We start from the raw sequence: 56,788 nt of genomic DNA, 5'->3' as shown, positions 1-56,788 counted from the left end.
AGGGCTGGCCGAGGCCGCTCAGCCGGGCCGCGAAGGTCACCGTCCGGGGCCCCTCCGGGCCGAGCGCGACCCAGACGTGCCGCCGTCCGATCTCGTCGCAGGTGCCCTCCACCAGCAGCCCGTCCGGGGCCAGCCGGGCGCAGAGCCGCTCCCAGACCCCGGCCACCGCCGACTCGTCGTACTGCCGCAGCACGTTGGCGGCCCGGATCAGCTGGGCCGGCGCGCCGCCGTCCAGCGGAACCTCGAAGCCGCCGCGCCGGAAGGTGAGCAGTGGCGGTTCGGCGTACGGCAGCGCGGCCGTGACCCGCTCCGGCTCGATCTCGATCCCGACCACCCGGACGTCCGGGCGCACCGTGCGCAGCCGCCCGGCCAGTTCGACGGCCGTCCACGGCGCGGCGCCGTAGCCGAGGTCGACCGCCACCGGCGGGCGGCCACCGGCGCGCAGCGTGCGGCCGAGGGTGTGGGCGATCCAGCGGTCCATCCGCCGCAGCCGATTGGTGTTGGTGGTGCCCCGGGTGACCGTCCCCACCGGCCGTCCGGTCCGCCCACGGGTGGGTGCGGTCGCGGAGTCGAAGGAGGCAGCCATGCCTGGAAGGGTAGTCGGGTCCGCGTCGGCACCGCTGTGACCTGGGACGTCACCCCGTCCGACATCTCGTCCGGCATCTCGTCCGCCGGACCGGGAATGCCGGACGCGGGCCGGGTGGTTGGCTGTCTGGTGGTGATGTGTGCCCGGGACGGGGCAGCGCACACCGGACAGCGGGCGGCCCGTGCGCGGGCCGCCGAGACGGGCCGCACAGAGGAGGCTTCAGCCAGGTGATCCAGCACCCCGTCCGTTCGGTACGCCGTGCCCAGCCCGCCGCGCCCGCGCGGGGCCGGCTCCAGTCGCTCGTCCCGGGCCGCCGCCGCCCGCGCCGGATAGCGATGCTGAGTGTCCACACCTCGCCGCTGCACCAGCCCGGCACGGGGGACGCCGGCGGGATGAACGTCTACATCGTCGAGCTGGCCAAGCGCCTGGCCGCGCTCAACATCGAGGTCGAGGTGTTCACCCGGGCGATCTGCTCGGACGACGCCCCCACCGTCGAGCTGGCCCCCGGCGTGCTGGTCCGGCACGTCACCGCCGGCCCGTACGAGGGCCTGCTGAAGGAGGACCTGCCCGCCCAGCTGTGCGCCTTCACCCACGGGGTGCTGCGGACGGAGGCGGGCCACCGCCCCGGCCACTACGACCTGGTGCACTCGCACTACTGGCTCTCCGGGCAGGTCGGCTGGCTGGCCGCGCAGCGCTGGGGGGTGCCGCTGGTGCACACCATGCACACCATGGCGAAGGTGAAGAACGCCGCGCTGGCCGAGGGTGACACGCCCGAGCCCGCGGCCCGGGTGATCGGCGAGACCCAGGTGGTCGAGGCGGCCGACCGGCTGATCGCCAACACCACCGAGGAGGCCGCCGAGCTGGCGCTGCACTACGCTGCCCGGCCGGACCAGCTGGCCGTCGTCCACCCCGGCGTCAACCTGGACGTCTTCCGCCCCGGCGGGGCGTCGGCGCGGGCCGCCGCCCGGGCCCGGCTGGGCCTGCCGCAGGACGCCGCGGTGCTGCTCTTCGCGGGCCGGATCCAGCCGCTGAAGGCCCCGGACGTGCTGCTGCGGGCGGTCGCCGAGCTGCTGGCGCGCCGCCCGGGGCTGCGCGAGCACCTGCTGGTGCCGGTGGTCGGCGGTCCGTCCGGCACCGGACTGGCCCGGCCGGAGAGCCTGCACAAGCTCGCCGCCCAGCTGGGCATCGGCGACGTGGTGCGGTTCCACCCGCCGGTCGGCCAGGCCGAGCTCGCGCAGTGGTACCACGCGGCGACGGCGCTGGTGATGCCCTCGTACAGCGAGTCCTTCGGGCTGGTCGCTCTGGAGGCGCAGGCCTGCGGCACCCCGGTGGTGGCGGCCTCGGTCGGCGGCCTGCCGGTCGCGGTGCGGGACGGCGAGACGGGCACGCTGGTGCACGGCCACGACCCGGCGGCCTGGGCGCACGCGCTGGAGCCGTACGTCACCGACCGGGGCCTGGTCGCCCGGCGCGGCGCGGCGGCGGCCCGGCACGCGGCCGGCTTCGGCTGGGACACCGCCGCGGCCGGCACCGCCGAGGTGTACGCCGGAAGCCTGGCCCGCCCGGCCGGCCGCTTGGCCGCCGCCCGGCGGCGGCTGGCCTGACCGCGGCCGGACCACGAGCCGACTGCGGCCCGACTGCGGCCCGACTGCGGCGGCCGGGGGCACGCACCGCTGGTGCGCGCCCCCGGTACCGCCGAGTAACGTCACCCCCATGGCAATCCGCACCAAGGACGAGGCCCTGACCCTCCTGCGCACCGCCCTGGACGACGCCGGAGCGGCCTGGGAGCCCGCCGCCACCGACCCGTACACGCTGGTGGTGACGCTCCCGGGCACCCGCAAGCTGAGCACCGCCTGCGCGCTGCGGGTCGGCGACCACACCCTGTCGGTGAACGCCTTCGTGATCCGCCGACCGGACGAGAACCACGAGGCCGTCTACCGCTGGCTGCTGGAGCGCAACACCCGGCTGTACGGCGTCGCGTACGCGATCGACCCGCTCGGCGATGTCTACCTGGCCGGCCGCCTGCCCCTGGAGGCGCTCACCCCGGACGCCGTGGACCGGCTGCTCGGGACGGTGCTGGAGAACGCCGACGAGCCGTTCAACACCCTGCTGGAGCTGGGCTTCGCCTCGGCGATCCGGCGCGAGTGGGAGTGGCGGACCAAGCGCGGGGAGTCCACCCGCAACCTGGCCGCCTTCGCCCACCTGGCCGCCCCGGCGGCCGACTGACCCGGTAGCGGGGCCGACGCCCTCAGATGCCCGCCGGAGCCTTCTTCTCCGCGGCGGGCTCCGTCACCTCGGTCACCGGCACCTCCGGCACCTCCGGCACCTCCGGCACCTCCGTCACCTCGGTCACCGCGACCTCCGTCACCGCGACATCCGGCACCGCCCCGGCGCGGCCCGCCGTCGCGTCCGTGCGCCGCCCGAGCACCACGTGCCCGGCCGCCGCGACCGTGCCGCAGACCCCGCACACGATCCAGAGCACTGCGGAGCCGGCGTGCTGCAGCAGCAGACCGCCGATCGCCGGGCCGAGGAACGAGGCGAGCGACCAGGAGAGCGAGTAGACGCCCTGGTAGCGGCCGCGCGCGTGGGTCGGCGCCAGTTCGGCGACCAGTCCCATGATGGTCGGCGCGTTCAGGACCTCGCCGACCGTCCAGACCGCCACCGAGAGGGCGAACAGCCACGCGGACGACCCGGCCAGCGCCGCCAGCCCGAAGCCCCAGCCCGTGATCAGGCAGCTGGCTATCAGCATGGCGGTCCGGGAGCGGGCCTCCATCCACCGGGTGAGCGGGATCTGGAGCACCACGATCAGCAGTCCGTTCAGGCCGATGACCAGCCCGTACTCGGTGGAGCTGATGCCCGCGGCACCCATGTCGACGGCCAGGGTGGTGCTGCCCTGCTGGAGGATCAGGGCGAGCAGCAGGTTGAGCCCGACGACGGCCATGAACCGCCCGTCCCGGAACACCGCGCCGAGGCCGACCGTCGGCTCGTCCGTCCCCTTCCCGTGCTGCGGCGAGTCCTGCGGCTTGGTCTCGGGGATCCGGATGAAGATCACCACCGCGCACACCAGCGTGGAGAGCGCGTCGAGCAGGAAGAGCGTGAGGTAGCCGTGGGTGGCGATCAGGCCGGCCACGGCGGCGGAGAGGCCGAAGCCGATGTTGATCGCCCAGTAGTTCAGCGAGTACGCGCGGACCCGGTCCTCGGCCGGGACGAGGTCGGCGATGATCGCCGAGGTCGCGGGCCGGGTGGCGTTGTTGCAGAGGCCGACCAGGAAGGCCACCGTGGCGATCGCCACCTGGCCGTCCGTGAAGCCGAGTACGGCGGTGAACAGTGCGGTGCCGAGCTGGGCGGCGACCAGGGTCGGGCGCCGGCCGATCCGGTCGGTCAGCACGCCGGCGCCGATCGCGGCGACCGCCGAGCCGAGGCCGTAGAGGGAGGCCACCAGGCCCGCGTAGGAGGCCGAGTACCCCCGGTTGGTGGTCAGGTAGAGCGCGAGGAAGGTGAGCACGAAAGCGCCCAGCTTGTTCACCAGCGTGCTCACCCAGAGCCACCAGAACTCCCGTGGCAGCCCGCCCACCGTCTCCTGTATCAGCTTTCGGATCCGGGGGTTGGTGAACAGGGCGACGGGCATGTGGGGGGCTCCCGGGGCAGGCGTCCGCCGAGCGGCACGGGCAGGTCCGGTCAGCCGACGTATGTAAGTGTCAGATAGGCGGTGCACACATTACACATCTGCCGTAGGTCCGGACCAGCGCTTTTCCTGCCTCCATTAAGCTGGGGGCCATGGCTGACACGACGTACCGACTCATCCTGCTCCGCCACGGCGAGAGCCAGTGGAACCAGAAGAACCTGTTCACCGGTTGGGTCGACGTCGACCTCAACGAGAAGGGCGAGAAGGAGGCCGCGCGCGGTGGCGAGCTCCTGGCCGCCGAGGGCCTGTTCCCGGACGTGCTGCACACCTCGCTGCTCCGCCGTGCGATCCGCACCTCGCAGATCGCCCTGGACAGGGCCGACCGCCACTGGATCCCGGTCAGCCGCAGCTGGCGCCTGAACGAGCGACACTACGGTGCGCTCCAGGGCAAGGACAAGGCCCAGACCCTGGCCGAGTTCGGCGAGGAGCAGTTCCAGCTGTGGCGCCGCTCGTACGACACCCCGCCGCCGGTGCTGGCCGATGACGCCGAGTACTCGCAGGCCGGTGACGCCCGCTACGCGGACATCCCGAGCGAGCTGCGTCCGCGCACCGAGTGCCTGAAGGACGTCGTCGACCGGATGCTCCCGTACTGGTACGACGCCATCGTCCCGGACCTCGCCGCCGGCAAGACCGTCCTGGTCACCGCCCACGGCAACAGCCTGCGCGCGCTGGTCAAGCACCTCGACGGCATCTCCGACGAGGCCATCGCGGGCCTGAACATCCCGACCGGCATCCCGCTCGTGTACGAGCTCGACGCCGACTTCAAGCCCGTCACCAAGGGCGGCCGCTACCTCGACGCCGACGCCGCCGCCGCGGCCATCGAGGCGGTCAAGAACCAGGGCAAGAAGTAACCCGCCTGGCGAAACGGCCCCGCCTCCCGGTTCGCCGGGGGCGGGGCCTTCGTCGTTCAACCGGCCTGTGCGGAAGTCGAGTTGAGTCCGGATTCGGCGGCCGGATCCGGACTCGTCCCAATAGTGGTTCAGACCATTGACGGGTGGCGGAGTCCGCTCCTACGGTGAGGGCGCCGGACTGCCGCAGGCATGCCAAGGATCTCCCCGTCCCGGCCGCCGCACCCCCACGCGCGCGCGTCTGCGTCCCGGCGCACTCTCCATCCACCCCCACGGAGGAGCATCATGCGCACACGTCACATCGTCGGGGCGGTGGTCGCCGCCCTCGCGGTGCCGCTCACCCTCGCCGTCCCGGCGCAGTCCCACGGGTACATCTCGACGCCGCCCAGCAGGGCCGCGCTCTGCGGAGCGGGCGGGGTGTCGTGGGACTGCGGCGACATCCAGTGGGAGCCGCAGAGCGTCGAGGGCCCCAAGGGCTTCCCGAACGCCGGGCCCGCCGACGGCACCATCTGCGCCGGCGGCAACTCCCGCTTCGCCGAGCTGGACGACCCGCACGGCGGTGCCTGGCCGACCACCGCGGTGACGGCGGGGCAGCAGCTCACCTTCACCTGGACGTTCACCGCCCGGCACGCGACCACCGACTTCCGCTACTACCTGACCAAGCCGGGCTACGACGCGAGCCAGCCGGTCACCCGGGACAGCCTGGACCTGACGCCCTTCCTGATCGCCCCGTACGGCGGGAAGCAGGTGCCCAGCACGCTCAGCCACACCGCGACCGTCCCGAGCGGGCGCACCGGCCACCAGGTCGTGGTCGCGGTCTGGACGATCGCCGACACCGGGAACGCCTTCTACTCCTGCACCGACGTCCAGTTCTGACGCCCGGGGCGGCACGGTGACGCCGTGCCGCGGACCCGCGGCACCAGGACGCGCAACGAGGTGCACGGCCGACGGAAGGCCGTGCACCTCGGGAACTCCTCGGCGGCGGACCGCTCAGTGGCCGCCGCAGCAGCCGCCGTCCGCGCCGCCGCACTGGCAGGGCGCGCCGGACTGGCAGCCGCAGCCGCAGCCGGGGCCGCAGCCGCAGCCGGCCGCGAGGACGGGCAGGAGCTTCGGGGTGGGCGGCTCGACGGTTTCGTGGGCGCGTGCCGGTCGGGTGGGGTTGGCCTTCATCGAGCTGTTCCCTCCTAGTGACGGGCACAGTCCTGTGCCCCCAACGTCGAGTGAAGCCGCCGATCGGAGGGAGCGTCAACAGGCGCGCAGTGGTGGGATGTACGGGGCGTCGTGCGCCCCCACCACCCCTGTCGCAGGTTTACTCACCCCGCGAGGGGAGCGGCCGCCCCTTGAAGCCCCGAGCCCGAGCCCGAGCCCGAGCCCGAGCCCGATCCCGAGCCCGATCCCGATCCCGATATGCCGAGCCCCGAGACGCCGAGCCCCGAGGCGGCCGCACCGCACCCGCACGAGGTCACTCCGCCGCCGCGGCCTCCGAGGCGGCCACGAACTCGGCCACGTGCTCGCCCGTCACCAGGTACACCACGCGCTTGGCGACCGACACCGCGTGGTCCGCGAAGCGCTCGTAGTAGCGGCCGACCAGGGTGATGTCGACGGCGGTCTCGATGCCGTGGTGCCAGCGGTCGTCGATCAGGTGCGACAGCAGCTCGCGGTGCAGGGAGTCGATGGCGTCGTCGTCCTGCTCCAGCTCCAGTGCCTTGTCGACGTCCTTGGTGGCGATCACCAGGCCGGTCTTGGCCACCAGGCGCTGGGCGAGCTGGCCCATCTCCAGGACGGTGGAGTGCAGGTCGCCGGGCACGGCGGAGTCGGGGTAGCGCATCCGCGCGACCTTGGCGACGTGCCGGGCGAGGTCGCCGCAGCGCTCCAGGTCGGAGCTCATCCGCAGCGAGGTGACGACGATGCGCAGGTCGGTGGCGACCGGCTGCTGGCGGGCGAGCAGGTCGATCGCGCGGTTCTCCAGCTCGTGGTGGAGGTCGTTGATCTTCTCGTCGGCGGCGATCACGCTCTCCGCCAGCGCCAGGTCCGCGTCCAGGAGTGCGGTGGTGGCCCGGCCCAGGGCCGAGCCGACCAGTCGGGCCATCTCGACCAGGCTGTCGCCGATCGCATCGAGTTCCTCGTGGTACGCGTCGCGCATGCTCTCTCCTCAGTAGCTGTGTCGGTGGCGGTGCCGACCGGCCGGCCCGTCCGACGATCGTCTTGTCGTCCGGGTGACCGCTGCTGGTGGCGCGAATCGTACGCGCACACCTGAGGCGACGGCCGGTGGTTCGGCCCGCCGCCCACTCCCACACGGGCTGCATGGCCAACTCTGGGCCGTCCGGGCGACGATGCACGGCCGGTGTGGTGAATCAGCGGCCACGTGAAGGTGAATTCTCGGCAACGCGTGGCCGATGCCTTGATCGGGCCCTTGGGGAGTGGCCTGGCCGTGCGCTTACGCTGGCCACATGGACGTGAACGTGGCCGCCGCCGCTGCCTGCGCCATAGCCGGGCTCGGCGTCGGCCTCACGGCCTCCATCGCCTTCCGTTGGAGCGAGCGCGAGCAGGCCAGGGGCAGGTACGGCGGCACCAGCAGCAGACACCACGGTCGGCACCAGGGCCTGGGCGCCGGCACCCCGGAGCCCCCGCTGCCGCCGGGGGTGGACACCGTCCTCTCCGTCCTCCGCTCCTGCGCGATCGTGCTGGGCGAGGGCGACGAGGTGGTCAAGGCCAGCTCCGCGGCGTACGCGATGGGACTGGTGCGCGGCGGCGCGGTCGCCGTGGACCAGATGCTCTCGCTGGCGCGCGCCACCCGCCGGGACGGCGAGATCCGCCAGGTCGAGTTGGAGGTGCCCCGCCCTGGCGTGGCCCGTGCGGGCGAGCCGCTCGCGGTCTCCGTCCGGGTCGCCCCGCTGGGCTCCCGGCTGGTGCTGGTGCTGGTCGAGGACCAGACCGAGCGCCGCCGGGTGGAGGCGGTCCGCCGGGACTTCGTGGCCAACGTCAGCCACGAGCTGAAGACCCCGGTGGGTGCCCTGTCGCTGCTCTCCGAGGCGGTCGCCGACGCGTCCGACGACCCGGAGGCGGTGCAGCGCTTCGCCGGCCGGATGCAGATCGAGGCAACCAGGCTGGCCAGCCTGGTCCAGGAGATCATCGACCTCTCCCGGGTGCAGGACGACCGGCTGATGGTGGACCCGGAGCCCGTCGCGGTGGACGAGCTGATCGCCGAGGCGATCGACCGCTGCCGCCAGCAGGCCGCCGCCAAGCAGATCCTGATCACGGCCGGCGGCATCGCCGGGCTCTACCTGCACGGCAACCGCGGCCAGCTCGCCGCGGCGCTCGGCAACCTGGTCGAGAACGCCGTCAACTACAGTCCTCCCCGTACCCGGGTGGCGATCGCCACCCGCCGGATCTCCAGCGCCGCGGCGCTCGGGGAGGCGGACGGCGAGCTGATCGAGATCTCGGTCACCGACCAGGGCATCGGCATCTCGGAGAAGGACCGCGAGCGCGTCTTCGAGCGCTTCTACCGGGTCGATCCGGCCCGCTCCCGGGCGACCGGCGGAACCGGCCTCGGCCTGTCCATCGTCAAGCACGTCGCCGCCTCGCACGGCGGCACGGTCTCGGTGTGGAGCGTCGAGGGCCAGGGTTCGACCTTCACCATCCGCCTGCCCGCCGGGCAGGCGCCCGAGGCCGAGGACGGCGACGACCTCGACGACACCGGCGACCTCGGCACCCGCGGTGCCACCGGCGGCCGTGGCGCCGCCGCCGCGCCCACCAGAACCCTCACCACGGACCGGACGGCCACCACAGGCCGCACGGACCGTCCGCTCCCCACGGGGGAGCGGGAACACCCCCTGTCAGACGCAACCCCCCAGCTTGCCCCGGAGGCCTGATCGTGACCCGAGTACTGGTGGTCGAGGACGAGGAGTCGTTCAGCGACGCCCTGTCGTACATGCTCCGCAAGGAGGGCTTCGAGGTGGCCGTCGCCGCCACCGGCCCCGACGCCCTGGAGCAGTTCGAGCGCAACGGCGCCGACCTCGTCCTGCTCGACCTGATGCTGCCGGGCCTGCCGGGCACCGAGGTCTGCCGTCAGCTGCGGGTGCGCTCCAACGTGCCGGTGATCATGGTCACCGCCAAGGACAGCGAGATCGACAAGGTGGTCGGTCTGGAAATAGGTGCGGACGACTACGTCACCAAGCCCTACTCCACCCGTGAGCTGGTCGCCCGGATCCGGGCGGTGCTGCGCCGCCGCGGCGAGGACGGCGGTGCCGGCGAGAACGGCGGCGGCCCGGGCGCCCTGGAGGCGGGCCCGGTCCGGATGGACGTCGACCGGCACGTGGTGACCGTGGACGGCGCCAAGGTCGACCTCCCGCTGAAGGAGTTCGACCTGCTGGAGATGCTGCTGCGCAACGCGGGCCGGGTGCTCACCCGCATGCAGCTGATCGACCGGGTGTGGGGCGCGGACTACGTCGGCGACACCAAGACCCTGGACGTCCACGTGAAGCGCCTGCGGGCCAAGATCGAGCCGGACCCGGGCGCCCCGCGCTACCTGGTCACGGTCCGCGGCCTGGGCTACAAGTTCGAGCCGTAAACCGCGGGCGCGGACAGACGCGGAAGGCCCCCGCCGGCAGTTGCCGGAGGGGGCCTTCGCGTTGGTGTCCGGCGGGCCCGGGAGGGCCTGCCGGACACCGGGTGGTGCGTCAGTGGGCGCCGGCGGACTGGGTGGCACCCGGGGTGGCGGCACCGGACGGCGTGGCCGCACCGGTGGTGGCCGGGGCGGCCGGGGTGGTGGTGCCGGCGGCCGGGGTGGTCGCGGCGGTGGTGGCGCCCTTGGTGGGCGCGGCGGCCGGGGCCGACGTCGGGCCGAAGCCCTTGTAGAGGCCCTTGTTCGGGCTCACGCCGGCCTGGGCGTCGACCTTCTGGCCGTCCTTGAAGGTGAACGAGGTGGGGACGAAGCCGCCGACCTGGACGCCGACCGAGGCGACCTTGGCGGACGGGTTGCCCTCGCCACCGATCGCCACGGCGCCGCCGGCCGGGACGACGATGGTGGACAGCGGGGCGCCCGCGGCGTCGGAGAACGCGGCGGTGGCACCGTTGCCGACGGTGACGGACTGCAGCTCCGCCGGGGTGCTGCCCGTGTTGGCGATGTTGACGGTCACGTTGGCGGGACCGTTGTGCTCGCCCGAGGACTCGTCCCCGGTGACGACCACGATGTTGTTCAGCCGAAGGTTCGTTCCGAGGGTTGCCGCCGCGTTGTCGGGCTTGACCTGCAGCGTGTCCGGCGTGTTGCCGGCGGCGCAGGACGACAGCGAGGCGATGGCGATGGCGGCGATGGCGGCGATGCTGCCGCGTCGAAGGCTGCGGCTCACGGCGGCGGCTTCTCCTAAGTCAACGTGTCGATAGGTCAGGCCTCAGATTATCGACCTCACTTATGCGCTCCTCACGGGGTGGTCCCCGTGTCGCACTCCCGGGGTTCGCGGGGCGGCCGTCCGGCCGCACTTGTGGCGTGTCCGGGTCACCCTCGGGACAAGCTTCGACCAAGATCGAATAACGATGTGGATACGGCCCGATAAACGGTGAAAACCCAAGATCCAATCATGGTTTCCCGGGTGTTGCGCAAGGTTTCGCCGAACGCTGGAACCGCCTCCGACCTGCGGGAAGCCTCCCTCGAACACCGGTCGCAGCACGTCATGGGGGTCCTTGTCAAGCCCCGAGACCGGCCCTGACCTGCGAAAACGCCCTTCGGGTGCGCTGAAAAGCGTGTTATTCTGGAAAGCCACGGAAGGGGTCCTGTCACATGACGTTCAAGGTTGGCGACACGGTGGTCTACCCCCATCACGGGGCCGCGCTGATCGAGGCCATCGAAATTCGCCAGATCAAAGGTGTGGACAAGACCTACCTGGTGCTCAAGGTGCAGCAGGGAGACCTGACGCTCCGCGTGCCCGCTGAGAACGCGGAGTTCGTCGGCGTGCGCGATGTAGTCGGCCAGGAGGGTCTGGACCGGGTCTTCGAGGTGCTGCGCGCACCGTACACCGAAGAGCCGACCAACTGGTCCCGTCGCTACAAGGCGAACCTGGAGAAGCTCGCCTCTGGCGACGTTATCAAGGTCGCCGAGGTTGTGCGCGACCTCTGGCGTCGTGAGCGCGAGCGCGGCCTCTCGGCCGGCGAGAAGCGGATGCTCGCGAAGGCGCGCCAGATCCTCGTCAGCGAGCTCGCGCTGGCGGAGAACACCAACGAGGACAAGGCGGAGACGCTGCTCGACGAGGTGCTGGCCTCGTAGCACAGTCGGGCTGCCGCCCACCGCTCACAGCGCCCGGTGTCGGCGCGCCGCTCCCAGGACCAAGCGTCCCGGGGTGGTGCAGTGGCACTTCGGGCGCTGAGGCGTGTCCGGACGACGCCCCCGCCCCGAGCCGGTCCAGGCCCGGCAAGACCGTTTTCCGTCCTGCAAGACCGATTCTGCGGGATTGTGCGGCGGACGGTTGGACCGTAATTCTTCGGAAGGGGCCCGTAGCGCCCGCCGGGCACGCCAAGGCCATACCCACTTCTCCGAAGGAGTGAAACCTGAACGCCTCAGCAGCAGTCGCAGCAGCAGTGGTGCCCGCCGCCGGACGCGGTGAGCGGCTGGGGCCCGGTGCCCCGAAGGCCCTGCGGGAACTGGGCGGCGTGCCGCTCCTGGTGCACGCCGTGCGGGCGCTGGCCCGCAGTCGGGCGGTCGGCCTGGTCGTGGTCGCCGCGCCCGCCGACGGGGTGGCCGAGGTGGTCGCCCTGCTGGACAGCCACGGGCTGGACGGCAAGGACATCCGGGTGGTCGCCGGTGGCGCCACCCGCCAGGAATCGGTCCGGCTCGGCCTGGCCGCGATCCCGGCCGAGGTGGAGATCGTCCTGGTGCACGACGCGGCCCGCCCGCTCGTCCCGGTCGAGGTGGTGGACGCGGTGGCGGCCGCCGTCCGGGCCGGGGCCGGGGCGGTGGTGCCCGCGGTGCCGCTGGCCGACACGGTGAAGCGGGTCGAGTCGAGCCCGGGCCGCCCCGAGCCGGTGCTCGACACGCCCGACCGGGCCACCCTGCGCGCGGTCCAGACCCCGCAGGGCTTCGACCGGGCCACCCTGGTCGGGGTGCACGCCAAGGCGCTGGCCGAGGAGGCCGCGGGCGCCGACGGCGCGCCGCCGGTCACCGACGACGCGGGCCTGGTGGAGCGCTACGGCGGCCAGGTCGTCGTGGTGCCCGGCCACGAGGAGGCGTTCAAGGTCACCCGTCCACTGGACCTCGTGCTCGCCGAGGCCGTACTCGCCCGCCGGAGGGCCGCCGATGCCTACTGACCCGCTGACGCCCGCCGCCCAGGCCCCGGCCCCCGTGCTGCCGCGCGTGGGCATCGGCACCGACGTGCACGCCTTCGAGGCCGGCCGCCCGCTCTGGGTGGCCGGACTGGAGTGGCCGGACGCCGGGGTCGGGCTCTCCGGGCACTCGGACGCCGACGTCGCCGCGCACGCGGCCTGCGACGCGCTGTTCTCGGCCGCTGGGATCGGCGACCTGGGCGCGCACTTCGGCACCGACCGGCCGGAGTGGGCCGGCGCCTCCGGGGTGAAGCTGCTCGGTGAGGCGGCCCGGCTGGTGCGCGCCGAGGGCTTCGAGATCGGCAACATCGCGGTCCAGGTGGTCGGCGTCCGGCCGAAGATCGGCAAGCGGCGGGCCGAGGCGCAGGCCGCGCTGTCGGCCGCGGCCGGTGCGCCGGTGTCGGTGTCCGGCACCACAACGGACGGCCTGGGCCTGACCGGTCGGGCCGAGGGGCTGGCCGCGATCGCCACGGCCCTGGTGTACGAACGGCGTTGAGCCGGGCGCGGTCAGCAGGGCCGGAATAGGCGGGTCCTGACGAGTGTTCACCCGGCGTGGCGGTGGATCGGTCGGTAGTGTGCGGTTTCGGGCCCGGGCGGGGCTTCCCCTCGGGCCGTACCGCCGACGATGAGAAGAGGTTCTCGATGGGCGTCGAACTCTCTGGCCCCGCCAAGGAATTGCTCGACCGCAAGAGTTTCGCCGTGGTGTCCACGATCCAGCCCGACGGCAGCCCCCAGTCCTCGGTCGTCTGGGTCACGCGGGACGGCGACGACATCCTGTTCTCCACCGTCCAGGGCCGCCGCAAGCACCTCAATCTGGTGCGGGACCCGCGCATCTCGCTCGTGGTCAACCCGCCGGAGAACCCGTACGAGTACGTCGAGGTGCGCGGCTCGGCGACGATGACCACCGAGGGCGGCCGGGAGCTGATCAACGAACTGTCCCGCAAGTACCGCGGCGAGGAGTACGGGTTCGACGGCCCGGACGACGTCCGGGTGGTCGTCCGGCTCAGCCCGCGCAAGGTGGTCGGCAACATCTGACCGGCCCGCGCGGCCCGTGGTTCCCCGGGAGTGCGGCATATCATTCCCGGGGAATGTCGCGGGGCACCCCCTCCTGCCCACTACGCTTGACGCTGTGAGCATTCGCCTGTACGACACCAGCACCCGCCAGGTACGCGACTTCGTCCCGCTTGTACCGGGTTGTGTCTCGATCTACCTGTGCGGCGCTACCGTCCAGTCGGCGCCTCATATCGGGCACATCCGGTCCGGTCTCAACTTCGACATCATGCAGCGGTGGTTCGCCTACCGCGGCTACCAGGTCACCTTCGCCCGGAACGTCACCGACATCGACGACAAGGTGATCGCCAAGGAGCGCGAGTTCGGCATCCCGTGGTGGCAGATCGCCTACGAGAACGAGCGGGCGTTCAACGACGGTTACACCGCGCTCGGCTGCCTGCCGCCGACCGTCGAGCCGCGGGCCACCGGGCACATCCCCGAGATGGTCGAGATGATGCGGGGGCTCATCGAGAAGGGCCACGCCTACGCGGCCGACGGCAACGTCTACTTCGACGTGAAGTCGTACCCGGACTACCTCGCGCTCTCCAACCAGAAGCTGGCCGACCTGCGCCAGCCCGAGGGCGAGGGCGAGACCGGCAAGCGGGACCAGCGCGACTTCGCGATGTGGAAGGCCGCCAAGCCGGGCGAGCCGAGCTGGGAGACCCCGTGGGGCCGCGGCCGGCCGGGCTGGCACCTGGAGTGCTCGGCGATGGTCCACAAGTACCTCGGCCCGGCCTTCGACATCCACGGCGGCGGGCTGGACCTGATCTTCCCGCACCACGAGAACGAGATCGCCCAGTCCAAGGCCTACGGCGACGCCTTCGCCAGCTTCTGGGTGCACAACGCCTGGGTCACCATGGCCGGCGAGAAGATGAGCAAGTCGCTGGGCAACTCGGTGCTGGTCTCCGAGATGGTCCAGCGCTGGCGTCCGATCGTGCTCCGCTACTACCTGGGCACCCCGCACTACCGCTCGATGATCGAGTACAGCGAGGACGCCCTGCGTGAGGCCGAGGCCGGGTTCGGCCGGATCGAGGGCTTCATCCAGCGCACCGTCGAGCGCTGCGGGGCGGTCGACGCCGCCCCCGAGGTGCCGCCGGCCTTCGCCGAGGCGATGGACGACGACCTGGGAGTTCCGCAGGCGCTCGCCGTCGTGCACACCGCCGTCCGCCAGGGCAACAGCGCCCTGAACGCGGACGACAAGGAGAACGCGGTGGCGCGTCTGGCCGAGGTCCGTGCGATGCTCGGAGTGCTGGGTCTCGACCCGCTCGCCCCGCAGTGGGCCGGGTCGGAGCGCGGCGAGCCTGGGACAATGAAGAGCATGCACGGTGTGGTCGACTCGCTGGTCCGCCTGGTCCTGGACCAGCGGCAGGCGGCGCGTCAGCGCAAGGACTTCGCCACCGCGGACGCCATCCGCGACCAGCTCGGCCTGGCCGGGCTGGTGATCGAGGACACCCCGTCCGGCCCGCGCTGGACGATCAACAGCCAGTAACCCCATCTGACGATCGGGGTGAGGGTGGGCCGTACCGGACCGGTGCGGCCCTCCCGCATGACGTAGCGCATGCAGTCGGCCGCCGCCGGACAGAACGGGGCGGCCGGGCATGCCGGACAGACAGGAAGTACAGCCATGGCCGGCAACAGCCAGCGCAGGAACCGCCGCAACCCCGGGTCGAAGAAGGGCGCGTCTGTCGGTACCGGCGGCCACAGCCGGAAGGGGCTCCAGGGCAAGGGCCCGACCCCGCCCGGAGCGGAGCGCAAGGGCCACCCGAAGCAGCGCGCCGCCAACGCCGCGGTCAAGCGCGAGCGGGACGCCAAGGCCCGCGCCGGCATGCGCCGCGCCGGCGGCGCCGGTCGCGGTGGCCGGGGCGGCGCGGGCAGCGCCGAGCTCGTCTTCGGCCGCAACTCGGTCGTCGAGGCCCTTCAGGGCGGCGTCCCGGCCACCGCGCTGTACGTCCAGCAGTTCGTCGACACCGACGACCGCGTCCGCGAGGCCTTCCAGGCCGCCAACGACCGCGGCATCCCGCTGATGGAGGCCCCGCGCCCGCAGCTGGACCAGATGACCGGCGGGCTCAACCACCAGGGCCTCGTGCTCCAGGTGCCGCCGTACGAGTACGCGCACCCCGACGACCTGCTGGTCGAGGCCTCCGACTCGGGCCAGGACGCGCTGATCATCGCGCTGGACGGCGTCACCGACTCGCGCAACCTCGGCGCCGTGGTCCGCTCCGCCGCCGCCTTCGGCGCGCACGGCGTGGTCATCCCCGAGCGCCGCGCGGCCGGCATGACCGCCGGTGCCTGGAAGACCTCCTCCGGCGCCGCCGCCCGTCTGCCCGTCGCCCGGGCCACCAACCTCACCCGCACCCTGGAGGCCTACCAGAAGGCCGGCCTCATGGTGGTCGGCCTGGCCGCCGACGGCGAGGCCGAGCTGGGCGACCTGGAGCTGCTGACCGGCCCGGTGGTGATCGTCGCGGGCAGCGAGGGCAAGGGTCTGTCCCGGCTGGTCTCGGAGACCTGCGACATGCGGGTGCGGATCCCGATGTCCGGGCTGACCGAGTCGCTGAACGCCGGTGTCGCGGCGGGCATCGTGCTCTACGAGGCCGCGCGGCTGCGCGCCAAGCGCTGAGCACAGTCGGTGTGCGGGGCGCAGGGGAACTTCTGAATTCTCCGCAATCCGAGTGAAAAGCGATCGGGCCCGACCAGGCCCGATCGCTTTTCTCATGATCATTTCAAGTATGCGCCGGACATCCACTCGGGAGAGTGTCCTAAGCGGTGGTCACCCGGTTAGACGGGCGTGGACACCAGAACACCTCGGCGCCCCCTGTTCGGCGGCGGCAGCACCGGGATAGACGCGGGCCCCGGCCTTGACACGGTCAAGGTGCCGTCCGACCCCGCGCGCCTCAGCATCACCCAGGCGAGCTTCCGGCTCCGGCTCGGCGCCCCGGTGGCGCCGCTGATCGAGGCCCCGGCCGGACTGCTGTCCACCGGCGCCGCGTTCGGCGACCCGTACGCCGACCAGGGCCTGATCCGCCGTCCGCTGGTCACCCCGCAGGTCGTGGTGCCCGCCTCCGCCGTCCCGGCGCTCGCGGGGGCCGCCGGGGGCGGTGCGCCGCGCCGCAAGGGCCGGGTCACCGCCGTCACCTGGACCGGGCAGGCGCCCCCCGGGGACCTCGCGGCCACCCAGCTGCTGGACGCCGTCCGGCTCACCGGCTCCGGACCCGACGGCGGCGGCCCGGGCGTGTCGGACACCCGGGTGATCCCGTCCTACTCGGGCGCCCGGACCGTCCCGCGCCAGCCCCGGGAGGGTGCCGGCACCGCCACCGACGCGGGCATCGGCCCGGTCGGCGCACCGCAGGGCTGGACCCCGAGCGGCGAGCTCCCCGAGGTCTCCGCGACGGCCGCCGAGGGCAAGCAGCCCTGGTACCCCGGCCGCCGGGTCGACCTCGGCCTGGTCCTGCTGCCGCTGCGCGCCGTCCTCGGCTCGCTGTCCGTCTACGCCGGGTTCAGCAAGCTCTGCGACCCGGTCTACTTCGACGGCGGCGAGCGCGGCTCGATGATGCGCTGGCTCGCCTCGCTGCACCCCTGGAAGGTCGCCGAACCGCTGCTGGCCTTCGCCATGGCGCACCCGGTCGGTGCCGGCCTGGTGGTGTCGTTCACCCAGGTCGTGGTCGGCGTGCTGACCGTCCTCGGCCTCTGGCAGCGGCTCGCGGCCGGGGCGGCGATGCTCCTCTCCGCCGCGCTGCTGTTCACCGTCAGCTGGCGGGCCGTGCCGGTCTACGACACCCCCGACCTGATCTTCCTGGCGGCCTGGAGCCCGCTGCTGATCGCCGGAGCGCCGTTCGCCTCCCTGGACGGGCGGCTCAACCTGGAGGCCTGGCGGCGCTACGGCGCCGACGCGCCCGCCGCGCTGCGCCGCCGGGTGCTGCGCCGCGGCACGGTGGTCACCACGGTCGTGGTCGGGGCGACCCTGCTGCTCGGCTCGATGTTCGGCGCGGCGGTGCGGACCGGGGCCCGGACGCACCAGGCACCGGCCCGTCCGGCCACCGACTACGGCACGCCGGTCTGGCCCAGCGGCGCCCCGACCGGCACCCCGGGCGGCCAGGGCTCGTCCACCTCGCCCTCGCCCGCCCCGCGCCCGGCCACCCCCACGCCGAGCCCGACCACCCCGCCCTCCTCCGCCCCGGCAACCCGCCCGGGCAGCCCGACGCCGAGCGGCAAGGGGCACTCCACCAAGGCGGAGACCGGGGCCGGCACGACCCCGACCCCCGCCGCGCCGGCCGCCGCCGCGCCGTCGGCCGGTTCCTCGCCCGCCCAGCGCAGCACCCCGGCCCCCGCCGGCTCGGGGGCGGCGTCCAAGCCCAGCCCGAGCTCGGGGGCGAGCCCCGGGCTGCTCGGCGGGGTGCTGGGCAGCGGCCCGCTCGCCGACCTGTCCGGCGGCGCCCGCTCCTCCCACCCGGGGGCGCCCACGTCCACCTGACGGCCCGTGGACGCGATCGGCCGGGTGCTCCTTGGCGGAGCACCCGGCCGATCGTCGTGCGCAGGGGGCTGAGGTGCTGGGGCGCGGGTGCTGGGGCGCGAGGCTGGGGGAGCGGCGGTTACTGCGGTGTGCGGCCGGCCCCGGAGGCGAGCTCCTTGGCCGCCTCGGTGAGGTCCTTCGCGGTGTCGATGGCGCGCCAGTACACGCCCTGCGGCAGCTGGTAGCCCGCCAGCCGCTTGCTGCGCGCCAGCTGCGGGAACGTGGTGCGCTCGTGGTCGCCCACGTCCGGCAGCAGCTCGGCGAACTCCGGGCTGAACACGTACAGCCCGGCGTTGATCAGGAACGGCGAGGGCGGCGCCTCGATGAAGTCCAGCACGTTGCCGAACTGGTCGGTCTCCACCGCCCCCCACGGGATCCGCGGTCGGGCCAGCGCGAGCGTCGCGACGGCGTCCCGCTCGTGGTGGAAGGCGGCCATGTCGCGCAGGCTGAACCGGGTCCAGATGTCGCCGTTGGTGGCGTACCAGGGCTCGTCCGGGCGGGGCAGCGCCTTGGCCGCGTACTTGAGGCCGCCGCCGCGTCCGAGCGGCTCCTCCTCGACCACCGTGCGCACGCGCAGCGGCAGATCCGCCTTGTCGAGCCACTCCTCCAGCACGGCGGCGAGGTGCCCGCAGGAGACCACCACGTCGGTGACGCCCTCGGAGGCCAGCCAGGCCAGCTGGTGGCCGAGGATCGGCGTGCCCGTCCCGGGGATCTCGACCAGCGGCTTCGGGCGGTCGTCCGTGTAGGGCCGCAGCCGCGAGCCCTGGCCGCCGGCCAGGATCACGGCCTGGGTGACGGGCGTCGTGGTCGGCCGGGACGGGTGGGTCGGCGGGGACGCGAGGTCGGCGGTGGGGCCGGAGTCAGCGGTCATGCCTGAAGAATAGGGCGCCCACCGGGGGTGGGAACCCGAGGCCGCGGGCGCCGTCGGCCCGCGGCCGAGGGGGTCAGCCGGCGATGCCCGCCGCGAACGACCCGTCGCAGACCGGGCGGGCGAAGGACCGGGCCCGCTGGACGTCGCCCTGGTACTTGCGCACCGCCGCCTTGCCCAGCTCTCCGGCGAGCGAGGTGCAGTACGGCGTCAGCGACGGCTGTTCGCGCATCGAGCGCTCCAGCAGGTCCAGCGCGGCGGACGGGTTCTTGGCCCGCAGCTCGTCCAGCAGCACCACCCGCAGCGATTCCTGCGGGGCGAGCCCGTCCGGGGACGTGCCCGCGGTGGCGGTGGCGGAACGCCCGATCCCGGTGCCGTCACCACTGGACGCCGCCACGACCTGCTGGTCGAGGTTGGTCGGCGGGGCCCATGGCACCCGGGTCACGGCGAGGGTGCCGGTGGTCACCAGGACGACCGGCAGGGTCAGGGCGACGGTCTGGCCGATACGGCGTACAAGCTGCTTCACCCTCAGGAGAGTAGCGGTGGGTACGGGCCGGATCGCCCTCCGTGACACCATCGAGTGACACCGTGTCCGGGTTCGTCCCCCCACCGTGTTGACGTGGGGGTGTACGGACGGAGCCCGCCGGACCAGGAATGGTCCGACGGGCTCCGTCGTGCCGGCTTGCCCTGCCGGTCGACCGACCGGCAGGGCGCGCCGTGCTCAGCTGCTCAGACGGGCGCCCGAGCTGGTCGAGAACACGTGGGTCTCGTTGGCGATCGGCACGACGTGGATCGTCTCGCCACGGGCCGGGATCTGCCGGCCGTGCACGCGGACGACCAGCTCCTTGTCCTCGCCGCCGATCTTGGTGGTGCCGTACACGAAGCCGTCGGAGCCGAGCTCCTCGACGACGTTCACCGTCACCGCGACACCCTCGATGCCGCCCGCCGGGACGATCTCGAAGTGCTCCGGGCGGATGCCGACCGTCACCGACTTGTCGGTGCCGGCGCCGGCCAGGTCGTCGCGCGAGACGTTGACCACCGAGCCGCCGAACTTCACGCCGCCGTCCACCAGCGGGACCTCGACCAGGTTCATCGCGGGCGAGCCGATGAAGCCGGCCACGAACAGGTTGGAGGGCCGGTCGTACATGTTGCGCGGGGTGTCGACCTGCTGGAGCACGCCGCCCTTGAGCACCGCGACCCGGTCGCCCATGGTGAGCGCCTCGGTCTGGTCGTGGGTGACGTACACCGTCGTGATGCCCAGGCGGCGCTGGAGGCCGGCGATCTGGGTACGGGTCGAGACGCGCAGCTTCGCGTCCAGGTTCGACAGCGGCTCGTCCATCAGGAAGACCTGCGGCTGGCGCACGATCGCGCGGCCCATCGCGACACGCTGCCGCTGACCACCCGACAGCGCCTTCGGCTTGCGGTCCAGGTACTCCGTCAGGTCGAGGATCTTCGCGGCCTCCTCGACCTTGGTGCGGATCTCCGCCTTGTTCACGCCGGCGATCTTGAGCGCGAAGCCCATGTTCTCGGCGACGGTCATGTGCGGGTACAGCGCGTAGTTCTGGAACACCATGGCGATGTCCCGGTCCTTCGGCGGCAGGTGCGTGACGTCCCGGTCACCGATCCGGATGGAGCCGCTGTTGACGTCCTCCAGACCGGCCAGCATGCGCAGGCTGGTCGACTTGCCGCAGCCCGAGGGGCCGACCAGCACGAGGAACTCGCCGTCCGCGATCTCCAGGTCCAGCGCGTCCACCGAGGGCTTGTCCGCCCCGGGGTAGACGCGGGTCGCCTGGTCGTACGTGACAGAAGCCATGGTTGTTCTCTCCTTCACCGGCAGGAACGTGCCGGACGATCCGAGTAAAGGGGCGTTCGTTCGCCTCCGTCAGCCCGCCCAGTGGTCTGAACCACCTCACGAACCGACTCCGGGCGACGCTACCTGCGCCTCCGCCGCTTGTCAGCCCCCAGCCCGCCCGATTTCGGCATCGGTTCCATCACGCCTACCCAGCCCGCCAACCCCCGGATATCCCCCCACCCCACCTGCCGGGCCCGGTAGACTGCCCCCGGTGCCGCCGTGATCCCTCGCGGACGGTCACCGTGCCTCCTTAGCTCAGCTGGCCAGAGCACCGCTCTTGTAAAGCGGGGGTCGTCGGTTCGAACCCGACAGGGGGCTCGCAGCACGAAGGGCCAGCTCGCCGGGGATCCGGCGGGGCTGGCCCTTCGTCGTTGCTGCGGTCCTACTTGAGGTTCCCCCGAGGTGCGGAAGGTTGCCGGACATGACCTGATAGGTCGCGAGAAGGGAGCCTCTGCCATGGCTGCACCGATGAAGTACCCGTCCGAGTTGCGTCAGCGAGCCGTTGCCGCATACCGAGCCGCCGACCCGAAACCGGTGATCCGGCAGATGGCCAGGGACCTGGGCGTGCACCACGAGGCCCTGCGCAACTGGATCCGCCAGGACGAGGCCGACCGAGGCGAACGCGACGACCGGCTGACCAGCGCCGAGAAGGAGGAACTCGCCGCTCTGCGCAAGGAGAACGCCGAGTTGCGCCGGTCCTGCGAGATTCTCAAGGCCGCCTCGGCTTTTTCGCCCAGGAGCTCGACCCGACCCGGCGACGGTACTGAAGCTCATCGACGAGCACCAGGACCGCTTCGGGGCCGAGGCCGACCTCCGGGAACTGCACATCCCCGCCTCCACCTACTACCGCTGGCGCCGGGACGTCCACGCGCCCTGCGAGCGCAGGCGCCAGGACACCGAGCTGACCGAGCGGATCCGCCGCGTCCATGCGGACTCGGACGCCACCTACGGCTCCCCGCGCGTCCACGCCGTCCCGCGACGCGAGGGCACCCGCGTCGGCCGCAAACGGGTCGAGCGCCTGATGCGCGAGGCCGGACTCCAGGGCGTCAGCCCGCGCCGGCCCCGCTCCTTCACCCGCAGCGACCCGGCAGCCGACCCCGCCCCGGACCTCGTCCGGCGCGACTTCACCGCGAACGCGGCCAACCGGCTGTGGGTCGCGGACATCTCGCTGGTCCCCACCGGCGAGGGTCCGTGGTGGCTGGCCACGATCCGCGACGCCTTCTCCCGCCGGATCGTGGGCTGGCACACCTCCGAACGCGCCGACGCCGACCGTGCCTGCGGACAGGGCGTGCCCTGCGGGTTCCTCGCTCCCGCGCCCGCAGGAAGGCGGCCGGTCACGTCACGCCCGACGTGATGATCAGCGAGCGTCCCGCCGAGGTCGAGACCCGGGCCGTCGCGGGCCACTGGGAAGGCGATCTGATCATCGGGGCGAACCGGTCCGCCATCGGCACGCTCGTGGAGCGCACGAGCAGGTTCACGATCCTGGTCCACCTGCCGCGAATGGAAGGCTACGGCGTCGAGCCACGGGTGAAGAACGGCCCCGCGCTGGCCGGATACGGCGCCGAGGCGATGCGTAAGGCCCTCACAGTCCAAATGGCAAACATCCCAAAGCAGTTGCGACGATCACTGACTTGGGACCGGGGGAAGGAGCTCGCCCAGCACGCCCAGCTGAAGGCCGACACCGGCATCGCCGTCTACTTCGCCGACCCGCACAGCCCCTGGCAGCGCGGCACGAACGAGAACACGAACGGGCTGCTGCGGCAATACTTCCCGAAGGGCACAGACCTTGCCCGCTGGACCGCTCGCGACCTCGCAGCCATCGCTGGGGCACTCAACACCCGGCCGCGGAAGACACTCGGCTGGAGAACTCCCGCAGAGGCACTCGACGATCAGCTACTCTCGCCCCAAACCAGCGGTGTTGCAACGACCCCTTGAACCCGGTCAGTACACATCCATCAAGCTCACAACCCGCCTGCTCAAGGCCGGAATTGAGGCAAGCATGGGCACGGTCGGCGACTCGTTCGACAACGCCCTGGCGGAGAACTTCTGGAGCGTGCTGAAGACCGAATGCGTGCGCCGCACGGCCTTCGCGACCCGCACGGACGCCGACCTGGCGCTGTTCGCCTACATCGACGGCTGGTACAACACCCAGTGCATCCAGAAGCGTCTCGGCTGGCTCAGCCCCGACGAGTACGAGGCGAACTACTACGCCGACCAGGTGACGGCCGAACCAGTGGTCGACGAACCACCCACACCCGTCCTGACCAGCTAATCAGCACCTCCCACACACCGGGGGAAGCTCAACTCGGGCTGTGCCACGGGCGTGCCAGAAGCGTTCGGCGGATCGTCCTTCCCGAGAGCCTTGCGGGCGGCTTCGCCCATGCGGTCCGCAATGCCACGGTCGCGGTCGTTGCTCCGGTGCTGGTCGCTCGGGGTCGCGCACTACCTGTCGACTCATGTCGCCGAGCTGTACGGCGAGATCGGAAACCAGCCGTTCTCCATGGTCAGCGGCTGCGACTACGAGGCCGGCACCAAGCGCGTGCTCACGAGCCGGGCTCTGACCGGCGTACTCCGCCACGAGGAAGCCTGACATGCTGGTCTCGGTCGCGACGGCCCCGAACCCGGGCCGGACCAACGAGGACTTCGCAATCGCCAGCCCCGAGACCGTTGTTCTCCTCGACGGAGCCGGACTCCCCAGCGGCATGGACACCGGCTGCACTCACGGTGTGCCGTGGTTCGTGCGGGCCCTCGGCGCGAGCATCTTCAAGCACGCGACCGAACGGCCGGCGGCGCTGACCGAGTGCCTGGCGGACGCGATCGACTCCACGGCTCGGCTTCACGCAGGGACGTGCGACCTGGGCAACCCGATGACGCCGACGTCCACGGTGGCCATCGTGAGAGTCCGCGGAGATGCCTTCGAGTGGTTGGTTCTGGCGGACTCAACCGTCGTACTCAGCCTGCCCGACAGAATCGATGCGATTGCGGATCACCAGGTGTCGCAGGTCACCGACCGGCAACGAGTCGAAATGGCAGCAGAGTTGAAGAGCCTTGGCGAAGCCGAGCGACGGACGGCTCTGGCTCACGCCCAGAGGCAGCTCATGAACACCGCAGAGGGCTACTGGGTAGCCGCCACCGATCCCGAGACGGCCGAGCAGAGCCTGACCGGGGAGGTCCCGCTGCCAACTGTCCAAGCCGCGGCAGTTCTGACAGACGGCGCAGCCCGAGCCGTTGACGACTTCGCAGTCATGGGTTGGCCCGACCTCATGAGCCAGCTGGAGACAGGTGGCCCACACGGCGTCATCGGCCACACGCGGGAGCTCGAACGCTCAGACCCGCAACGGCGACGCTGGCCCCGCTCGAAGTGCCACGACGATGCCACGGTGGCGTTCATGCAGCGAGAGCCGGAGGGCTTGTTGGGCAAGCGGCGGTAAGTGATCTCCAGGGCGTGAGCGTCAGTGCTGCGAAGGCCCAGGCGGGCGGCGTGTGGGATGGGGATGGGTAGCTGGGGAGTGGGTGTGAGGGGGTGGGGTCAGAAGATGACTGTTACGAGTTTCGCTACTGGTTCAAGGGCGCGCACAGCGCGCCAGCGCGCGGCCCAGCCGCTCGCCGCCGCTCCTGTCTGCGCCCCACGACGGCGGCGGCCGGCCGCGCACGTCGAGCGTGCGGCCGGTGGATGCCGATGGTGAGAGCGCCCGCCGGACGGACAGTGCGGGTCAGGGCATGAGGCTCCGCCGGGCCCTCTCTCGGAGGGGACCGGGGGTAGGCGCCTGGGTGCGGCTTCGACGTGGTGATCGTGGGCGGGTCGCGGAGGGGACCACCCGCTCAGCCCGAGGACTGGCTGGCGGCCAAAACCGCCCCACCGGGCGCAAGTGATGGCACCGGTGATCAATTCGAACGCTTCAGTAGCCAGTGCGATCCGAACCCGACAAGCTGGCGCGGCCGATGTTGCGATTGGAGCGCCGTGATCGAGTACCGCGTTGAAGGCACCGCAGACCATGAGGCCATGTGCGACCGATGTGGGGCGACGTTGAAGCAGGCGATTGTCCTGGCTTCGATGGACTTGGACGGGAATCCGTGTGGGTACCTCAGATACTTCGGCGCGGACTGCGCCGCAACGCTCACGGGGCTGAGTCAGCAGGCCGTTCGCTTGAAGGCCCAGGTTGCTGAGCAAGCGAGGCAGGCGGGGCTCCGCAGGGACCGGAAGCGGGAGGCTGACCGCAGGCTCCAAGAACAGCGCGAACGTGAGTGGTTGCAGGAGAACTATGGCGCGGATGACATGACCGCCGCTGCCGAGAGCAGTGGTAAGGAGTGGCTGACCGTGTTCGACGAGTATTGGGCGTGGGAGATGCGGCAGCCGTAAGGACCACGGCCAAGCTCGGAGCAAAGGGCTGTTGCCATGCCCCATCCGTGCCCCAAAGAGGGGTCAGGAGCGGGAAGTCACGGCAAACAACGGGACGGACAACCAGGCCGTAAGCGGCGCTGAAGGCCACGTAATCGCAGGCCAGGAGTGGTGGAAGGTTCAAGAGGGGACGAGATTCCCAAGCTCAGTGCTCGCCACGCCCTTGACTTTGGCCGCTGAGACTCCGCCGCTGGCTCGCGACCCGTATCATGCAGTTCATATCACGCGGCGCATGGGTGACAGGCAGGGGAGCTCGATAGTGACTGTGAAAATTCCCACCAGGTTTGAGCACATTCTTGGAAGTCGTACGCTAAGCTCGGCTCCGCTCATTATCAAAGTGCAAGCCGACATGAAGAAGTTTGAAATTCTTAGGCGGACTGCCGAAATTCAAAGCGGCGGACTTCTGGCGTTTCTTAGCGGCCTGAGCGGTTGTGGAAAAACCACCTCCGTATGGTCGGCTTCTATTAATATGGCGGACCGTTTTGAGCGGGTCGTCTCAGTGCCAGCAACGGTGCCTCTGCGAGAGGTCGCCCAGTGGATGGGCGAGAACATTTCACAGCCCACTGAAAAGTCCATTCTCGTGTTGATGGATGGCCGAGAGGCATCAGACGACACTGTTGGCCTTCGGCAGTTCATGGCATCCCTTAACCAGTTCCTTCGGAGTCGGTCGGACATCATCGTGTGCTGGCCGACCACTAATGACGACTGGAAGGGCGAGCTGATTCAGCTTGCGCGATCAGTCGGCGGTAGCTCACTTACCCCTGCAAGTGCCGATATTTCAATTTCTGGCCCACCAAAAGAGCAGTGGAGCGATGTCCTCGAAAGGCTGTTTATCCAGCTTGATCAGAGGCTAGAAGACTTGGGAATGGGTGGCGAGACAATTGCTTCGTCGATCGCTTCAAGTAACTCCGTCGGGGAGTTTCTGGCAGCCATTCGGGACGCAATTGCCGAGCGTGTTGACCATGTTCAGGTCACCCGCGATCTCCCTGAGATCCTCTTCGTTGTCACCTCGACGAGCCCGGTCGTGGGTGAGGCGAACCGGCTGCGGCGCGCTGGAACGATGATTCTTAAGGCTGAGGAATTGGTGGGGTACTCCCCCCGCTCTGAAGCCGGCAAGTGGTGGCAGGAGAGGAACTCTGACCCTAGCCACCATCTGGCATATGTGATTTCTCTGTTCCGGGCCAAGCTGGTGACCATGACTCCCAGCTCCGTCGTGTATTCAATTCTTGAATATGGCCCGGGCGATATGCGGGAAGTGATCCGCGAAAAGGGTGTCAACAAAAGCCCCGCCAATGCGGATACGACCTTCAAGAGTACAGACTTCTATAAGTACATCACGGGAGCTGGGGTGAATGAGCTAACGTCGACTACTAAGGGGAAGACGTCTGATTCCATCCTCGGAGCCTTTGACGTGATTCAAGGGTCATCGGCCCGCCGCCACAAGGCGATAAACCAGGCCATTTGTGCCCTCGCAGAAAAGAATGTTCCCGAATTTAAGGCGAGCCTGGGGGGATTTGAAGTGAACCTGGGCGAGCAGGATATATATGCGGACGCTGTGATTTCAATTGGATTTGATGATATCCATCTTGAATTTCACCATCTGAGCGACGCTCACTGCAGGGCGGCATCGATTTCTGCCTATATCATGAAAAAGCTTCGGGCGTATTCCAACCACTACAACATTACACCTCGATGACCACTGCTTTCCCGGTGGATTGAAGCGCGGGTGTGCCCGTGCCACAGGCGTGCCAGAACAGGCGGTATGTGGCGGTGAATCGCGGGCGCCGGTGGTGCGATGGCCGCGAAACCGGCAGGGTGGCTGAGCCCCAGGTCACGCAGGGTGGCGGACGGCCGTTCTTGTAAAGCGGGGGGTCGTCGGTTCGAGCCCGACAGGGGGCTCAGCGGCGGAAGTGCCAGAAGGGCCAGCTCGCCGGGGATCCGGTGGGGCTGGCCCTTCGTCGTTGCGGGTGGCGTGCCGGAGGCTGTGGGGTGGTGTGGGGTGGTTGGTCAGCTGGGTTCGGGTGCGGGTTCGGTGGGTTCGTTCGGGTCGTCGGACCCTTCCGATTCCTCCGGTTCGTTCGGCGGGCCGGAAAGGGCGGTCTCGCCGCTTTTCCGCCAGGTCGCCGTCACCTTCAGGCTGGCCTTTCCGTCGACTCCCGTCACCGCGCTCACGAGGACTCCCGTCTTGACGGAGAGCTCGATTCCGAATTCGAGCGTGAATTCGTCGGGGGCGGCCGCCCGCAGACCGGATCGCACGTTGCCGACCACGGTCTGGAGGGTGCTCGCGAGGTCGTCCAGCTGGTAGCTGGGGCGGCGCAGGGCGACGTCCCTGGGCCCGCGCTGCTCCTCGATGCGGGCCCAGAATGTCCCCTCGGGCGTCACTACTTGGACAAGCTCCGACATTTCTCCTCCAAGGGGTGCCGTTGCCGGGGTCGAATTGCCGGAAAACCGGTGACCGGCCCGGGCCGTGGGCCTATCCTTCTTCTTCGCGAGGGGAACTGTATCGGGCGCCGAGGGGTGGCAGGCCATGGATATGGGACAGCGGGCGGCGGGTACCGAACGCATCTACCTCTCCGATGTGGAGCCGCACGCGGCGGCGCCGATCGACCGGGCCTCGGACCTGCGGTCGCGGGTCCTGCTGCATGTCCTCTTCGCCGACACCCTGCTGATCGGCGACTCGCAGGGCCTCAACAACAGGTACTTCCGGGCACTCGTCGACGCCGAGGAGGCGCGGAAGGTCCGCTGGTCCCCGGGTACGGCGGCGCTCTCGGACTTCGGCGCCCTCCTGGAGGCCGGCCGGCTGCGGGTCGCGCTGCGGGCGGGCGGGAGCCTGCACCGGATCAGCGACGGCCACCGGGCCGAGGGCGTGGAGAACGCGCCCGACGTCCCCTACGTGGAGCGGCTGACCGGGGTGTCGTCCGCGCACACGGTGCCGTACGACGGGTCGGCCGTCGCCGCCGCGTTCAAGTCCGGTGTCCTGACGCGGATCGAGGCCGCCGAGCGGGACTTCGCCGGGAGCGCGCGGGAGGCCCTCGAAGCCGCGCGCGCCTGGGTCGCCGAGCAGGATCCGCTGCTCTACAAGCAACTCCGGGACTGGCTGGCCGACTACCGGAGCGCGCGCCCGGGGGGCAGCGCCGAACTCGTCCTCGTGCTCCAGTCGGTGGACGACTGGGCCGGCGAGTCCTACCGGCGGGCGCTGCCGCAGGCCCTGGGCGTCGGCATGGCCGGCCCGCGCGACGGCGAGGGCACCATCCCGGTCTTCCGGAGCCGGCGACTCGTCGAGTACGCGGGGTTCCCGGCGGTGATGCTCGACAACCTGCTGCTGTCCCAACTCCCGGTGGAGGTGGTGTTCGAGGCGATCGAGCAGCCCTCCCGGGTGGCCCTGGTCGCGGAGTTGGGGCGGCTGCGCCGGGGGATCCAGCCGGACACGGCGGTGCTGCGTTCGGCGGTCGACGAGTTCAGCTCGTGGACGCTGGAGGCGTTCGAGCGCACCTTCCGCCGTGTCGGGGGTCTGGCGTGGGAGCACTTGCGGGGTGAGGTCCGGCTGATGCGCTTCGGGCTGGACGAGGACCCGGTCGCCGGTCGGCTGGGGGCCGGCCTGGAGGTGGTCTCCCCGGCGACCGACGGCGTTCGCGACCTGTCGCTCCACGTGGTGAACGGCCCGGGTGCGGCGGGCCCGGACCCGCAGCGCCGGGCCCAGCCGCGGCCGTTGCGCGAGCTCGACCCCTTCGAGCGGGTGGTCACCCTCTGACGGTCCCGGTCTGCGGGTCGGGGTGGGCCTGGAGGAGGGCGAAGGCGGCCAGGGTGACGCCGCAGGTGATCCGGCCCTGCCGCAGCCAGCGCGCCATCAGGTCGGGGGAGACCCAGACCGGGTCGGTCACCGATTCCATGGCCTCCGGACGGGCGGTGGCGGTGCCTCCGGGGAGCACGGTGGCGCGGCAGACGTGGATGCCGTTCTCGATCAGGCCGGTGTCCGCGTGGATCAGGCCGAGGCTCTCCACGGTGGAGGCGATGAGGCCGGTCTCCTCCCTGAGCTCGCGCGCGGCGGCCTCCTCCGGGGGTTCGCCGGGCTCGCAGCCGCCGCGCGGGAACTCCAGCGAGGCGGCGCCGACCGGGTAGCGGTAGGAGGGCACCAGCGCGATGCCGTCGGGGCCGGTCGCCACCACGACGACGCCGGTCTGCGACCACTGCCACCGGAGGTAGTTGCCGGCCGTGCCGCCCGGGGCGACGACCTCGTCGTTGTAGAGCCGGCCGAAGCGGTTCCCGAAGACCTCGACGGCCTGGCGGCGTCGGATCGGGGCGGGCACGGCGAGGTCCTGAGAGTCCGTGGGCATCATGCTCCTACCTGCCGTCGTAGGGCCGCAGGTGGCGACGGCCTCACCTGCCATGATTGCCCATGGTCGCCAGCTGCTCCACCCAGTGTGCGCGCTCGTCGGTGAACTCGGTTATCTCCGAGGAGAGTTGGACAAGCATCCGGAGCGAGGACCGTTGTGCGGCGAGCCGTTGCCGGTCGCCGGGCGGAAGGGCGGCGCGCAGCTGTGCGGCTTCCCGCAGCGCGCGGTACGCCTCGTCGTCCCGTCCGGCCCGGACGAGGCCGATCGCCTGCCGGTGCAACGCCTCCGGGAGCCTGGCCAGGTAGCGGCCGGGCTGCTGGTCGGCGAGCTCGCGCAGCAGCGCGAGCGCCCGGTAGCCGGCCGCCACCGCCTCGACGGGCCGGCCGGCCAGTTGCCCGCACCGGGCGAGGAGTTGGAGGCAGGTCAGCAGGGTGTCGTCCTGCCGGGCCCCCGGTTCGGCCTCCTCGCACAGCTCGACGCCGTGCGCGGCCGCGTCGAGGGCGGCGCTCACCTGGCCGTCCTCCATCCGCACCAGGGCCAGGGTGCTCAGCGCCGTCGCGGTGTCCAGGAGGTACGTCTGGCGCAGGGTGTCGTCCCCATCCGCCCCGGCGAGGAGTTCCTCGTAGTGGGCGACGGCCGACCTGGCGTGTTCGAGCGCCGGTTCGGTCCGGTGGGCGCGGTGCAGCAGGAGGCTCACGTTGTGGAGCGCCCTCGCGTACTCGGGGAGGTGGCGTCCGGTCTGCCGGACGAGGTCCCGGCTGAGGCGGACGGCCTGCTGGGCGGCGGTCAGCGCCGAGTCGCCGGGGCGGACGCCGTCCGCGCCGAGTCCGCCGGGGGCCAGTCCGTCCGAGGCCGGTCCGCCCGGGGCCGGTCCGCCCGGGGCCAGTCCGTCCGCGGCCGGTCCGTCCGCGGCGGTCTCGTCGAGCCGGAGGCTGTAGCTGATGAGGCGGCGCAGCCTGCGCAGCTGGTCCTCCTCGCCGAATTCGGGGTCCGGCTGGTCCAGCAGGCGCTTCAGGACCAGCGCCGCCACCGGCGACATGCTGGAGGGGTAGCCGGGCAGCCGGCTCTCGACGGCGGCGAGGACGTCCGGTCCGCACGCCCGTACGGCGGGCAGCATGAGGGCCGCCAGCGGTTCGGCGTGCGGCAGTACGGCGCCGTTGGCGGCCAGGGCCGGCAGGAGCGCGTCGGGCCGCTCGGCGATGCTCCGGGCCAGTGCGGCGTCCAGGGCCGGGTGGGCGGGGTGGTCCACGACCCGCCCCACCCCGGTGCAGCCGCGGGCGCGGGCGAGGATCTCCACGGTCTCGGTGGCCGCCGCGATCCGCTGCTGCGGCGAGGCGGGGTGCGGCGGGTCCAGCAGGGCGAGCAGGTACTCCTCGGAGCGTCCCGAGCTCTCCGGCGTACTCAGCACCCGTCGGACCAGGATCTCGCCGATCCGGCTCGGGCCGACGGGGGCGACCAGGCCGTCCTCGGCCGGGTAGAGCATGCGCAGGAGGGCGTTGACGACGTTCATGTTGAGGGGCGGATGGTGGGGGAACGCCTCGGCCCGGACCCGTTCCAGCAGGGCGATCAGCCGGTCCGAGCGTCGCCCGGGGGCGAGGACCGGGACGAGGAGGAGCCCTTCCGCCAGGAGCCGGCCGGCCTCGCCGGCCAGGGCCGGCTCCGCGGGCAGCCACGCCGTGAGCTGCGCGTGCCAGACCCGGACCTCGTGGTCGCAGAGCCGTTCGAGCGGATCGCCGTGCCCGGACCAGCTGCTTCCCCGGGCGAGGGTGAGGACGGCGTCCAGCGCGAGTGCCAGCACGCCGAGCAGCGAGTCCTCCCGCCCGGCGCGCGACGGAAGGCTCCTCGGTGCGGGCAGGCGGTCGTGGCCGAGTCGTCGGGCGAAGACCTCGAAGGCCGAGACGACCAGCGCGGCGGGCAAGGCGTCCCCGGCGGAGGTGGCGTCCCCGGTGGCGTCCCCGGTGGCGGTGGCGGTGGCGGCGGAGGGGACGGAGGGGACGGAGGGGATCGTCCTGGGGAGTTCCACGACGCTGGCGTCGGCCAGTGCCCAGTCGTCGACGCCGCTCTGCAGCGCCCGCCAGAAGGGCTCGGCCGTGCGGGCGAGCAGCAGCAGGCGCAGCCGGGGCTGCTCGGGTCCGAACCGCGAGACGTGGTCCACCAGGGTGCGGATGTCCTCCAGCCGGGCCTGGGCGTAGTCGAAGACGGCGAGGACCGCCAGACCGTCGTCGAGGGCGGTGGTCAGCTCGTCCAGCCACCCCGCCCCCGCGAGGCTGCTGCGCTGTACGAAGCCCGCGAGCCAGCCGTCCTCGGCCATCAGCCGGCACAGTTCGGCGGCGAGCCTGGTCTTGCCGGAGCCGCCAGGCGCGTGGAGCAGGCGCAGCAGCAGCGGGGTCCCGTCGGCGCACCAGGCCCGCAGTTCGGTGAGTTCCGGGCGGTCCACGAAGGGCATCGCGCCCTGCGTCAGCAGCTGGGCGGGGGTCGGCCGGGGCGTCTGGCGGGGCCGGTGGTGTCCGTACGCCCCGAAGAGCCGGACCTGGCGCCCGGCCCGGTCCATCGCCAGGTCGTACCAGGCCGTGCCGGGCCGGTGGCCGAGTCCGTTGCGCCGGGCCAGTTCGGGGAAGCAGGTCCGCACCGCGTCGACGGGGACCATCCAGCCGCCCAGGACGGCCGTCTCGTCGCGGGAGGTCTTGAGCACTCCGCACACCCGCCCGGTGGCGGGGTCGAGCACGAGGCTGCCGCTGAACCCCTGGACGACCTGGTCGCTCTTGAGCCGGACGAAGTGGCCCGCTTCGCCGGAGCGGCCGACGACGGAGAGGTACAGGGTGTCCCGGTGGGTGCCGGCGTCCAGGGTCGCGTCGCTGAATCCGTGGACGATCACGTCCGAGCCGCCGGGGGGCACCTGATCGGCGAGCCAGACGCCTGCGGTGTCCAGCGCTTCGGGGAGCCGGAGCACCGCGAGGTCCGGGTACGCGTAGATGCCGCCGTCCGGGTCCTGCCGCGGTTCCCGGGCGACCACCTCGGCCCGGAGCGTGCGCCCGTGCACCGTCACCGCCGGGTGCGGGTCGGAGCGGACGACGTGGGCGCAGGTCAGCACGGTGTCGGGGGCGACCAGGAACCCGGTGCCGGAGCTCTCCGCGGTCTCGATCAGCACCGCTTGTTCCGTGGCGAGTCGGCTGACGGCCTCCCGGCGCCGCCGGGTCTCGTTGTCGGGGATCACTCGGGGTCCCTTCGATCGGGGGTGCCAGGGTGTCGTGCCCGGCCGTCGGAATCCAGTGACGGAGGTGCGCCGGGACGTAGTTGACGCAGGGTCCAGCCGTGGGCGCCGGGGGTCAAGGGGGTGGTGTGGGCGGTGAGGAGTTCGGCGGCGCGGCGGTAGGAGAGGCGGGCGCGGCCGGTGTGGGGGCAGCGGTCGGGGGCGGGGGTGCCGGCGGGGGCGCGGCGGTCGGTGAGGAAGAGCGGGCCGGCGGTGCGGCCGGCGACGAGGAGGGGGAGCAGCCGGGCGGTGCCGCTCCGCCAGTGGACGGGGGTGCGGCCGGGCCGGTGGAGGGTGCGGTGCCGGGACAGGTCGAGGTCGTCGGTGTCGAGGGCGAGGACGGTGTCGATGGCGGCGCCTGACTCGTGGAGCAGGTGCCAGAGCGACTGTTCGCGCAGGGGCGCGCGGAGGGTGAAGAGGGCGCGCAGGTCGTCGGGTGTCAGGGGAGTGACGGTCGGTCCGGGCCGCGGGTCGGGGTGCAGGTCGGTGGTGGGGTCGTCGTCGAGCCAGCGCTGGGCCCGCCACCAGGCCACGGCGGCGCGCAGGGTGGAGAGTTCGCGGTTGAGTGTGCGCGGGTCGGTGTCGGTGCGGCGGCGGTCGGCGGCGGTGCGCAGGCGGCGGGCGGCGTCCGGGTGGTCGAGCAGGGCGAGCGGGAGGACGGGCGGCCGGGCGCGCCGCCGTTCGGGGCCGGTGGGGGCGGGGCGGTCGGCGAGGGCCCAGGCCCAGGTGTTCAGGGCGATCCGGTAGATCCGCCGGGAGCCTTCGGCGAGCCCGGAGGCGGCCAGGTAGCGCTCGACGGCGACGGCGTACTCGACCGGGGGGAGCTCTGCCATGGCGGGGCCTCTTCCGCAGTAAATCAACTCGGGTCGGACCCCTGAAGGCTATCTGCGAAGCGCAGTAAATCGCAGATGAACGGCCATTTTTGAGGCCGTTTACTGCGGCAGTCGGCAGAGCGTGAAATATTGAGGCCAAAAGACTCAACTTTTCCCCGGAAACCCTTGAACGCCGTTCCCGTCCGGAGGCAGACTGCCGCCCATGGCAGTGGATGCGGAACGGATCCCGGCCCGCCGCCGGCGGCTGGGAGACCGGCTCGCCGTACTGGGCGAGCGCGATTTCGCGTGGTTCTTCGTCGGCTACTCGACCTCCCTCCTCGGCTCCTCGATGGCGCCGGTGGCGGTGGCCTTCGCGGTGCTCGACGGCGGCGGCAGCGGAACCGACCTGGGGTGGGTGATGGCGGCCCGGATCCTGCCGGTGGTGCTGGTGCTGCTGGCCGGCGGGGTGATCGCGGACCGGTTCGGCAGCCGCCGGGTGATGCTGGGCTCGGACGTCCTGCGCGGGCTCGTCCAGGCGGTGTTCGCCGCGCTGCTGACGGCCGGGCGGGCGCCGGTCTGGGCGATGGTCGCGCTGGTGGCGGTGTGGGGGGTCGGGGAGGGGCTGTTCCTGCCGGCGCTCGGGGCGATCGTGCCCGGCCTGGTGCGCCGGAAGGAGCTCCTGGCCGACGCGAACACCCTGCTGGGGCTGGCCCGTTCGGTGGCCACGGTGGCCGGGCCCGCGACGGCCGGCCTGGTGACGGCGACGCAGGGCCCGGCGGTGGTCCTGCTGGCCGACGCGGTGACGTACGGCGTCGGCGCGTTCGCCCTGGCCAGGCTCCGGCTGCCCGACCGGGCGGCGAACGCGGCCGGAGGCGAGCAGTCGATGCTCGCCGAACTGCGGGCCGGCTGGTCGGAGTTCGCCTCCCGGCCGTGGTTCTGGATCACCACCGTCCAGATGGGCCTGTTCAACCTGCTGGTCTGGGCGCCGTTCCTGGTGCTCGGCCCGCTCACCGCGCAGCGGGACCTCGGCGGCGCCCGGGCCTGGGGTCTGGTGATGGGGGTGTACGGCGTCGGCGCGGTGCTGGGCGGGCTGGTGATGCTCGGGCGCCGGCCCGAGCGGCCGCTCGCGGTGGCCACCGTGGCCACGCTGGCCTGGGCGCTGCCCTCCGCCGCGCTCGCGGCCGGTGCGCCGCTGCCGTGGGTGGTGGCCGGCGCACTGGTGGCGGGGGTCGGCTCGGCGGTCAGCGGGACGCTGCTCAGCACGACGATGCAGAGCTGGGTGCCGCCGGAGGTGCTCGGCCGGGTCAACTCCTTCGGGGCGCTCGGCGCGTTCGTGCTGGGGCCGCTCGGGCTGGCGGCGGCCGGACCGGCGGCGGACCGGATCGGCGTGGACAAGGTGCTGCTGCTCGGTGCGGTCTGGCAACTTGCGGCCGGTACGGTGGTGTTGGCGGTGCCGGCGGTCCGGAACCGCCGGTGGGAGGGGAGCCGGCACGGCGAGGGCGGGCGTCAGGGCGGGGACGGGCATCACGGCGACCAGGAGGGCGCGCCCTGACCCGCGCTGGTCCGACCTTCCCGGGATCCGCCGACCACCCGCCCCCGAACGGCTCCGGGGCGCACCCCCGGCCCCGGTGCGGCCCACCGCGCCCGGCCGGCTCCGGAGCGCGACCAGGTCCGGCCGCCGCACCCCCGCCGCCCGCGGCGGGCGCCGCGGCCGGGCCGGTCGTACCGTGGAGGGAGTGGGGGTGGACGGAGGAGGTTTGACCATGCCCGGTTCGCTCACCATCAGCCACCACGAGTCCGCGGCCACCCTGGACCGCACGGACGCCGATCGGCTCGCCACCGTACTGGCGGAGCTGGCGTACCTGCTGGAGATCCCGGGGCCGAACCGGATCAACGACGCGCAGCTCACCCTGCTGTGCGAGGGCCGGGCGCCGGACCGCGCCGAGCTGTCGCACTGGTCCCGGGCGCTCGCGGCCGAGCTGAAGGGGCGGCGCTGACGGCCCCGGTGCCCGCCGCAGCCGACGGTTCCGGTGCCCGCCGACGCCGGAGGCGCGCCGCCCCGCCCGCCGTACGATGGCGTGCGGGGCGGGCGGACGTCGTGCGCCCCGCGGGCGCCGGGGTGGCCGGCGGCCGGTCCGGCGGAGGGTGGGGGCCCGAGCGTGCCGCAGTCCTGGTCGATGTCCTGGCTGACCGTGGAGACGCCGCTGCCCAGCGGCCCGATGCACATCGCCGTGACGCCGCTGGGCGTGGCGGCGGCCGGGTACGGCGGGCGGGAAGGCGAACTGCCGTCGTGCACCGACGCGTCGAAGACCGCCGCCGTCCGGGACCGGATCGGCGCCTATCTGGCGGGCCGCAGCCGTGAGTTGGGCCTGCCGATCGACTGGAGCCTGAGCTCCGGCCCGCACCGCACCGTGCTGCGCACGCTCTGGCAGGAGGTGCCGTACGGCCGGACCATCACCTACGGCGAACTGGCGGCCCTCAGCGGGGTGTTCGAGGACGTGGCCGAGCCCGGTCTGGCGGCGCGGACGGTCGGCCAGATGATGGCCGCCAATCCCGTCGCCCTGCTGGTGCCCTGCCACCGGGTGGTGGCGGCGGACGGGATCGGCGGCTTCGGCGGCGGCCGGGTGGGGATCGACGTGAAGCGCTGGCTGCTCACCCTGGAGGGCGTGCTGGGCCGACGCTCGACTGGAACGGCCCGCTGTAGCACCGGGGTTGCCGCCGGTTCGGCCGCGCCGAGCCGCGTGTCGCGGGTGAGCCCCGCACGAGCCGCCCGCCGTCGCGTCCGGGCTACCGCTGTCGGACGAGGGAGACCGGGGCGGGCGCCCGGCGCTGTAGCACCGGCTGGATGCCGGAGACCAGCGTGTACTCGACGCCGTGCACGTCCGGATCCACCCCGGTGGGCTCCGGCCGTTCGCCGAGCGCCAGCCGGACGGCGTCCCAGGGCAGGTTGAGGCCGCACAGCCGCAGCTGGTGGAGCCCGGCGGCGGGCCGGGTGTTGACGTCGATCACCACCGGTCGCCCGGCCAGTTCGCGGAACTGGATGTTGGACAGGTAGGCCATCCGGCTCGCCCTGACCAGGCGCCGGACCGGCTCCAGGTACCGCGGATCGGTGGTGAAGCCGCGGCGGCGGCCCGCCTTGGTGCGGCCGACCACGGTGAGCGGGTGGCCGGCCCGGTCGGCGAGGCAGTCCACCGAGACCTCCGGCCCGTCCAGGTAGGGCATCACCAGCAGGTCGACGGGCTCGTCCCGCTCGTCCTCCTCGTCCCCCGCGCCCGGTCGGGCGGACAGGGCGGCGGCCACCTGCTCGACCTGGACCCGGTGGTCCCAGCCGTGAAGCCGCCGCGGCCCGTACGGCTCCCGGGTGAGTACCCGGAAGCCCGCGCCGCCCGCGCCGGTGGTGGGTTTGAGGCAGGCGGTGTGCCCGGCGGCCTCGATCCGGTCGACGGCGTCGAGCAGTTCGTCGGCGGTGCGCACCCGCCACCAGGGCGGGGTGGGCAGTCCGGCGGCGGCGATCGCCCGGTAGCCGTCGGCCTTGCTGGTGTAGGTGGCGATGGCGGTGGCCGGCGGGCAGAGCAGGGTGGTGCCGATCGCCTCGAACTCCGGCCGGGCGAGGGCGATGGCGAGCTGGTGCAGCTGCGGGAGGAAGACGGTTATGGAGTGCCGGGCGCAGTAGTCGAGCGCGTAGCCGACGTAGGCGTCGGCGGGCAGGTCGGCGGGTTCCAGGGTGCCGTGGTCGGCGGCGGCGAGCACCGGGGAGTCGGGGTCGGCGTGGGTCGCGTGCACCGCCACCGGGCGAGGGGCGGTGCGGAGTTGTTCGATGAAGAAGACGTTCTCGGCGTAGGTGCGGTTGAGCCAGACACGGACGGGGGCTGTCAAGACTGCCTCCCAGGGCATGGGGTGACGAAGGGTCAGGGCTCGTGGTCGGCCGTGCTCGTCAACTGGCCTGGCGGCCCTGTGAGGTGGCACCCTAGCGGCCGGCTCCCCGGGCCCGGACGGGAGGGGCGTCGTGTGTGCGGGCGTCAAGGGGTGGCGACGGAGGGGGTGTCGATGGGGGAAGATGGGAGGCGGTATTCCCGATAAGTTCGAATAATCTGTCGAACAGATATCGATCGAGTGATCCAGTCGTACTATTTGTTCGGTTATCCCGAACCACTCGAATGAGTGATTGCGGCATGCACCCGAATGGGCCCACCATGAAGCTGCAACATGAATGCGCAAGGCGACACTTCATCGGGCATGCGAAGGGCTCCCCCTATGTCGACCGAAACCAATGCCGGTGTTCCCGCGCCCAGCGCGCAACCTGAGATCCGGCAGCAGCAGAGTCTGAGCACGGCGGGTGCGCGGAACCTCGCCACGACCACCAAGTCCGCGCCGCAGATGCAGGGCATCAGCCCGCGCTGGCTGCTCAGGACGCTGCCCTGGGTGCAGGTGTCCGGCGGTGCCTACCGGGTCAACCGCCGCCTGCGCTACTCGGTCGGCCGCGGTCGGGTGAGCTTCGTCAAGACCGGCTCCGAGGTGCGGATCGTCCCGCCGACGCTGGCCGAGGTGCCGGTGCTGCGCGGCTTCCAGGACGAGGCCGTCCTGACGGAGCTGGCCGGGCGCTTCGTCCAGCGGGAGTTCGCCGCCGGCGACGTACTGGTCTCCGCCGGTGCGACGATCAACGAGGTCTTCCTCATCGCGCACGGCAAGCTCGAACGGCTCGGCACCGGCAAGTACGGCGAGGAGACGGTGGTCGGCACCCTCGCCGACGGCGACCACCTCGGCGACGAGGCCCTCCAGCAGGAGGAGGGCACCTGGCCGTACACCGTCCGGGCCGCCACCTCCGGCACCGTGATGGCGCTCTCCTGGCCCGCCTTCCAGGAGCTCCACGACCGCTCCGAAGCCCTGCAACTGCAGGTCATCGAGTACCTGAACGGCTTCCAGCAGGCGCAGAACAAGCACGGCGAGGCCGCGATCGACCTCTCCGCCGGCCACCGGGGCGAGTACGAGCTGCCCGGCGCCTTCGTGGACTACGAGCTCAAGCCCCGCGAGTACGAGCTGAGCGTCGCGCAGACCATCCTCAAGGTGCACTCCCGCGTCGCGGACCTCTACAACCAGCCGATGAACCAGACCGAGCACCAGCTCCGGCTGACCATCGAGGCGCTGCGCGAGCGCCAGGAGCACGAGCTCGTCAACAACCCCGAGTTCGGCCTGCTGGAGAACGCCGCGTACGACCAGCGGATCCAGACCCACTCCGGCCCGCCCACCCCGGACGACATGGACGAGCTGCTCAGCCGCCGACGCGGCACCAAGATGTTCCTCGCCCACCCCAAGGCCATCGCCGCCTTCGGCCGCGAGTGCAACAAGCGCGGCCTCGTCCCCGGCACGGTCGAGGTCGAGGGCAAGCACGTCACGGCCTGGCGCGGGGTGCCGGTCTTCCCGTGCAACAAGATCCCGATCGTCGGCGGGCACACCAGCTCGATCATGGCGCTGCGCGTCGGCGAGGACAACCAGGGCGTCGTCGGCCTGCATCAGACCGGAATTCCGGACGAGTACCAGCCGAGCCTTTCGGTGCGGTTCATGGGAATCGACGACAAGGCCATCATTTCCTACCTGGTCAGCGCCTATTACTCCGCCGCGATTCTCGTCCCGGACGCGGTCGGCGTCCTGGAGAACGTGGACGTCGCGCAGCGCTAGGCGCTGTCCGGGGCGCGGCTCCGTCATTCCGGCCGGGCGCGCGATATCCGGGCACGCGCCCAGGCCCCGGGGCCGGGCACCGACCGACCGGAGCCGGTCGGAATTCCACGCCGCCCGGTCGGGGCACCCACACCCCGGCCGGGCGGTGCGCCGCGGCACGTCCGGAAAGCGGGCCGGCCGCCGACTGGCCCGGCCGCCGACCGGGTCGGCCGACCCACGACCGGCACCTCACACCAGGCCGCCTCACCGCAGGCCGACAGGGGGAGAAACCCATGACGAGCTCCACACTGGAGCGGGACCACAAAGAGGGGAACGAGGCGGCGGACGTCCTCGCCCGGGCCCGCAACCTGGTCGATCCGGTCCTGCGGGCCGCCGTCGACTCACTGCCCGGCGCGATGCGCAAGGTCGCCGGCTACCACTTCGGCTGGTGGGAGGCGGACGGCTCGCCCGTCGAGGCCCCCTCCGGCAAGGCGATCCGGCCCGCCATGGTCCTCGCCGCCGCCCAGGCGCTCGGCGGCACGGCCGCCGAGGCCACCGCCGCGGCCGCCGCCGTCGAGCTGGTGCACAACTTCACGCTGCTCCACGACGACGTCATCGACCGGGACGAGACGCGCCGCCACCGGCCCACCGCCTGGCGGGTGTTCGGCACCACCGAGGCCATCCTGGCCGGGGACGCCATGCACTCGCTGGCACTGCGCCTGCTCGCCGAGGACGCCCACCCGGCCGCCCGCAGTTCGGTCCGCCGGCTCACCGACTGCGTGGTCGAGCTGTGCGAGGGCCAGCAGATCGACTGCGCCTTCGAGCAGCGCAGCGACGTCTCGCTCGCCGAGTGCCTGGCGATGGCGGAGGCCAAGACCGGAGCCCTGCTCGGCGCCGCCTGCGCGATGGGCGCCCTGTACGGCGGTGGGTCGGAGGAGGCCGTGCAGGCGATGGACGGCTTCGGCCGGGAGATCGGCCTGGCGTTCCAGCTGATCGACGACCTGATCGGCATCTGGGGCGATCCGGCGGTGACCGGCAAACCGGTGGGCGCGGACCTGGTCGCCCGGAAGAAGTCGCTGCCGGTGGTCGCGGCGCTGGGCTCCGGCACCCCCGAGGGGGCCCGGCTCGCCGGGCTGTACGCCCTCGAACGCCAGCTCAGCCCTGAGGAGTTGGCACAGTGCGCGGCGTCCGTCGAAGGCGCCGGCGGCCGCGGCTGGGCGCAGGGCGAGTCCTGCGAGCGGATGGCGGCGGCGATGGCGCAGCTGGCCACGGCCGTCCCGGAGCCGTCGGCGGCCGACGAACTGCTGGTGCTGGCCGAACTGGTCACCCGCCGCAGCCACTGACCGGTCTCGTCCGACCGGGCTGGTCCGACCGGACTCGGCTGACCGGACTCGTCGGGAGCGGGAAGTCGGCCGGCCCGACTTCCCGCTCCGGGCCCGGAGCCTCAGCGCCGGTGGCCGGTGGCTGCCGGGCGCCCGGGAAGCGTCGGGCCACCCGACATGCTGACCCGTCCCGCCCCGCATAGCATCCCCTATGTACTCGTATGTCCAGAATTCCGGTGCGCGCCTGCGCCGCCGGCCTTCCGTGTACTGGGGAGAGCGACGAGCATGGCCAACCCGGCACTCGTGGACCCGGCCACGATCCGCGCGACCGCCGCCGAGGCCTGGATCCGTGGCTACCCGATCCTGCGGAACTACCGCACCCTGTACGCACAGGCACTGGACGACGCGGACCCGGGGTACGTCGGCGGCTTCGGCGTCTTCCGCCACCGCTCGCAGCCGTTCACCCCGGCCGACACCGACGTCGCCTCCCCCGACAACGACACACTGCACTCCTGGGCCTGGCTCGACCTGCGCGCCGAGCCGTGGGTGGTGTCCGTCCCGGCCGCGGACCGCTACTACGTCCTCCCGCTGCACGAACTCGACACCGTGTACGCCGGGTTCGTCGGTTCCCGGAGCACCGGCCAGGAGGCCGGCGACTACCTGGTGGCCGGCCCCGACTGGCAGGGCGAGCCCCCGCCCGGCGTCCGGGGCGTGCTCCGCACCGCCACCCGCCTGGTCGGCATCCTCGGCCGCACCCACCTCACCGGCGACACCCCCGCGGACGTCGCCGAACTGAAGGCCGTCCAGCAGCAGTACCGGCTGCGCCCGCTGCACGAGTACGCCGGCACCCCGGCGCCCGCCCCCGCGCCGGAGCCGGTCTGGCCGGTCTGGCGCGAGGAGGTGCTGGACACCGTCGAGTTCCTCAGCTTCCTCGACTTCCTGCTCGGCTTCTTCCCGCTCCGCGGGCCCGTCGAGCTGCCGCCCGCCGAGGTCGACCTGCGCGGCCGCCTCACCGACCTCGGCATCGACGGGCGCGGCGAGTTCGAGCCCGCCACGCTGCCGATCGAGGTCCGGGCCGAGATCGAGCGCGGCATCGCGGACGGCCGCGCACGGCTGGAGCGCGCCGCCGAATCCGAACCCACCAGCCCGGCCGCACTCTTCGGCACCCGTGAGCGGATCGGCGGGGACTTCCTCCGCCAGGCCCTCGGCGCCAGGCTCGGCCGCTACGGGCTGCCCACCGAGGAAACCTGGTGCGGCGGTTGGGCGGCGGACAGCGCGGGCAACCGGCCGCCGAACGCCAGCGACCGCGACTACGTCGTCCGCTTCGGCCCGGACGACCTGCCGCCGGCCCGGTACTTCTGGTCCGCCACCATGTACGCGCTCCCGGACCGCCTGCTGGTCGACAACACCCTGGACCGCTACGCGATCGGCGACCGCACCCCCGGCCTGGTCCGCGACCCGGACGGCGGACTCACCCTCCACGTCCGGCACAAGCGGCCCGCCGACGCCCAGCAATCCGCCAACTGGCTGCCCGCCCCGGACGGCCCGTTCACGGTCGTCGTCCGGCTCCACGGCCCGGACCGGTCCGTCCTCGACGGCCGCTGGCGCCTCCCGCCGCTCGACCCGAGCTGACCCGCAGCGCAGAAAAGCGCAGAAATCCGCACCGCAGAGACCGCGCCGACCGGACGAAGGACACCCCGATGAACCACCCCGAGCTGGAGGCCCTGGCCGCCGACGCCTACGTCTACGGCTACCCGCTCGTCGCCGACCTCACCATGGTCGAGCGCTTCTCCAGGGGCGGCCTGGGCACTCTGCCGGCGGCGTCGTTCAACCACTTCAGCCACGCCACCCGGCTGGCGGGGCCCAAGGACCACTTCGTCTCGGTCAACAACGACACCCTCTACTCGATCGCCCAGCTCGACCTCTCCGAAGGCCCGCAGGTGCTGCGCGTCCCGGACACCGCGGGCGCCTACTACGTGCTGCAGGTCGTCGGCGCGTGGACGGACAACGTCGCCTATGTCGGCAGCCGCGCCACCGGCACCGGAGAGCAGACCTGGCTGATCGTCCCTCCCGGCTGGCACGGCACCCCGTCCGACCCGGCCCGGGTGATCGAGGCGCCGACCAGGGTGGCGACCGTCGTCGGCCGCTTCGCCTGCACCGGGCCGGACGACCTCCCCCGGGTCAGGGCCCTCCAGAAGGCCCTCACCCTGGAGCCGCTGGAGCCCGGCGGGCTGGTCGCCGGACTGCCCGAGCCCGATCCGGAGGTGCCCGAGCGGCTGGCCTTCTTCGAGCGGCTTCGGGTCTGGATGCAGGCCTTCCCGCCGGCCGGTCCGGACGTCGAGTACCAGCAGCGCTTCGCCCCGCTCGGCCTGCTCGACGAGGGCACCTCGCCGTACCGCGCGGCCGCCGCGGACTGGACCCTCGCGCTGGCCAAGGGCCTGGCCGCCGGCCGCGAACGGGTCGAGGACGCCACCCGCCCGCCCGAGGACCACCCGCCCGGCGAGTGGCGCTCGGCGCTCCACCTGTTCGACTACAACATCGACCACCTGGGCCCCGGCACCCTCGACGACCCCGAGTGGCGCATCCCCGACCGCCGCGCCGGCTACCTCAGCCGGGCCGCCGCCGCCCGGGCCGGCCTCTGGGGCAACCACGCCTACGAGGCCTCGTTCGCGATGACCTACGACGACTCCGGCGGCCGCCCGCTCAGCGGCGCGCACCGCTACACACTGCGGTTCGACCAGCCACCGCCCGCCGAGGCGTTCTGGTCCGTCACGATGTACGCGCTGCCGGACTACTACCTGGTGGACAACCCGATCGAGCGCTACGCGATCGGCGACCGCACCCCGGGCCTGGTGTACGGCGCGGACGGCTCGCTCACCCTGACGCTCCAGCACGAGCAGCCCGAGGACGAGGTGGAGGCGGCCAACTGGTTGCCCGCCCCGGTCGGCGAGTTCCGGCCGATCATCCGGCTCTACCAGCCGAAGCCGGCCGTGCTGGACGGCAGTTACCGGGTGCCGCCGATCGACCGGAGCTGACCGCCGTCGCCGCCGGGCGCGGACGTCGAGGGGGACACCGGACGCTCAGTGCGGAGCCGGGGTCGCGGTGCCCGTCGCGGTGCCCGAGGGCGGTGGCGAGGACGGGTGCGCGGACGCCGACGCCGACGCCGACGCCGACGCCGACGCCGAAGGCGAAGGCGACGCCGAGGACGACGCCGACGACGAGGGAGCGCCGGCCGACGGCGACCCCGACGGGGACGGAGCCGCCGTGGCCGTCACCGACGGCTGCGGGGAACTGCTCGGCTGCGGGTCCGCCGTGGCCGACGCCGACGCCTCCGGTGCGGCGGGGGAGGAGGCCGAGCCGCCCCGGTTGTGCGGTCCGCCCTCCAGGGTGACGACCGCCTGCGAGGGCGGCAGCGCGATCCGGGCGGTCCAGTGCGCCGTGGGCGCGAGGTCCTCGTCCACGGTGACGGTCACGGTGATCCGCTGGCCCGGTGCGAGGGTGCCGGAGTCGCGGCTGAGCCGCAGCCAGGCGGCGTCCGTCACGGCGTGCCAGTGGATCTCGGTGGTGCCGGAGTCGGTGAGGGTGAGGATGGTCCGGCTGCCGTACTCGGCGGCCTCGACGGTGAGGAGTCCGACCGGGGCCGGTTCGGCTCCGCCCGGGCCGCCCCCGGTCGGCGCCTGTCCGACGGCGGGGGCGGGGGCGGCGACCAGGGCCGGACTGCCGATCGGGGTCGCCCCGCGGGCCGGTACCGGGACCGCCGGGCCCTGGAGGGTCAGCCGTGGAAAGGCAAGGGGCAACGTTTCTGCACCGATCACCCCGGCACCCACCGCCCCCGCACCCGCCAGCTCCATCCCCGGCACCCCCGGCAGCCCCGTGCCCGCCGGTGCGCCCGCCGTCGGCCACGGCTTCGACGGCTGCTGCCCGCCCGTCCGCCCGGCCTCCTCGACCCGCACCGTGGACACCGCGGACGCCGTCCCCGCCCCGCTGCTCCGGTGCCCCGCCCACAGGGCGACCACCGGCGCCGCCAGGACGGCCGCGAGCACCCCGGTGGTCACCACCCGCCGACGCACCGCCAGTGCCCGGCCCGCGTCCGGCGCCCGGTGCCGGGGGAAGCCGCCCTGGTCGAACCGCAGCCCCGACTCGGCCGCCGGCACCGCCCCCGCCCGCCGCACCGCACCGACCGCCGACGGCAGGTGGCCGATCACCGACGGCAGGTGGGCCGCTCCGGCGCCCGGGGGCGCCGGAGCGGGGGCGGGAGCCGCCAGCAGCGGCAGCCCGGACATCCCCGCCGCGCCCTCCGTCGCCGCACCGGCCACCCGCCCCGCCGTCCCCCGGCAGGTCGGGCAGTCCACCACGTGCTGCACCAGCTCCCGGCGCAGCGCCGGGCCGAGCACCCAGTCCCGCCAGGACTCCGCCCCGGCCCCGCCGAGCCGGTCCAGTTCCGGGCAGCTGCCCACCCCGAGCACCAGCAACGCCGCCCTGGTCCTGGCCACCTCCGCCTCGGCGGCGGCGAGCAGCGCGCGGGTCCGCTCGAACGGCAGGCCCAGCACCGCCGCCACCTCGTGCGGGGTCAGCCGGTGCCGGACGGACAGCTCCAGCGCCTCGCGCTGCTCCGGGTCGGTGCCGGCCGCCTCCGGCCAGGCGAGCGAGGCCAGCTCGCGCCGCCGCCGGGCCGCCTCGGCCTCGGTCGGCTCTGCCGTGGTGTCCCGTCCGGCGCCGCCCGCGAGCCGCCGCAGGCAGCAGTACCGGGCCAGCGAGAACAGCCAGGCCCGGACCAGCCCGGGCTCGGTCAGCCGGGCGCCGTGCCGCCGTGCCAGTTCGCGGGCCTCGCGCAGGGCGCCGGTGGCCGCGTCGTGCTCGCACAGCACCGAGAGGCAGTAGGTGAACAGGCCGTCCACCTGCCGGTCGTACGCCGCCAGCACGGCGGCCGGCGGCCCTTCAGTACGCGTTGTCACCCGTCCGACGGTAGAGACGGCGGGCGGCGCATCCCGGCCGTTCGCCGTGTATGTACTTCTTTCGGGTAACAACATCGCCCATCTGTGTGGGTTTGGGCCCGGCTCCGGTGGAGCAAGGCGTTGTCGGACCCAGGCGCTACGGTGGGCCGCATGGCTGCCCGTACCAAGACCACCGCCAAGCCGCGCCCGGCGTACCGCTGCACCGAGTGCGGCAACCAGCTGCCCAAGTGGGTCGGCCGCTGCCCGGAGTGCAACGCCTGGGGCACGGTCGAGGAGTACGGCGCGGTGCCGATCCGGACGACCGCCGCGGGCCCGGTCAGCTCGCCGGCCCGTCCGATCGGCCAGGTGGACGGCCAGGTCGCGACGGCCCGCTCGACGGGCGTGCCGGAACTGGACAGGGTGCTCGGGGGCGGGCTGGTCCCCGGCGCGGTCGTCCTGCTGGCCGGCGAGCCCGGCGTCGGCAAGTCCACCCTGCTGCTGGACGTGGCGGCCAAGGCCGCCACCGACCGGCACCGCACGCTCTACGTCACCGGCGAGGAGTCGGCCGGTCAGGTCCGGCTGCGCGCCGACCGGATCAACGCGCTCTCCGAGCACCTCTACCTCGCCGCCGAGTCCGACCTCGGTGCGGTGCTCGGGCACATCGACGCGGTCAACCCCGGTCTGCTGATCCTGGACTCGGTGCAGACCATCGCCTCCGCCGAGCTGGACGGCGCCCCCGGCGGTCCGGCCCAGGTCCGCGAGGTGGCGGGCGCGCTGATCCGGGTGTCCAAAGAGCGCGGCATGGCGACGCTGCTGGTCGGCCACGTCACCAAGGACGGCCAGATCGCCGGCCCGCGCCTGCTGGAGCACCTGGTGGACGTGGTGCTCAGCTTCGAGGGGGACCGGCACGCCCGGCTGCGGCTCATCCGCGGGATCAAGAACCGCTACGGCGCCACCGACGAGGTGGGCTGCTTCGAGCTGCACGACGAGGGCATCGTCGGCCTGGCCGATCCGTCCGGCCTCTTCCTGACCAGGCGTGACAAGCCCGTCCCGGGCACCTGCCTCACCGTCACCCTGGAGGGCAAGCGCCCGCTGGTGGCGGAGGTGCAGGCGCTGATGGTGGATTCGCAGATCCCGTCCCCGCGGCGCACCACCTCGGGCCTGGAGTCGCCCCGGATCGCGATGATCCTGGCCGTGGTGGAGCGGCACGGCGGGGTGAAGCTCGGCAAGCAGGACATCTACACCGCGACGGTGGGCGGGGTGAAGCTGAGCGAGCCGTCCGCCGACCTCGCGATCGCGCTCGCGGTGGCCAGCTCCTCCTCGGACACCCCGCTGCCCAGCAACCTGGTGGCGATCGGTGAGGTCGGCCTGGCGGGCGAGGTACGGCGGGTGACGGGGGTGCAGCGGCGGCTGGCCGAGGCGCACCGGCTGGGCTTCACGCACGCCCTCGTCCCGCCGGATCCGGGCAAGGTGCCGCCGGGCATGAAGGTGGTCGAGGTGGCCGACATCGGCGAGGCGCTGCGGGCCATCCCGGGCCGCCGCCGGGCCGCCGCCAAGCCGCGTGCTGAGGCACCGTCGGCGCCGCCGGCCCCGCGCGCGGCCCGGGTCGTCGCGCACCCGGAGGAGCTGATGGAGGGCTGGGAGCCGCTCGACTCCGACGAACTGCGCTGACCCAAGCCCTGTCGATGCCGCACGCAGTTAGACTTTCCCCAGTCTCATTGGCCAGAAGGCAGTACCGAGCGGTACTGAGCGACAGAGCAACAGACCGCGGACCGGCGCACGGCGCGAGGCGCGCGGCACGGGGTCGACCGGAGGAGTCACGTGGCAGCCAGCGACCGGGGGGCGGACAAGGCCTCCCGTGAGGAGGCCCTGCTGCGGGCCTCCCTCAGTGCCATCGCACCCGGCACGGGGCTGCGCGACGGCCTGGAGCGGGTGCTCCGGGCCAACACCGGCGGCCTGATCGTGCTCGGTTTCGACAAGACGGTCGAGTCGATCTGCACCGGCGGCTTCGTCCTGGACGTCGAGTTCACCGCGACCCGGCTGCGCGAGCTGTGCAAGCTGGACGGCGCGGTGGTGCTGGACAAGGACATCACCAAGATCGTCCGGGCCGGCGTGCACCTGATGCCGGACTCCACCATCCCCACCGACGAGACCGGCACCCGCCACCGCACCGCGGAGCGGGTCAACCGGCAGACCGGCTTCCCGGTGGTGGCGGTCTCGCACTCGATGCGGCTGATCGCGATGTACGTCAACGGCACCCGCCGGGTGCTGGAGGACTCCACCACCGTCCTGTCCCGCGCCAACCAGGCGCTGGCCACCCTGGAGCGCTACAAGCTGCGGCTGGACGAGGTGGCCGGCACGCTGTCCGCGCTGGAGATCGAGGACCTGGTGACGGTCCGGGACGTCACCGCCGTCGCCCAGCGGCTGGAGATGGTCCGGCTGATCGCCACCGAGATCGCCGGCTACGTGCTGGAGCTCGGCATCGACGGCCGGCTGCTCTCGCTCCAGCTGGACGAGCTGATCGCGGGCGTGGAGCCGGAGCGCGAACTGGTCGCCCGGGACTACTTCCCGGAGCGGGCCGCCAAGAAGGGCCGGACGGTCAACGAGGTGCTGGCCGACCTGGAGGCGCTCACCCACGCCGAGCTGCTGGACCTTCAGACGGTCGCCAAGGCGCTCGGCTACTCGGGCTCCCCGGAGTCGCTGGACTCGGCGGTCTCGCCGCGCGGCTACCGGCTGCTGGCGAAGATCCCGCGCCTGCCCAACACAGTGATAGAGCGCCTGGTCGAGCACTTCGGCGGCCTGCAGAAGCTGCTCGCCGCCAGCATCGACGACCTGCAGACGGTCGAGGGCGTCGGCGAGACCCGGGCCCGCTCGGTCCGCGAGGGCCTGTCCCGGCTCGCCGAATCGTCCATCCTGGAGCGCTACGTCTGACCCGGCGCCACGTCCGGCCTGACGCACCGCCGCGCACGGCCCCCGGGGAACGCCCCGGGGGCCGTCGCGCACCCCGCCGAGTCCACCCCCGCCGAGCCATCCCGACCGGCGCGCCTCGACCAGCGCACCCGGACCAGCGCACCCTGGCCGGCCCGTGAGACGCCGAAGCCCCCGGCCGCGTCGGCCGGGGGCTTCGAGTCGAGTCGAGTCGAGTCGAGTCGAGTCGAGGGGGCTCAGCTGTCCAGGCGGATCGAGGAGCGCGCCGAGACCTGGCCGCCGGAGAGCCCGGTGAGGTCGGCGACCACCAGGTAGGTGCCCGCCGCGGGGGGCGCCGGGTCGGCGGTGGCGCACTGCGGCTTGCTGCGGCTGCGGTCCCAGGTGAAGGTCTCGGTCAGGCCGTTGTTGGCCGGGATCTGCACCCAGCTGCTGCCGCGGTCGGACGGGCAGTCGCCGGAGGACCAGACCCGGTCGCCGTTGCTGGCGGTCACGGTGATCGCGGAGGCCGTCCGGCCCAGGTCCACCCGGCAGTTGGCGCCGGAGGCGTTCTTCACGGTGAGCGAGAGCCGCGGCTTGTCCTTGGGCTGGTACGAGTTCTGCGCGCTGGCCAGCTCCAGGGTGACCTGCGAGGAGACGCAGACCGGAAGCGCCATCACCTCGGGCGTGTTCACCACCGGGGCGCCGCCGCCCGAGCCGCCGGAACCGCCGGCCGCGGCGCCGCCCGCCGCCGCACCGCCACCCGTGCCCCCGCCGGTGGCAGGAGCCGGGTTGGCGCCGCCGCCGGTGCCGCCGGTGCTGAGGCTGACCTCGCCGCCGCCGGAGCCGGCCACCGGGCCGCCGCTCGCGTTGCCGCCGCTGCCGCCGCCGGGGCGCGCCGCGGGGCCGCTCGGGGACGCGCCGGGTGTGATGGACTGGGCGGGGGTCTGGCTCTGGGACGGAACGGCCTGCGCGGCCTTGCTCGATGAGCCGCCGTCACCGCCCCCGTCCTGATCGATCATCAGCCAGGCGATCAGGGCGGCGACCGCCGCGACGGCGACGAGCACGACGACGCGCCGACGCCAGTAGATCGAGGCCGGCAGCGGTCCCACGGGTTGACGCAGAGAGGGCACGCCCAAACTCTACGAGACTGTGTGTGCCGCTTGACGCACCAACACCGCACAGTCGCCCCTTCCTTCACATGATCCGCCATTTGCGCCGTTCGAGGGAGCTTCGAAGCGGTGGTTCTCCGGGAGATCCGCAGGGATATCCGGAGTTCTTTTCTCCGCTTCGGTCGCGCCCGTCGACATGGGAGGATCGAAGGGCCATGGCTGCCATCACTGTCACCCCCGCCCCCGTCCCCCCGGCAGGCGCCGCGCCGGACGCCGTCCGGCTTTCGATGCCCCTGCCGCTGCTGCACGCGACCGTCCTCGACTGGTACGAGGCCGACAAGCGCGACCTCCCCTGGCGGACGCCCGAGGCGACGCCCTGGGCGATCATGGTGAGCGAGTTCATGCTCCAGCAGACTCCGGTGAAGCGGGTGCTGCCCGCCTGGGAGGCGTGGCTGACCCGCTGGCCAACCCCGGCCGACCTCGCGGCCGAGGCGCCCGGCGAGGCGGTCCGGATGTGGGGCCGGCTCGGCTACCCGCGCCGCGCGCTGCGGCTGCACGCGGCCGCGGTGGCGATCACCGAGGAGCACGGCGGCGAGGTGCCGGACGACCACGCCACCCTGCTCTCGCTGCCCGGGGTGGGGGAGTACACGGCCGCCGCGGTCGCCTCCTTCGCCTTCCGCCAGCGGCACGTGGTGCTGGACACCAACGTCCGCCGGGTGTTCGCCCGCGCGGTGTCCGGCGTCGAGTACCCGGCCCAGGCCACCACGGCCGCCGAGCGCCGGACGGCGACGGCGCTGCTGCCCGACGACGCCGAGACCGCGGCCACCTGGGCGGTCGGCGTGATGGAGCTGGGCGCGCTGGTCTGCACCGCGCGCGGCCCGGAGTGCGGGGGCTGCCCGCTGTTCGCCCACTGCGCCTGGCAGCGGGCCGGCCGCCCGCCGTACGAGGGCCCGGCCCGGCGCGGCCAGACCTACGAGGGGACGGACCGGCAGGTGCGCGGCAAGCTGCTCGCGGTGCTGCGGGAGTCGCACGGCTCGGTGCCGCAGGCCCGGCTGGACGCGGTCTGGCCGGACGCGGTGCAGCGGGCCCGGGCGCTGGACGGCCTGGTCGCGGACGGCCTGGTGGAGCCCGTCGAGCAGGGCGTCTACCGGCTTCCCCAGTAGTCGGCCACGAACGCGGGACGGCGCCCCCGGAGGAGTCCTCCGGGGGCGCCGTCGTGTCGGCGGGAGGGCGGTCAGACGGCCGCCGCCTCCAGCGAGGCCTCGGCGGACTTGTCCGCCTTGCCCGTGCCGGTGCCGCGCAGCGGCACCTCGCGCATGAACACCGCGGCGGCGATCGCGACCACGGCCACCCCGGCACCCCACAGGAAGACGGTGTGCATGCCGTTGGATACCGCGTGGTGGTAGGCGTCCTGGATGTTCTCGGGGAGCTTGCGCAGGTCCGCCGGGCTCATCTGGCCCGGGTCCTTCACGCCGCCGCCGGCCGCCGCGTGGTCGCCCAGCCGCTCCTTCATGGTGTCGGTGACCCGGTTGTTGAACAGGGCGCCGAACAGCGCGACACCGAAGGAACCGCCGATGGTGCGGAACAGGGTGGCGGTGGAGCTGGCCACGCCCATGTCCTTGAGCTCGACGCTGTTCTGCGCGACCAGCATGGTGATCTGCATCAGGAAGCCCATGCCGGCGCCGAGCACGACCATCCAGCAGGCGGAGGTGAAGCTGCTGGTCGTGGTGCCCATGGTGGAGAGCAGCACCATGCCGACGGTCATCACGATGGTGCCGATGATCGGGAATATCCGGTACTTGCCGGTCTTGGTGACGGCCTGGCCGACCACCAGCGAGACGACCAGCATGCCGAACATCATCGGCATCAGCAGCAGGCCGGAGTTGGTGGCCGAGGCGCCCTGGACGATCTGCTGGTAGAGCGGCAGGAAGACGGTCGAGCCGAACATCACGAAGCCGACGATGAAGCCGATGATCGAGACCAGGGTGAAGTTCAGGTTCTTGAACAGGCTCAGCGGCAGCATCGGCTCCTGCACCCGCTGCTCGACGTAGCAGAAGGCGATCAGCGTCGCGGCGGCGAGCGCGGCGAGGCCCAGGATCTGCTTGGAGCCCCAGTCGTACTGCTGGCCGCCCCAGGTGGTGATCAGGACGAGCGAGGTGATGCCCGTCGTGAGCAGGATGGCGCCCCAGTAGTCGATCCGGGCGTTGTTGCGGACCTTCGGCAGCTTCAGGGTGACGACGACCACGGCGAGTGCGATCACGCCGAGCGGCAGGTTGATGTAGAAGGTCCAGTGCCAGCTCAGGTGGTCGGTGATGAAGCCGCCGACCAGCGGGCCGCCGATGGTGGCGAGGGCCATGACCGCGGCGAACATGCCCTGGTACTTGCCGCGGTCACGCGGCGCGACCAGCGCACCCATGATCGACATGACGCCGACCATCAGACCGCCGGCGCCCAGGCCCTGGAGGGCGCGGAAGCCGATCAGCTCGTTCATGTTCTGCGACAGGCCGGACAGCGCCGAGCCCACCAGGAAGATCACGATCGAGGTGAGGAAGGTGCCCTTGCGGCCGTAGAGGTCGCCGAGCTTGCCCCAGATCGGGGTGGAGGCGGCGGTGGCCAGGGTGTACGAGGTGACGACCCAGGACAGGTGCTCGGCGCCGCCGAGGTCGCCGACGATGGTCGGCATCGCGGTGCCGACGATCAGGTTGTCGAGCATGGCCAGCAGCATGGTGACGACCAGGCCGACCATGACGAGGCGGATCTCGCGGGGCGACCGCGGCTGCTCCTCCTCGGCTGACTTCTCCTCCGGTACCGGGCCGGTGGTCTTGGACTGTGACATGAGGTGGTGTCTCCCGGAGGGGTTTTTCGGACGGGCGGAGGCCGCGCAGTGATTCACTTACTTGACGCCCGGCTAGTTTGTGGACCGTCGGCACGGTAAGTTGTTTACTAGCCGGTCGTCAAGCCAGTTTCCCGCCCGGCTGCCTGGGCAGGGAGAATGGGCCCGGGGCGGACGCCACCGGGGTCCGCAGCAGTCACCGACGCACTCATGAGGCAGGCCATGGGCACTCCGCACAGCCCCCGCAGCGACACGCGGTCCCGCATCATCGAGGTGTCCCTGGAGCTCTTCTCCGAGCAGGGCTACGAGCAGACCTCGCTGCGCGAGATCGCCGACCGCCTCGGTGTCACCAAGGCCGCGCTCTACTACCACTTCAAGACCAAGGACGACATCGTCCTGGGCATCGTGGAGCGGATGGCCGCGCCGATCGACGAGACCATCGCGTGGGGCCGGCAGCAGTCCTGGAGCCCGGAGATGCGCGACGAGCTGATCCGCCGCTTCGCCGACGGGATGGCCGAGCGGGCGCCGCTGCTGCGCTTCTTCCACGAGAACCAGCCCGCGCTGCGCGAGTCCGCGGCCGGGCTGGCGTTCAAGGACCGCATGATCACGATGATCCAGCTGGTGCACGGGCCGGACGCCGACTTTCGGGAGCGGCTGCGCGCCACGATGTCGCTGTTCACCGTCCACTCGGCGATGTTCCTGCTCAAGCAGGACGCCGCGGACTGCGACCACGGCGACAACGTGTGGGGCGAGTCCTCGCCGCCGGCGGCCACCCTGGAGGAGGCGATCGGGGCGGCCCGGGAGGTCGCGCTGGAGATCGGCGGCCGGATCGGCCACCCGGCCCCCGCCCACTCCTGAGCGGACGGGCGGGCGGACCGGTGGCTGGGGCCGGGCTCAGAACGCGGTGACGCCGTGCCCCGCGAGGTACGCGATCGGGTTCACCACCGCGCCGTAGCGGTTGCTGGTGCGGATCTCGAAGTGCAGGTGGGGTCCGGTCGAGTTGCCGGTGCTCCCGGACCGCCCGATCTGCTCGCCCGCCGACACCTGCTCCCCCGGCGAGACCCCGAGCGAGGACAGGTGCGCGTACTGCGCGTAGTGCCCGTCCTCCAGCCGCAGCACGACCTCCTTGCCGTACGAGCCGTCCCAGCCGGCCGACACCACGGTCGCGTTCCCGACCGCCAGCAGCGGCGTGCCCGGGTCGACCGCGAAGTCCACCCCGGTGTGGTACCCGGCGGCGTACTCGGAGTTGGCCACCCCGTACGGGTTGCTGGTCGGCGCGTCCGGCACCGGGGCCGACCACTCCGGAGCCGGAGCGGGCTCCGGTGCGGGCGCGGCCTCGGGCTCCGTCGCGGGGGCCTCGGCCGGCGCGTCGGCGACGGGCGGCTCCACCGGCAGCAGGTTGGCGGCCACCGCCACGAACTCCTGCGCCGAGTCGCCGTCGTTCGGCAGCCGGTACGGGCTCGGCCCGGCCACCTGGACCAGCCCCGGGCTGGGCACGGCGGCCTGCGGCGCGGTGAAGGCCGAGCTGCCGGGCGTGGTGGGCCGGACGGTCTGCGCCGAGGCGCTGCCGGGCGCGGCCACCAGCAGTGCGCCGGCGAGCAGCACCGCGGCCGCCCCGGCGGCGACCACCGCGCGCTCCCGTTCGGCCTGCGGGTGCCCGCCGGGCAGCGGGTGCCGGGGCGCGGCGAGCGCGCGCAGCGGCGCGGCATGGGTGCGGGCGGCATGGCCGAGCCGGGGCTGCCAGGCCGCCGCCTGGGCCGCCGTTCGGGCGGCGAGCCGGCGCAGGACCGGCCCCACGGGCGGGACAGAGGACATCGGTAGCCGTACCTCACGGTGGACGAGGGCAGCACGAAGTGCCCGTTCGGGCGCGTGCTGAGCGGGGGACCACTCAGGTGTAACGGTCACCGAGCGGAGTCCCAAACGGCGTGACGTACTACGGCGTGTAGTCAGCGTCGCGCCGGAGATTCAAGCTGACGGAGTAATGATCATGAGATCCGATCGTCTACCACCGGCCTGTGGCGGGCCGCCCGCGCCCGCGGCCGGGCTACTACCGCCGGTCGTACCGCGCCCGACGGGAGCCCGGCCGGTGTGACCAGCGCCATGCCCGTCCGGGGTTTGGGTCGGCCGCGCACCCCTTTCCGCCGTCCGCCCCGCTGACCTGGCGGGCCCGCTGGGGGACCATCGACGCATGTATGGCAACAGGAGCGAAGACCTCGACGGCAATGACCGCCCGAGCCTGCCGGACCGCCGCTTCGCCGCCCTGCGCGGCTGCGAGCGGATCCTGTCCGGCGACCGGCCGCAGAGCATGCGCGAACGCCTCGCCGCCCTCGCGGGGGAGGGCGGCGGCCATGACCTGGACCACCGCCCGGACCAGTACGGCGACGGCGTGGTCCGCACCCTCGAACGCACGGTCGCCGACCTGCTCGGCACCGAGGACGCGGCCTTCTTCCCCACCGGCACCATGGCCCAGCAGGTCGCCCTGCGGATCCACGCCGAGGCGGCCGGGCTGCGCACCGTCGCGACCCACCCGCTGGCCCACACCGACCAGCACGAGCGGCACGCGCTCGGCGTGCTGACCGGCCTGCGCAGCGTCTGGCCGACCATGGCCCCGCGCCAGCCCACCGTCGAGGAACTGCGCTCCTTCGACGAGCCGTACGCCGCGCTCAGCCTGGAGCTGCCGCTGCGCGAGGCCGGCTTCGTGCTGCCCGACTGGGCGGCGCTGGCGGCGCTGGCCGGGGTCGTCCGGGAGGAGTGCGGCGCGGCCCTGCACCTGGACGGTGCCCGGATCTGGGAGTCGGTGTTCCACCTCGGGCACCCGCTGCCGGAGATCGTCGCGCTGGCCGACTCGGTCTACGTGTCCTTCTACAAGACGCTCGGCGGCATCAGCGGCGCCGCGCTGGCCGGTTCGCGGGGCTTCGTCCGCACCGCCAGGGCCTGGCGGCACCGGTACGGCGGCCAGCTCTACCAGCAGTGGCCGGCGGCTCTCGCCGCGCTGGCCGGGCTGGACGCCCGACTCCCGCTGCTGGAGCGGTACGTGACGCACGCCAAGGTGGTCGCCGAGGCGCTGGACGCGGCCTTCGCGGCGGTCCCGGGCGCCCGGGTGCACCCGGCCCCGCCGCACACCCACCAGTTCCAGTTCTGGCTGCCGTACGCCGCCGGGGAGTTGGACGAGGCCGGGCTGGGGCTGGCCGAGGAGACCGGGGTCGCCCTGTTCGGCGGCTGGCGCGAGCGGGACCTGCCGGGCCTGGCGATGACCGAGGTCACGGTGTCGGCGTCCGCGCTCGACTGGACGGCGGCGGACGTCGCCGAGGCGGCCGCCGCCTTCCTGGACCGGCTGCCGGCCCGGGGCGCCGGGGCCGGTGGGAGCCGCAGCGGGGCCTGACCGGAAAGCGTCCGGCCCGCCCCCGCGCGATGCGGGGACGGGCCGGACGTGGTGGGTCAGAACCGCCTGGTCACAGGCTGATCGCTACTGCTCGACCGATCAGTTGTCGACCGGGCGGACCCGAATCCAGGTCTCCAGGTAGTTCGAGGACTCGTTCTCGACCTCGATGCTGGTACCGGTCTTCGGGACGTCCACGCCGCTGTACGGGTTGTCCTTGGACCACCACGACTTCAGGTCCGAGAACTCGTCGACGCCCTTGGCCTTCGGGACGACCGTCTCGACGCCGTTCTTGTGCAGGGTCAGCTGGCTGGTCTTGCGCGAGCCGAAGGTCGAGTCGTAACCCTGCATGCGCGGACGCAGCAGGGCGCCGTCGCTCCACTTGAGCGGGGTCGGGTGCGAGTCGATCGGCAGGATCAGACCGTGGCCCGGGTGGGCGCTGACGTTGTTGTTGGGCTGCGACTCGTCCCAGAACCAGATCAGCAGACCGGGCTGGTACGGGTAGTACTCGACCCACTTCGGCCGGCTGTTACCCCAGCCGAAGTTGTACGGGCCGGTCTTCAGGGTCTGGTCGAAGGAGACGTACTGGCGGTTCTCCGCGATGTAGTACTGCCCGTAGTCCTTGGTGTAGCTGCCGGCGAAGCGGGTGAAGCCCTTGGCCACCCAGCCGTTGTCACCGTTCTCGACGTCGTCGCTGAAGACCGTCGAACCGTCGGCGGTCACCGAGATGTCGTCGACGGCGAAGCCGCGGTAGTGCAGGCCACCGTCGGTGGTGTTGTGGAAGCGGACCTTGACGGCCTTGCCGGCGTAGGCGTCCAGCGAGAAGGACACGTCGCCCCAGGCGGCGGTGAGACCGGTGAGGGCCGCGCGGCCGCCGGCGTCCTTCGTGATCGGCTTGCCGTTCCAGGTGCCGTCCAGGGCGGTCCAGTTGGTGCCGCCGTCGGTGGAGACCTCGGCGAAGGCGTAGTCGAAGTTCGCCTCCAGCTCGTACCAGGCCTTGGCGTTCAGGCTGGCCTTGGTCTTGCCGGTCAGGTCGATGTCACGGGTGAGCGTGACGTTCAGGTTGTCGTCGCTGCCGCTCCACCACTCGCTCTTGCCCGAAGCGGGCTTGTTGATGTCGGTGGGGATGGTCTTCTTCGGCAGCTCGACG

49 protein-coding genes, 2 tRNA genes and 3 pseudogenes (2 of these 54 only partly in view) are annotated in these 56,788 nt (G+C 72.6%); 36 read left to right on the top strand and 18 right to left on the bottom strand.

Features of this window, described 5'->3' with window-relative positions; translation table 11 throughout:
• Positions 1-586, bottom strand: the 5' portion of a protein-coding gene (locus ACIP37_RS00675) for a class I SAM-dependent methyltransferase (RefSeq protein ID WP_363631774.1). The gene continues 245 nt to the left of window position 1, outside the view; the window shows 586 of its 831 coding nt (coding positions 1-586); it begins with the start codon at positions 584-586; its stop codon lies off the left edge, out of view.
• A gap of 230 nt (positions 587-816) precedes the next feature.
• Here ACIP37_RS00675 and mshA point away from each other — a divergent pair, with 230 nt between their 5' ends.
• Both mshA and ACIP37_RS00665 read left to right on the top strand, forming a co-directional pair.
• Complete coding sequence (mshA, locus tag ACIP37_RS00670; protein WP_400809995.1) at positions 817-2,187, top strand: D-inositol-3-phosphate glycosyltransferase; 1,371 nt, start codon at positions 817-819, stop codon at positions 2,185-2,187.
• Between the two features lie 109 nt (positions 2,188-2,296).
• Entirely contained in the window at positions 2,297-2,809 is a 513-nt protein-coding gene (locus tag ACIP37_RS00665) for a YbjN domain-containing protein (protein ID WP_363582360.1), read from the top strand.
• A 22-nt stretch (positions 2,810-2,831) separates the two neighbouring features.
• Here the strand turns inward: ACIP37_RS00665 and ACIP37_RS00660 are convergent, their stop codons facing one another.
• Complete coding sequence (locus tag ACIP37_RS00660; RefSeq protein ID WP_400842974.1) at positions 2,832-4,211, bottom strand: MDR family MFS transporter; 1,380 nt, start codon at positions 4,209-4,211, stop codon at positions 2,832-2,834.
• Positions 4,212-4,360: 149 nt separating this feature from the next.
• On the opposite strand from ACIP37_RS00660, the gene ACIP37_RS00655 reads away from it, so the two are divergent.
• A complete protein-coding gene (locus tag ACIP37_RS00655) occupies positions 4,361-5,119 on the top strand; it encodes a phosphoglyceromutase (protein ID WP_363582356.1) in 759 nt (252 codons plus the stop codon).
• A gap of 282 nt (positions 5,120-5,401) precedes the next feature.
• On the top strand, positions 5,402-5,992 hold the full coding sequence (locus ACIP37_RS00650) for a lytic polysaccharide monooxygenase (RefSeq protein WP_063348790.1): 591 nt from the start codon (positions 5,402-5,404) through the stop codon (positions 5,990-5,992).
• Positions 5,993-6,106: 114 nt separating this feature from the next.
• On the opposite strand, the gene ACIP37_RS00645 is transcribed toward ACIP37_RS00650, so the two are convergent.
• Both ACIP37_RS00645 and phoU read right to left on the bottom strand, forming a co-directional pair.
• Positions 6,107-6,286: a hypothetical protein gene (locus ACIP37_RS00645; protein WP_063348791.1), complete on the bottom strand. Its 180-nt coding sequence runs from the start codon at positions 6,284-6,286 to the stop codon at positions 6,107-6,109.
• Positions 6,287-6,578: 292 nt separating this feature from the next.
• Complete coding sequence (phoU, locus tag ACIP37_RS00640) at positions 6,579-7,259, bottom strand: phosphate signaling complex protein PhoU (RefSeq protein ID WP_350878362.1); 681 nt, start codon at positions 7,257-7,259, stop codon at positions 6,579-6,581.
• Positions 7,260-7,566: 307 nt separating this feature from the next.
• Here phoU and ACIP37_RS00635 point away from each other — a divergent pair, with 307 nt between their 5' ends.
• Together ACIP37_RS00635 and ACIP37_RS00630 are read left to right on the top strand one after the other, a co-directional pair.
• The gene (locus ACIP37_RS00635) at positions 7,567-8,988 is read left to right on the top strand and encodes an ATP-binding protein (RefSeq protein ID WP_363582353.1); all 1,422 of its coding nucleotides are present in this window, start codon (positions 7,567-7,569) and stop codon (positions 8,986-8,988) included.
• 2 nt (positions 8,989-8,990) lie between these two features.
• A complete protein-coding gene (locus ACIP37_RS00630) occupies positions 8,991-9,686 on the top strand; it encodes a response regulator transcription factor (RefSeq protein ID WP_030061050.1) in 696 nt (231 codons plus the stop codon).
• A 109-nt stretch (positions 9,687-9,795) separates the two neighbouring features.
• Here the strand turns inward: ACIP37_RS00630 and ACIP37_RS00625 are convergent, their stop codons facing one another.
• Positions 9,796-10,464: a DUF461 domain-containing protein gene (locus ACIP37_RS00625; RefSeq protein WP_363582351.1), complete on the bottom strand. Its 669-nt coding sequence runs from the start codon at positions 10,462-10,464 to the stop codon at positions 9,796-9,798.
• Positions 10,465-10,892: 428 nt separating this feature from the next.
• On the opposite strand from ACIP37_RS00625, the gene ACIP37_RS00620 reads away from it, so the two are divergent.
• The 7 genes from ACIP37_RS00620 (at position 10,893) to ACIP37_RS00590 (ending at position 17,945) form a co-directional block, all read left to right on the top strand.
• The gene (locus tag ACIP37_RS00620) at positions 10,893-11,375 is read left to right on the top strand and encodes a CarD family transcriptional regulator (RefSeq protein WP_030244332.1); all 483 of its coding nucleotides are present in this window, start codon (positions 10,893-10,895) and stop codon (positions 11,373-11,375) included.
• A gap of 281 nt (positions 11,376-11,656) precedes the next feature.
• Positions 11,657-12,412, top strand: a complete 756-nt coding sequence (ispD, locus tag ACIP37_RS00615) for a 2-C-methyl-D-erythritol 4-phosphate cytidylyltransferase (protein WP_363631814.1) — start codon at positions 11,657-11,659, stop codon at positions 12,410-12,412.
• Positions 12,402-12,923, top strand: coding sequence for a 2-C-methyl-D-erythritol 2,4-cyclodiphosphate synthase (gene ispF, locus ACIP37_RS00610; protein WP_363582349.1), 522 nt, complete (start codon positions 12,402-12,404; stop codon positions 12,921-12,923). Before ispD ends, ispF begins: the two co-directional genes overlap by 11 nt.
• A gap of 146 nt (positions 12,924-13,069) precedes the next feature.
• Positions 13,070-13,462: a PPOX class F420-dependent oxidoreductase gene (locus tag ACIP37_RS00605; RefSeq protein ID WP_063348796.1), complete on the top strand. Its 393-nt coding sequence runs from the start codon at positions 13,070-13,072 to the stop codon at positions 13,460-13,462.
• Between the two features lie 94 nt (positions 13,463-13,556).
• Positions 13,557-14,966 (top strand): cysteine--tRNA ligase, encoded by a 1,410-nt coding sequence (gene cysS / locus ACIP37_RS00600; protein WP_363582347.1) that lies wholly within the window; start codon positions 13,557-13,559, stop codon positions 14,964-14,966.
• A gap of 135 nt (positions 14,967-15,101) precedes the next feature.
• Positions 15,102-16,094 carry a 23S rRNA (guanosine(2251)-2'-O)-methyltransferase RlmB gene (gene rlmB, locus ACIP37_RS00595; protein WP_363582345.1) on the top strand — a complete coding sequence of 331 codons (993 nt, stop codon included), beginning with the start codon at positions 15,102-15,104 and terminating at the stop codon, positions 16,092-16,094.
• A 252-nt stretch (positions 16,095-16,346) separates the two neighbouring features.
• Entirely contained in the window at positions 16,347-17,945 is a 1,599-nt protein-coding gene (locus ACIP37_RS00590; protein ID WP_400842970.1) for a DoxX family membrane protein, read from the top strand.
• A gap of 118 nt (positions 17,946-18,063) precedes the next feature.
• On the opposite strand, the gene ACIP37_RS00585 is transcribed toward ACIP37_RS00590, so the two are convergent.
• The 3 genes from ACIP37_RS00585 to ACIP37_RS00575 form a co-directional block, all read right to left on the bottom strand.
• Positions 18,064-18,855: an NDP-sugar synthase gene (locus tag ACIP37_RS00585; RefSeq protein WP_400809953.1), complete on the bottom strand. Its 792-nt coding sequence runs from the start codon at positions 18,853-18,855 to the stop codon at positions 18,064-18,066.
• A gap of 73 nt (positions 18,856-18,928) precedes the next feature.
• Positions 18,929-19,378, bottom strand: a complete 450-nt coding sequence (locus ACIP37_RS00580; protein WP_363582339.1) for a hypothetical protein — start codon at positions 19,376-19,378, stop codon at positions 18,929-18,931.
• 195 nt (positions 19,379-19,573) lie between these two features.
• Positions 19,574-20,665 carry a sn-glycerol-3-phosphate ABC transporter ATP-binding protein UgpC gene (locus ACIP37_RS00575; RefSeq protein WP_363582337.1) on the bottom strand — a complete coding sequence of 364 codons (1,092 nt, stop codon included), beginning with the start codon at positions 20,663-20,665 and terminating at the stop codon, positions 19,574-19,576.
• A gap of 283 nt (positions 20,666-20,948) precedes the next feature.
• Between ACIP37_RS00575 and ACIP37_RS00570 the strand changes: the two genes are divergently transcribed.
• The 10 genes and pseudogenes from ACIP37_RS00570 (at position 20,949) to ACIP37_RS00525 (ending at position 27,004) form a co-directional block, all read left to right on the top strand.
• Positions 20,949-21,022 (top strand) — tRNA-Thr (locus ACIP37_RS00570).
• Positions 21,023-21,160: 138 nt separating this feature from the next.
• Positions 21,161-21,388: pseudogene (locus tag ACIP37_RS00565) on the top strand (transposase); the annotation flags it as partial.
• A gap of 79 nt (positions 21,389-21,467) precedes the next feature.
• Positions 21,468-22,058 carry an IS3 family transposase gene (locus ACIP37_RS00560; protein WP_363631812.1) on the top strand — a complete coding sequence of 197 codons (591 nt, stop codon included), beginning with the start codon at positions 21,468-21,470 and terminating at the stop codon, positions 22,056-22,058.
• A pseudogene (locus tag ACIP37_RS00555) lies at positions 21,977-22,639 on the top strand (IS30 family transposase); the annotation flags it as partial. The gene ACIP37_RS00560 and the pseudogene ACIP37_RS00555, both read left to right, overlap by 82 nt.
• Positions 22,640-22,736: 97 nt before the next feature.
• The gene (locus tag ACIP37_RS00550) at positions 22,737-22,976 is read left to right on the top strand and encodes an IS3 family transposase (protein ID WP_400843186.1); all 240 of its coding nucleotides are present in this window, start codon (positions 22,737-22,739) and stop codon (positions 22,974-22,976) included.
• Between the two features lie 138 nt (positions 22,977-23,114).
• Positions 23,115-23,294 carry a hypothetical protein gene (locus ACIP37_RS00545; protein WP_363631760.1) on the top strand — a complete coding sequence of 60 codons (180 nt, stop codon included), beginning with the start codon at positions 23,115-23,117 and terminating at the stop codon, positions 23,292-23,294.
• Position 23,295: 1 nt separating this feature from the next.
• Positions 23,296-24,135 (top strand): protein phosphatase 2C domain-containing protein, encoded by an 840-nt coding sequence (locus ACIP37_RS00540; RefSeq protein WP_400842966.1) that lies wholly within the window; start codon positions 23,296-23,298, stop codon positions 24,133-24,135.
• A gap of 530 nt (positions 24,136-24,665) precedes the next feature.
• Entirely contained in the window at positions 24,666-25,064 is a 399-nt protein-coding gene (locus ACIP37_RS00535; protein WP_363631756.1) for a hypothetical protein, read from the top strand.
• Positions 25,065-25,452: 388 nt separating this feature from the next.
• On the top strand, positions 25,453-26,799 hold the full coding sequence (locus tag ACIP37_RS00530) for a hypothetical protein (protein WP_400842962.1): 1,347 nt from the start codon (positions 25,453-25,455) through the stop codon (positions 26,797-26,799).
• Positions 26,800-26,924: 125 nt separating this feature from the next.
• Positions 26,925-27,004 (top strand) — tRNA-Thr (locus ACIP37_RS00525).
• Between the two features lie 106 nt (positions 27,005-27,110).
• On the opposite strand, the gene ACIP37_RS00520 is transcribed toward ACIP37_RS00525, so the two are convergent.
• Entirely contained in the window at positions 27,111-27,485 is a 375-nt protein-coding gene (locus ACIP37_RS00520; RefSeq protein ID WP_363631753.1) for a CU044_2847 family protein, read from the bottom strand.
• A 145-nt stretch (positions 27,486-27,630) separates the two neighbouring features.
• Here ACIP37_RS00520 and ACIP37_RS00515 point away from each other — a divergent pair, with 145 nt between their 5' ends.
• Complete coding sequence (locus tag ACIP37_RS00515) at positions 27,631-28,854, top strand: hypothetical protein (protein ID WP_400809957.1); 1,224 nt, start codon at positions 27,631-27,633, stop codon at positions 28,852-28,854.
• On the opposite strand, the gene ACIP37_RS00510 is transcribed toward ACIP37_RS00515, so the two are convergent.
• The 3 genes from ACIP37_RS00510 to ACIP37_RS00500 are packed head-to-tail and all read right to left on the bottom strand — an operon-like array spanning position 28,844 to position 33,520.
• Positions 28,844-29,437, bottom strand: coding sequence for an NUDIX hydrolase (locus ACIP37_RS00510; RefSeq protein ID WP_400809959.1), 594 nt, complete (start codon positions 29,435-29,437; stop codon positions 28,844-28,846). The two genes, ACIP37_RS00515 and ACIP37_RS00510, sit on opposite strands and share 11 nt — an antisense overlap.
• A 43-nt stretch (positions 29,438-29,480) precedes the next feature.
• A complete protein-coding gene (locus ACIP37_RS00505; RefSeq protein WP_400842957.1) occupies positions 29,481-32,651 on the bottom strand; it encodes a trypsin-like peptidase domain-containing protein in 3,171 nt (1,056 codons plus the stop codon).
• On the bottom strand, positions 32,648-33,520 hold the full coding sequence (locus ACIP37_RS00500; protein ID WP_400809962.1) for a hypothetical protein: 873 nt from the start codon (positions 33,518-33,520) through the stop codon (positions 32,648-32,650). The genes ACIP37_RS00505 and ACIP37_RS00500 overlap by 4 nt, the downstream gene beginning before the upstream one ends.
• A gap of 202 nt (positions 33,521-33,722) precedes the next feature.
• Here ACIP37_RS00500 and ACIP37_RS00495 point away from each other — a divergent pair, with 202 nt between their 5' ends.
• From ACIP37_RS00495 to ACIP37_RS00485, 3 genes and pseudogenes are all read left to right on the top strand, one after another.
• Positions 33,723-35,051, top strand: a complete 1,329-nt coding sequence (locus tag ACIP37_RS00495; protein WP_400842954.1) for an MFS transporter — start codon at positions 33,723-33,725, stop codon at positions 35,049-35,051.
• A 211-nt stretch (positions 35,052-35,262) separates the two neighbouring features.
• The gene (locus tag ACIP37_RS00490) at positions 35,263-35,496 is read left to right on the top strand and encodes a hypothetical protein (protein ID WP_363582182.1); all 234 of its coding nucleotides are present in this window, start codon (positions 35,263-35,265) and stop codon (positions 35,494-35,496) included.
• Positions 35,497-35,676: 180 nt separating this feature from the next.
• A pseudogene (locus tag ACIP37_RS00485) lies at positions 35,677-36,108 on the top strand (methylated-DNA--[protein]-cysteine S-methyltransferase); the annotation flags it as partial.
• A 178-nt stretch (positions 36,109-36,286) separates the two neighbouring features.
• Here the strand turns inward: ACIP37_RS00485 and ACIP37_RS00480 are convergent.
• Positions 36,287-37,375, bottom strand: a complete 1,089-nt coding sequence (locus tag ACIP37_RS00480) for an ATP-grasp domain-containing protein (RefSeq protein ID WP_400842951.1) — start codon at positions 37,373-37,375, stop codon at positions 36,287-36,289.
• 378 nt (positions 37,376-37,753) lie between these two features.
• Here ACIP37_RS00480 and ACIP37_RS00475 point away from each other — a divergent pair, with 378 nt between their 5' ends.
• From ACIP37_RS00475 to ACIP37_RS00460, 4 genes are all read left to right on the top strand, one after another.
• Complete coding sequence (locus tag ACIP37_RS00475; RefSeq protein WP_363631741.1) at positions 37,754-39,175, top strand: family 2B encapsulin nanocompartment shell protein; 1,422 nt, start codon at positions 37,754-37,756, stop codon at positions 39,173-39,175.
• A gap of 272 nt (positions 39,176-39,447) precedes the next feature.
• Positions 39,448-40,497 (top strand): family 2 encapsulin nanocompartment cargo protein polyprenyl transferase, encoded by a 1,050-nt coding sequence (locus ACIP37_RS00470; protein WP_363631739.1) that lies wholly within the window; start codon positions 39,448-39,450, stop codon positions 40,495-40,497.
• A gap of 264 nt (positions 40,498-40,761) precedes the next feature.
• A complete protein-coding gene (locus ACIP37_RS00465) occupies positions 40,762-42,108 on the top strand; it encodes a DUF1254 domain-containing protein (RefSeq protein ID WP_400842948.1) in 1,347 nt (448 codons plus the stop codon).
• Positions 42,109-42,176: 68 nt separating this feature from the next.
• Positions 42,177-43,511, top strand: coding sequence for a DUF1254 domain-containing protein (locus tag ACIP37_RS00460; protein ID WP_400842945.1), 1,335 nt, complete (start codon positions 42,177-42,179; stop codon positions 43,509-43,511).
• A gap of 45 nt (positions 43,512-43,556) precedes the next feature.
• Here the strand turns inward: ACIP37_RS00460 and ACIP37_RS00455 are convergent, their stop codons facing one another.
• Positions 43,557-45,431 carry a hypothetical protein gene (locus ACIP37_RS00455; RefSeq protein WP_400809968.1) on the bottom strand — a complete coding sequence of 625 codons (1,875 nt, stop codon included), beginning with the start codon at positions 45,429-45,431 and terminating at the stop codon, positions 43,557-43,559.
• Positions 45,432-45,581: 150 nt separating this feature from the next.
• Here ACIP37_RS00455 and radA point away from each other — a divergent pair, with 150 nt between their 5' ends.
• Both radA and disA read left to right on the top strand, forming a co-directional pair.
• The gene (gene radA / locus ACIP37_RS00450) at positions 45,582-47,081 is read left to right on the top strand and encodes a DNA repair protein RadA (protein ID WP_363617780.1); all 1,500 of its coding nucleotides are present in this window, start codon (positions 45,582-45,584) and stop codon (positions 47,079-47,081) included.
• Between the two features lie 201 nt (positions 47,082-47,282).
• Positions 47,283-48,341 carry a DNA integrity scanning diadenylate cyclase DisA gene (gene disA / locus ACIP37_RS00445; RefSeq protein ID WP_063351299.1) on the top strand — a complete coding sequence of 353 codons (1,059 nt, stop codon included), beginning with the start codon at positions 47,283-47,285 and terminating at the stop codon, positions 48,339-48,341.
• Between the two features lie 233 nt (positions 48,342-48,574).
• Here disA and ACIP37_RS00440 read toward each other — a convergent pair whose 3' ends face one another.
• Complete coding sequence (locus ACIP37_RS00440; protein ID WP_363589023.1) at positions 48,575-49,447, bottom strand: hypothetical protein; 873 nt, start codon at positions 49,445-49,447, stop codon at positions 48,575-48,577.
• Positions 49,448-49,641: 194 nt separating this feature from the next.
• Here ACIP37_RS00440 and ACIP37_RS00435 point away from each other — a divergent pair, with 194 nt between their 5' ends.
• Entirely contained in the window at positions 49,642-50,589 is a 948-nt protein-coding gene (locus ACIP37_RS00435; protein ID WP_400809970.1) for an A/G-specific adenine glycosylase, read from the top strand.
• Between the two features lie 71 nt (positions 50,590-50,660).
• Here the strand turns inward: ACIP37_RS00435 and ACIP37_RS00430 are convergent, their stop codons facing one another.
• Positions 50,661-52,262: an MDR family MFS transporter gene (locus ACIP37_RS00430; protein ID WP_363589021.1), complete on the bottom strand. Its 1,602-nt coding sequence runs from the start codon at positions 52,260-52,262 to the stop codon at positions 50,661-50,663.
• 219 nt (positions 52,263-52,481) lie between these two features.
• Here ACIP37_RS00430 and ACIP37_RS00425 point away from each other — a divergent pair, with 219 nt between their 5' ends.
• On the top strand, positions 52,482-53,117 hold the full coding sequence (locus tag ACIP37_RS00425) for a helix-turn-helix domain-containing protein (protein ID WP_363589019.1): 636 nt from the start codon (positions 52,482-52,484) through the stop codon (positions 53,115-53,117).
• A gap of 36 nt (positions 53,118-53,153) precedes the next feature.
• On the opposite strand, the gene ACIP37_RS00420 is transcribed toward ACIP37_RS00425, so the two are convergent.
• Positions 53,154-54,074, bottom strand: a complete 921-nt coding sequence (locus tag ACIP37_RS00420) for a M23 family metallopeptidase (RefSeq protein ID WP_363589017.1) — start codon at positions 54,072-54,074, stop codon at positions 53,154-53,156.
• A 373-nt stretch (positions 54,075-54,447) separates the two neighbouring features.
• On the opposite strand from ACIP37_RS00420, the gene ACIP37_RS00415 reads away from it, so the two are divergent.
• Entirely contained in the window at positions 54,448-55,641 is a 1,194-nt protein-coding gene (locus ACIP37_RS00415) for a beta-eliminating lyase-related protein (protein ID WP_363632233.1), read from the top strand.
• A gap of 99 nt (positions 55,642-55,740) precedes the next feature.
• Here ACIP37_RS00415 and ACIP37_RS00410 read toward each other — a convergent pair whose 3' ends face one another.
• Positions 55,741-56,788 carry the end of an immune inhibitor A domain-containing protein gene (locus ACIP37_RS00410; RefSeq protein WP_400809974.1) on the bottom strand. The gene runs 1,310 nt beyond the window's last position, so 1,048 of the gene's 2,358 nt are visible here — the last part of the coding sequence; its start codon lies beyond the right edge, outside the window; the stop codon is at positions 55,741-55,743.

The organism is Kitasatospora sp. NPDC088861, assembly GCF_044750105.1.
Lineage (GTDB): Bacteria > Actinomycetota > Actinomycetes > Streptomycetales > Streptomycetaceae > Kitasatospora.
This window is presented reverse-complemented; position numbering and strand designations above follow the sequence as displayed.

Bases quoted from the DNA above. Each gene is read 5' to 3' on its own strand.
- ACIP37_RS00460 (WP_400842945.1), top strand. From the start codon at position 42,177: ATGAACCACCCCGAGCTGGAGGCCCTGGCCGCCGACGCCTACGTCTAC.
- ACIP37_RS00425 (WP_363589019.1), top strand. From the start codon at position 52,482: ATGGGCACTCCGCACAGCCCCCGCAGCGACACGCGGTCCCGCATCATC.
- ACIP37_RS00500 (WP_400809962.1), bottom strand. From the start codon at position 33,520: ATGGCAGAGCTCCCCCCGGTCGAGTACGCCGTCGCCGTCGAGCGCTAC.
- radA (WP_363617780.1), top strand. From the start codon at position 45,582: ATGGCTGCCCGTACCAAGACCACCGCCAAGCCGCGCCCGGCGTACCGC.
- ACIP37_RS00475 (WP_363631741.1), top strand. From the start codon at position 37,754: ATGTCGACCGAAACCAATGCCGGTGTTCCCGCGCCCAGCGCGCAACCT.
- ACIP37_RS00470 (WP_363631739.1), top strand. From the start codon at position 39,448: ATGACGAGCTCCACACTGGAGCGGGACCACAAAGAGGGGAACGAGGCG.
- ACIP37_RS00465 (WP_400842948.1), top strand. From the start codon at position 40,762: ATGGCCAACCCGGCACTCGTGGACCCGGCCACGATCCGCGCGACCGCC.
- ACIP37_RS00585 (WP_400809953.1), bottom strand. From the start codon at position 18,855: ATGACCGCTGACTCCGGCCCCACCGCCGACCTCGCGTCCCCGCCGACC.
- ACIP37_RS00540 (WP_400842966.1), top strand. From the start codon at position 23,296: ATGCTGGTCTCGGTCGCGACGGCCCCGAACCCGGGCCGGACCAACGAG.
- ACIP37_RS00435 (WP_400809970.1), top strand. From the start codon at position 49,642: ATGGCTGCCATCACTGTCACCCCCGCCCCCGTCCCCCCGGCAGGCGCC.
- ACIP37_RS00430 (WP_363589021.1), bottom strand. From the start codon at position 52,262: ATGTCACAGTCCAAGACCACCGGCCCGGTACCGGAGGAGAAGTCAGCC.
- ACIP37_RS00660 (WP_400842974.1), bottom strand. From the start codon at position 4,211: ATGCCCGTCGCCCTGTTCACCAACCCCCGGATCCGAAAGCTGATACAG.
- ACIP37_RS00650 (WP_063348790.1), top strand. From the start codon at position 5,402: ATGCGCACACGTCACATCGTCGGGGCGGTGGTCGCCGCCCTCGCGGTG.
- ispF (WP_363582349.1), top strand. From the start codon at position 12,402: ATGCCTACTGACCCGCTGACGCCCGCCGCCCAGGCCCCGGCCCCCGTG.
- ACIP37_RS00490 (WP_363582182.1), top strand. From the start codon at position 35,263: ATGCCCGGTTCGCTCACCATCAGCCACCACGAGTCCGCGGCCACCCTG.
- ACIP37_RS00635 (WP_363582353.1), top strand. From the start codon at position 7,567: ATGGACGTGAACGTGGCCGCCGCCGCTGCCTGCGCCATAGCCGGGCTC.
- phoU (WP_350878362.1), bottom strand. From the start codon at position 7,259: ATGCGCGACGCGTACCACGAGGAACTCGATGCGATCGGCGACAGCCTG.
- ACIP37_RS00620 (WP_030244332.1), top strand. From the start codon at position 10,893: ATGACGTTCAAGGTTGGCGACACGGTGGTCTACCCCCATCACGGGGCC.
- ACIP37_RS00605 (WP_063348796.1), top strand. From the start codon at position 13,070: ATGGGCGTCGAACTCTCTGGCCCCGCCAAGGAATTGCTCGACCGCAAG.
- ACIP37_RS00420 (WP_363589017.1), bottom strand. From the start codon at position 54,074: ATGTCCTCTGTCCCGCCCGTGGGGCCGGTCCTGCGCCGGCTCGCCGCC.
- ACIP37_RS00510 (WP_400809959.1), bottom strand. From the start codon at position 29,437: ATGCCCACGGACTCTCAGGACCTCGCCGTGCCCGCCCCGATCCGACGC.
- ACIP37_RS00645 (WP_063348791.1), bottom strand. From the start codon at position 6,286: ATGAAGGCCAACCCCACCCGACCGGCACGCGCCCACGAAACCGTCGAG.
- ACIP37_RS00655 (WP_363582356.1), top strand. From the start codon at position 4,361: ATGGCTGACACGACGTACCGACTCATCCTGCTCCGCCACGGCGAGAGC.
- ACIP37_RS00515 (WP_400809957.1), top strand. From the start codon at position 27,631: ATGGATATGGGACAGCGGGCGGCGGGTACCGAACGCATCTACCTCTCC.
- ACIP37_RS00415 (WP_363632233.1), top strand. From the start codon at position 54,448: ATGTATGGCAACAGGAGCGAAGACCTCGACGGCAATGACCGCCCGAGC.
- ACIP37_RS00575 (WP_363582337.1), bottom strand. From the start codon at position 20,665: ATGGCTTCTGTCACGTACGACCAGGCGACCCGCGTCTACCCCGGGGCG.
- ACIP37_RS00495 (WP_400842954.1), top strand. From the start codon at position 33,723: ATGGCAGTGGATGCGGAACGGATCCCGGCCCGCCGCCGGCGGCTGGGA.
- ACIP37_RS00665 (WP_363582360.1), top strand. From the start codon at position 2,297: ATGGCAATCCGCACCAAGGACGAGGCCCTGACCCTCCTGCGCACCGCC.
- rlmB (WP_363582345.1), top strand. From the start codon at position 15,102: ATGGCCGGCAACAGCCAGCGCAGGAACCGCCGCAACCCCGGGTCGAAG.
- ACIP37_RS00530 (WP_400842962.1), top strand. From the start codon at position 25,453: ATGAAGAAGTTTGAAATTCTTAGGCGGACTGCCGAAATTCAAAGCGGC.